This window comes from Oceanobacillus neutriphilus, assembly GCF_014645515.1.
Lineage (GTDB): Bacteria > Bacillota > Bacilli > Bacillales > Amphibacillaceae > Oceanobacillus > Oceanobacillus neutriphilus.
In genome coordinates this window covers 115,343-173,013 of sequence record NZ_BMLW01000011.1, presented here as the reverse complement: position 1 = coordinate 173,013, position 57,671 = coordinate 115,343, and the positions used below count along the sequence as shown (strand labels likewise).

Annotated in this window: 49 protein-coding genes (1 of these 49 cut by a window edge); 43 read left to right on the top strand and 6 right to left on the bottom strand. The window is 38.3% G+C overall.

The features are described 5' to 3' along the window. Nucleotides 1–94 precede the first annotated feature (94 nt). Nucleotides 95–1,102 (bottom strand): aromatic acid exporter family protein, encoded by a 1,008-nt coding sequence (locus tag IEX29_RS18255; protein WP_188735968.1) that lies wholly within the window; start codon nt 1,100–1,102, stop codon nt 95–97. 433 nt (nt 1,103–1,535) lie between these two features. On the opposite strand from IEX29_RS18255, the gene IEX29_RS18250 reads away from it, so the two are divergent. The 3 genes from IEX29_RS18250 (at nt 1,536) to IEX29_RS18240 (ending at nt 5,946) form a co-directional block, all read left to right on the top strand. Next, nucleotides 1,536–3,008 carry a C40 family peptidase gene (locus IEX29_RS18250; RefSeq protein WP_188735966.1) on the top strand — a complete coding sequence of 491 codons (1,473 nt, stop codon included), beginning with the start codon at nt 1,536–1,538 and terminating at the stop codon, nt 3,006–3,008. 612 nt (nt 3,009–3,620) lie between these two features. Next, complete coding sequence (locus IEX29_RS18245) at nt 3,621–4,940, top strand: hemolysin family protein (RefSeq protein ID WP_188735964.1); 1,320 nt, start codon at nt 3,621–3,623, stop codon at nt 4,938–4,940. 199 nt (nt 4,941–5,139) lie between these two features. Then, nucleotides 5,140–5,946, top strand: coding sequence for a VLRF1 family aeRF1-type release factor (locus tag IEX29_RS18240; RefSeq protein ID WP_188735962.1), 807 nt, complete (start codon nt 5,140–5,142; stop codon nt 5,944–5,946). A gap of 121 nt (nt 5,947–6,067) precedes the next feature. Here IEX29_RS18240 and IEX29_RS18235 read toward each other — a convergent pair whose 3' ends face one another. The 4 genes from IEX29_RS18235 to IEX29_RS18220 all read right to left on the bottom strand — a co-directional run bounded on the left by IEX29_RS18235 (nt 6,068) and on the right by IEX29_RS18220 (nt 8,762). Then, entirely contained in the window at nt 6,068–6,523 is a 456-nt protein-coding gene (locus IEX29_RS18235; RefSeq protein ID WP_188735960.1) for an SH3 domain-containing protein, read from the bottom strand. 215 nt (nt 6,524–6,738) lie between these two features. Further along, a complete protein-coding gene (locus IEX29_RS18230) occupies nt 6,739–7,152 on the bottom strand; it encodes a Fur family transcriptional regulator (protein WP_188735959.1) in 414 nt (137 codons plus the stop codon). A 14-nt stretch (nt 7,153–7,166) separates the two neighbouring features. After that, nucleotides 7,167–7,991 carry a metal ABC transporter permease gene (locus tag IEX29_RS18225; protein WP_077602035.1) on the bottom strand — a complete coding sequence of 275 codons (825 nt, stop codon included), beginning with the start codon at nt 7,989–7,991 and terminating at the stop codon, nt 7,167–7,169. Nucleotides 7,992–8,012: 21 nt separating this feature from the next. Next, nucleotides 8,013–8,762 (bottom strand): metal ABC transporter ATP-binding protein, encoded by a 750-nt coding sequence (locus IEX29_RS18220; RefSeq protein WP_188735957.1) that lies wholly within the window; start codon nt 8,760–8,762, stop codon nt 8,013–8,015. Between the two features lie 441 nt (nt 8,763–9,203). On the opposite strand from IEX29_RS18220, the gene IEX29_RS18215 reads away from it, so the two are divergent. The 3 genes from IEX29_RS18215 to IEX29_RS18205 all read left to right on the top strand — a co-directional run bounded on the left by IEX29_RS18215 (nt 9,204) and on the right by IEX29_RS18205 (nt 14,691). Then, complete coding sequence (locus IEX29_RS18215; protein ID WP_188735955.1) at nt 9,204–11,597, top strand: 3-hydroxyacyl-CoA dehydrogenase NAD-binding domain-containing protein; 2,394 nt, start codon at nt 9,204–9,206, stop codon at nt 11,595–11,597. A gap of 90 nt (nt 11,598–11,687) precedes the next feature. Further along, on the top strand, nt 11,688–12,863 hold the full coding sequence (locus IEX29_RS18210) for an acetyl-CoA C-acetyltransferase (protein WP_188735952.1): 1,176 nt from the start codon (nt 11,688–11,690) through the stop codon (nt 12,861–12,863). A 43-nt stretch (nt 12,864–12,906) separates the two neighbouring features. Next, entirely contained in the window at nt 12,907–14,691 is a 1,785-nt protein-coding gene (locus IEX29_RS18205; protein ID WP_188735951.1) for an acyl-CoA dehydrogenase FadE, read from the top strand. Between the two features lie 42 nt (nt 14,692–14,733). On the opposite strand, the gene IEX29_RS18200 is transcribed toward IEX29_RS18205, so the two are convergent. Continuing rightward, nucleotides 14,734–15,549: an ion transporter gene (locus IEX29_RS18200; protein ID WP_188735949.1), complete on the bottom strand. Its 816-nt coding sequence runs from the start codon at nt 15,547–15,549 to the stop codon at nt 14,734–14,736. A gap of 263 nt (nt 15,550–15,812) precedes the next feature. On the opposite strand from IEX29_RS18200, the gene IEX29_RS18195 reads away from it, so the two are divergent. From IEX29_RS18195 to IEX29_RS18020, 37 genes are all read left to right on the top strand, one after another. Next, entirely contained in the window at nt 15,813–16,289 is a 477-nt protein-coding gene (locus IEX29_RS18195) for a DinB family protein (protein WP_188735947.1), read from the top strand. A 17-nt stretch (nt 16,290–16,306) separates the two neighbouring features. Further along, nucleotides 16,307–16,663, top strand: coding sequence for an arsenate reductase family protein (locus IEX29_RS18190; protein WP_188735945.1), 357 nt, complete (start codon nt 16,307–16,309; stop codon nt 16,661–16,663). Between the two features lie 142 nt (nt 16,664–16,805). Further along, nucleotides 16,806–17,186 (top strand): glycine cleavage system protein GcvH, encoded by a 381-nt coding sequence (gene gcvH, locus IEX29_RS18185; protein ID WP_188735943.1) that lies wholly within the window; start codon nt 16,806–16,808, stop codon nt 17,184–17,186. Between the two features lie 184 nt (nt 17,187–17,370). After that, nucleotides 17,371–17,730 (top strand): toprim domain-containing protein, encoded by a 360-nt coding sequence (locus IEX29_RS18180; RefSeq protein ID WP_373290695.1) that lies wholly within the window; start codon nt 17,371–17,373, stop codon nt 17,728–17,730. A 110-nt stretch (nt 17,731–17,840) separates the two neighbouring features. Beyond that, nucleotides 17,841–18,161, top strand: coding sequence for a thioredoxin family protein (locus IEX29_RS18175; RefSeq protein WP_188735939.1), 321 nt, complete (start codon nt 17,841–17,843; stop codon nt 18,159–18,161). 1,142 nt (nt 18,162–19,303) lie between these two features. Then, complete coding sequence (locus IEX29_RS26805; protein ID WP_175637096.1) at nt 19,304–19,456, top strand: YuzK family famiily protein; 153 nt, start codon at nt 19,304–19,306, stop codon at nt 19,454–19,456. Nucleotides 19,457–19,804: 348 nt separating this feature from the next. Further along, nucleotides 19,805–20,593, top strand: coding sequence for a Fe-S cluster assembly ATPase SufC (sufC, locus tag IEX29_RS18170; RefSeq protein WP_188735937.1), 789 nt, complete (start codon nt 19,805–19,807; stop codon nt 20,591–20,593). Between the two features lie 17 nt (nt 20,594–20,610). Then, the gene (gene sufD, locus IEX29_RS18165) at nt 20,611–21,921 is read left to right on the top strand and encodes a Fe-S cluster assembly protein SufD (protein WP_188735935.1); all 1,311 of its coding nucleotides are present in this window, start codon (nt 20,611–20,613) and stop codon (nt 21,919–21,921) included. Beyond that, complete coding sequence (locus IEX29_RS18160; protein ID WP_188735933.1) at nt 21,921–23,144, top strand: cysteine desulfurase; 1,224 nt, start codon at nt 21,921–21,923, stop codon at nt 23,142–23,144. The genes sufD and IEX29_RS18160 overlap by 1 nt, the downstream gene beginning before the upstream one ends. After that, on the top strand, nt 23,131–23,559 hold the full coding sequence (gene sufU, locus IEX29_RS18155) for a Fe-S cluster assembly sulfur transfer protein SufU (RefSeq protein WP_188735931.1): 429 nt from the start codon (nt 23,131–23,133) through the stop codon (nt 23,557–23,559). The genes IEX29_RS18160 and sufU overlap by 14 nt, the downstream gene beginning before the upstream one ends. Nucleotides 23,560–23,598: 39 nt before the next feature. Further along, complete coding sequence (sufB, locus tag IEX29_RS18150; RefSeq protein ID WP_188735929.1) at nt 23,599–24,996, top strand: Fe-S cluster assembly protein SufB; 1,398 nt, start codon at nt 23,599–23,601, stop codon at nt 24,994–24,996. 838 nt (nt 24,997–25,834) lie between these two features. Beyond that, entirely contained in the window at nt 25,835–26,812 is a 978-nt protein-coding gene (locus IEX29_RS18145) for a TraB/GumN family protein (protein WP_188735927.1), read from the top strand. A 259-nt stretch (nt 26,813–27,071) separates the two neighbouring features. After that, entirely contained in the window at nt 27,072–28,949 is a 1,878-nt protein-coding gene (locus IEX29_RS18140) for an anaerobic ribonucleoside triphosphate reductase (RefSeq protein WP_188735924.1), read from the top strand. Next, on the top strand, nt 28,949–29,419 hold the full coding sequence (nrdG, locus tag IEX29_RS18135; protein ID WP_188735922.1) for an anaerobic ribonucleoside-triphosphate reductase activating protein: 471 nt from the start codon (nt 28,949–28,951) through the stop codon (nt 29,417–29,419). The genes IEX29_RS18140 and nrdG overlap by 1 nt, the downstream gene beginning before the upstream one ends. Nucleotides 29,420–29,818: 399 nt before the next feature. Further along, entirely contained in the window at nt 29,819–32,467 is a 2,649-nt protein-coding gene (locus IEX29_RS18130; RefSeq protein WP_188735920.1) for a cation-translocating P-type ATPase, read from the top strand. A 238-nt stretch (nt 32,468–32,705) separates the two neighbouring features. Continuing rightward, nucleotides 32,706–33,920: an ethanolamine utilization protein EutH gene (gene eutH / locus IEX29_RS18125; RefSeq protein WP_188735918.1), complete on the top strand. Its 1,215-nt coding sequence runs from the start codon at nt 32,706–32,708 to the stop codon at nt 33,918–33,920. A gap of 121 nt (nt 33,921–34,041) precedes the next feature. Next, nucleotides 34,042–36,354 (top strand): polyprenyl synthetase family protein, encoded by a 2,313-nt coding sequence (locus tag IEX29_RS18120; protein ID WP_229720279.1) that lies wholly within the window; start codon nt 34,042–34,044, stop codon nt 36,352–36,354. A 675-nt stretch (nt 36,355–37,029) separates the two neighbouring features. Beyond that, nucleotides 37,030–37,689 carry a YvcA-related protein gene (locus IEX29_RS18115; protein WP_188735916.1) on the top strand — a complete coding sequence of 220 codons (660 nt, stop codon included), beginning with the start codon at nt 37,030–37,032 and terminating at the stop codon, nt 37,687–37,689. A gap of 146 nt (nt 37,690–37,835) precedes the next feature. Further along, nucleotides 37,836–38,426 (top strand): YvcA-related protein, encoded by a 591-nt coding sequence (locus tag IEX29_RS18110; protein WP_188735914.1) that lies wholly within the window; start codon nt 37,836–37,838, stop codon nt 38,424–38,426. Between the two features lie 219 nt (nt 38,427–38,645). After that, on the top strand, nt 38,646–40,259 hold the full coding sequence (locus tag IEX29_RS18105) for an ATP-binding protein (RefSeq protein WP_188735912.1): 1,614 nt from the start codon (nt 38,646–38,648) through the stop codon (nt 40,257–40,259). Then, nucleotides 40,256–40,954 (top strand): response regulator, encoded by a 699-nt coding sequence (locus IEX29_RS18100; RefSeq protein ID WP_188735909.1) that lies wholly within the window; start codon nt 40,256–40,258, stop codon nt 40,952–40,954. Before IEX29_RS18105 ends, IEX29_RS18100 begins: the two co-directional genes overlap by 4 nt. Nucleotides 40,955–41,051: 97 nt before the next feature. Further along, nucleotides 41,052–42,728 (top strand): SLC13 family permease, encoded by a 1,677-nt coding sequence (locus tag IEX29_RS18095; RefSeq protein ID WP_188735906.1) that lies wholly within the window; start codon nt 41,052–41,054, stop codon nt 42,726–42,728. Between the two features lie 222 nt (nt 42,729–42,950). Continuing rightward, the gene (locus IEX29_RS18090) at nt 42,951–44,021 is read left to right on the top strand and encodes a tartrate dehydrogenase (RefSeq protein ID WP_188736064.1); all 1,071 of its coding nucleotides are present in this window, start codon (nt 42,951–42,953) and stop codon (nt 44,019–44,021) included. A gap of 45 nt (nt 44,022–44,066) precedes the next feature. Continuing rightward, nucleotides 44,067–44,978, top strand: coding sequence for an alpha/beta fold hydrolase (locus tag IEX29_RS18085; RefSeq protein ID WP_188735904.1), 912 nt, complete (start codon nt 44,067–44,069; stop codon nt 44,976–44,978). 584 nt (nt 44,979–45,562) lie between these two features. Next, nucleotides 45,563–46,306 (top strand): YveK family protein, encoded by a 744-nt coding sequence (locus IEX29_RS18080; protein WP_188735903.1) that lies wholly within the window; start codon nt 45,563–45,565, stop codon nt 46,304–46,306. Beyond that, nucleotides 46,284–46,934: a CpsD/CapB family tyrosine-protein kinase gene (locus IEX29_RS18075; protein ID WP_188735901.1), complete on the top strand. Its 651-nt coding sequence runs from the start codon at nt 46,284–46,286 to the stop codon at nt 46,932–46,934. The genes IEX29_RS18080 and IEX29_RS18075 overlap by 23 nt, the downstream gene beginning before the upstream one ends. Before the next feature lie 410 nt (nt 46,935–47,344). Next, entirely contained in the window at nt 47,345–49,168 is a 1,824-nt protein-coding gene (locus tag IEX29_RS18070) for a polysaccharide biosynthesis protein (RefSeq protein WP_188735899.1), read from the top strand. A gap of 45 nt (nt 49,169–49,213) precedes the next feature. Further along, nucleotides 49,214–50,368 carry a glycosyltransferase family 4 protein gene (locus IEX29_RS18065; RefSeq protein WP_188735896.1) on the top strand — a complete coding sequence of 385 codons (1,155 nt, stop codon included), beginning with the start codon at nt 49,214–49,216 and terminating at the stop codon, nt 50,366–50,368. Further along, a complete protein-coding gene (locus tag IEX29_RS18060; RefSeq protein ID WP_188735894.1) occupies nt 50,353–51,465 on the top strand; it encodes a glycosyltransferase family 1 protein in 1,113 nt (370 codons plus the stop codon). The genes IEX29_RS18065 and IEX29_RS18060 overlap by 16 nt, the downstream gene beginning before the upstream one ends. Before the next feature lies 1 nt (nt 51,466). Beyond that, a complete protein-coding gene (locus tag IEX29_RS18055; protein ID WP_188735892.1) occupies nt 51,467–52,357 on the top strand; it encodes a glycosyltransferase family 2 protein in 891 nt (296 codons plus the stop codon). A 23-nt stretch (nt 52,358–52,380) separates the two neighbouring features. Continuing rightward, nucleotides 52,381–53,463: an EpsG family protein gene (locus IEX29_RS18050; RefSeq protein WP_188735890.1), complete on the top strand. Its 1,083-nt coding sequence runs from the start codon at nt 52,381–52,383 to the stop codon at nt 53,461–53,463. Between the two features lie 16 nt (nt 53,464–53,479). Next, a complete protein-coding gene (gene galE, locus IEX29_RS18045) occupies nt 53,480–54,544 on the top strand; it encodes a UDP-glucose 4-epimerase GalE (RefSeq protein ID WP_188735888.1) in 1,065 nt (354 codons plus the stop codon). A 15-nt stretch (nt 54,545–54,559) separates the two neighbouring features. Next, the gene (locus tag IEX29_RS18040) at nt 54,560–55,195 is read left to right on the top strand and encodes a sugar transferase (protein WP_188735886.1); all 636 of its coding nucleotides are present in this window, start codon (nt 54,560–54,562) and stop codon (nt 55,193–55,195) included. Further along, nucleotides 55,196–55,990 carry a methionyl-tRNA formyltransferase gene (locus IEX29_RS18035; RefSeq protein WP_188735884.1) on the top strand — a complete coding sequence of 265 codons (795 nt, stop codon included), beginning with the start codon at nt 55,196–55,198 and terminating at the stop codon, nt 55,988–55,990. 67 nt (nt 55,991–56,057) lie between these two features. Beyond that, entirely contained in the window at nt 56,058–57,212 is a 1,155-nt protein-coding gene (locus IEX29_RS18030) for a DegT/DnrJ/EryC1/StrS family aminotransferase (RefSeq protein WP_188736062.1), read from the top strand. A gap of 3 nt (nt 57,213–57,215) precedes the next feature. Beyond that, nucleotides 57,216–57,587, top strand: a complete 372-nt coding sequence (locus IEX29_RS18025) for a helix-turn-helix domain-containing protein (RefSeq protein WP_188735882.1) — start codon at nt 57,216–57,218, stop codon at nt 57,585–57,587. A 4-nt stretch (nt 57,588–57,591) separates the two neighbouring features. Then, nucleotides 57,592–57,671: the start of a glycosyltransferase family 1 protein gene (locus IEX29_RS18020; protein WP_229720278.1), read on the top strand. Its footprint extends 1,057 nt past the window's final position; only the first 80 of its 1,137 coding nucleotides appear in the window; its start codon is at nt 57,592–57,594; its stop codon lies beyond the right edge, outside the window.

Genomic DNA, 57,671 nt, shown 5'->3' with positions numbered 1-57,671 from the left:
GAAAGCGACTTCCCGCAGCGGACATCTCCTTGGCTAGAATACCAGTATTTTAAAGACCAAGTGATTTTCTTGGTTTTTCTTAAGAAATTATATGTTATTCCATCGTAAAATAGTCTTCTATAATTTCTACAATAGAAATCAATTCATATATTGCGACTAATTCTATAGGTAATTTTTCCGGACTATCCAATTGAGCTGATCTTAGGGTTTCTTGAAATATTTGGTGAAGCAGTGCCCGCTTATTTCTCCATTCTTCTTTCTCAAAGACAAGCTTTCCTGACAGCACATTAGCAAAATAACATACATTTTCAAATACATATTTTTGTTTTTCTATACTCCATTCCAATTCCTTTGAAGGCTGTTCTGCTATATTTGTTACATGATACTGAATCGTGCGCAGATAATGAATCTGCTTTCTTAAGCGGGTCAATTCGTTCTCACGCTTCTCCAGAATATGATGGTACTTTAAATCCTTCTTTTGATAGAGTGAGAGTAATGCTGCATTTTCAAGCTCTTTATATACGGTGCCTACTTTTTCATTCATTCCCAGATCTAATGGTATTTTTGTGAAAATCAATTCATAGTAACATCGTTTCATATGATTACTTAATTTTTTGCGGATAGATTCTGTTTGTTTATGGATCGAATGATGATAATTTGGCGGAAAAACAAACATATTTACCAGCGTGGAAACAGACAATCCAATTGTTGTTGTAGCCAATCGGATAAGAAAGCTTAGAAAATAGCTGTCTTCTACTACTTCAATCATGGCAATAGCTGTTAAAGTTGCAACTAACAATCCGGCATGGAGATTCAGCCGAAAGCAAGTAAATATGGTCAGCACTGCTGCTAGCATGTAAGTGAAAGGTGAATTGCCGAATAAAGCAAGAAATATTACCGCATAAGCAGCACCGATTGCCGAGGCCGGAAAACGCACAATCCCTTTTTTTATAGAATCTGTAACAGTCGGTTCAATGGTAACAATAGCAGTAATAACGGCAAATGTCGGCGGGAAATCAAACCATTTACAAATAAGTGCTGTAAAAAATACTGCGATACCAGTTTTAATTACTCTATTTCCTATAATTGTTTGTACCTTCACTTAAACCCCTACTTTTTATCAGGTAATAATCTGTAGCAAGAAATCTATATAAATTCAACTTATATATTATAATCTTTTCATTCATTTCATTGTATTGTATCATCTTTATGTAAATTAAATGACGAAAAAATATATATCTAGTATATTTTTCGGGGAAATAAAAAAATGCAATACAAATTTACTAGAGTATAAATGCTGACAGATAGGGAACGCCGTATAATCTATGACGATTTTTAAATGGATTTGTCGTTATTGAAATATAAATGTAATATTTCTATAATGTGTATGACATTTTCTTATGATAAGATTTACAAAGTTATTAAATAAATGAAGAAAATAATATTAATATAAAAATAAAAGAATCGCAGATAATCGGCATAAAATACATAGATAATAGATTTGCGGTGTAAAATTTGAAAGTGGGGAATATGAGTTGAAAAAGACAGTAATGACATTGACTGCGGCTTCCGTAGTAGGATTAAGTAGTGTATTTTTTTCAGGTCCGGTAAAGGCAGAATCAGTAGAAGATTTAGAAACTCGGCAATCTCAAGTACAGGACGATCGTGATTCTGTACAAGCTAATCTATCAGATGCAGAAAATGAAGTAGCTGATGTTCTGGTTGATCTACAAAATTTGCAGCAAGAGATTGATGATTTGAATTCAGCTCTTGAAAAAAACCAGCAAAAACTGGATGAAACAGAAGATGGCATTTCTACAACTGAGGATGAAATCAGTGAATTGAAAGCTGAGATTGATGAATTAGAAGAAGCAATTGAAAAACGTACGGAGATTTTAAAAGAACGTGCAGTATCTCTGCAACAAAACGGTGGAGATATCAGCTATCTTGAAGTATTGTTTGGAGCGCAGGATTTCAGTGATTTTGTAGGACGAGTTTCTGCAGTAAATAAAATTACTGATTCTGATTTAGCTTTACTTGAACAGCAGGAAGATGATAAACAAGAAGTGGCTGATAAACAGGAAACTGTTGAGTCGAAGCTTGATGAATTAAATCAATTAAAAACAGATTTAACAGGTATTAATAATACCATTACAGAACAAAAGGATGCTGCTAAGGATAAAGAGTCTTCTCTAAAGGATAAAGAGACAGATTTAACAGCGCTTATTGATGATTTACAAATTGAAGATTCCCGTTTAGCTGCAATTGAGGAAGATGTGGCTGACCGTTTAGAAGTTGCAACTGCTCCGGCACCGGAAACTTTAGTAGCAAGTGCCAGCGTAGGTTCAAACGAAGATAGCAGCGAAGAAGAAGCAAATGATTCTGAAAATGAGTCTAATGATGAACCAGCTGAAGAACCGGAAGAAGCTCCTGCAAGCCAGGAAGATACTGCTACAAATAACGAAGATACTAACAACAGTGATGATAATAACTCTGGAAGTGATAATTCTTCCAGCACAACTGAATCAGGTTCTAATGGTGGATCAAGTGAGTCTAACCAAACTCAAGCTCAAACTCAAAAAAAACCTGAGAAAAAAGAAGAACCAAAACAAGAATCTGCACCATCTACAGGTTCTGGAATCAGTGCAGTACTTAGCGCTGCGCAAGGCCAAACTTATCAAAACCAATATGTTTGGGGAGGAAAAAGCCCTAGCACAGGATTTGACTGTTCCGGATTTGTATCTTGGGCATTCGCTCAAGCTGGATACTCCATCCCATCTTACACTGGTGCATTAGTTGGCACTGGAAAAGCTATTGATTCAGGTAGTAAACAGCCTGGAGATTTAGTATTCTTTAATACAAATGGAACTAATGGTCACGTTGGTATCTATTTAGGAAACAATAAGTTTATTGGTTCTCAAAGCAGCACTGGTGTTGCCGTTGCTGATATGTCACCAGGAAGCTATTGGGGCGGCGAGTTCAGCGGGACAGTACGTCGTGTACAATAATAATTAATCATATTACCAAGAGTCCTTACATGAAGAAAAGCTTCGTGTGAGGGCTTTTTATATTTCCGGGTACTTCTGTAATCAGTCAGCTCATGACGGATTTCCAGGTATTTATTAATGAGTTGATAATAATATATACCCGATTAATTAAGTATAAAACATTATGAATCAGAAGTTTTTAATCCGGTAATTTCTGAATATAAATTGTATTAAGATCTTTTTGATGCCTTTGACGCAGATAAAATTGCCAGCTTGAAAATATCAGTTGTTTCATTGATAGTCAAGTAGACATATTATGCCTTTATCTATTATAATAAGCATAAGAGAAAGGGTGATTCGATGGGAAGGTAACGCGGAACTGTAGTTATAATAATCATATGGCAATATCCAAGCATCCTGATCATTTGGATCATCGGCGTGCGAAGGGAAGAGCGTTATAAGGGAAATCTTTATAATGGACTTAAAAAAGTGTTCAAAAGTGCAAAATAATATGTGTGTGGAAGAAGAGCTTTCCCAGCCTGTTACATTATACTTTTTGAACACGAATCTAGTAAAGAATTTTTAAATTTTCAGGAGGTGAAATCCTTGTGCAACGTTGCACAAGGATCTTAATTGGACATATCGACCATCATTAATTTATTTGCGGTTGCTATTTTAATCGCATTAACTGCTTTTTTTGTTATGTCAGAGTTTGCTATTGTAAAAATACGCAGTACACAGCTGGAGCCGCATATTACAGCAGGGAAAAGATCAGCAGCTGCTGCTAAGAAGATTGTTACTCATCTTGATGAGTATTTATCAGCCTGTCAGCTGGGAATTACAATTACAGCACTCGGAATTGGACGTTTAGCAGAGCCGACATTTGAAAGAATGCTACATCCGCTTTTGGAGGAATTTAATATTGGAACAGGACTGGTTACGACACTTTCCATTTTTATTTCATTCCTGATTGCAACATTCCTGCACGTAGTTGTCGGGGAGCTTGCTCCAAAGACATTAGCAATTCAAAAAGCAGAGCAGGTAACGTTAACTGTAGCATGGCCGTTGACCTGGTTCTATCGTCTTTTATTTCCGTTTATCTGGTTATTGAATGGGTCAGCACGGTTGTTAACCAGAGCAGTTGGTTTAAAACCGATGAGCGGACATGAGGAGACGCATACCGAAGAAGAACTACGCTTAATTTTAGCTGACAGCTATAAGAGCGGTGAAATTAATCAGTCTGAGATGATGTATGTAAATAACATATTTGAATTTGACGAACGGGTAGCCAGAGAAATTATGACACCAAGAACAGAAATGGTTTATTTCTCAACGGAAGATAGTTTTGAAGAAAATATCAATATTATTCACAAAGGCCAATTCACCCGTTACCCGGTTGCTGATGAAGATAAGGATAATATCATTGGTCTGGTAAATCTGAAGGAAGTATTTACTGGAAAGCTGAGCAATAAGGAACCCGCGACAATCGAAGACTATATCCGCCCAATTATTCATGTATCTGAAGCAACGCCAATTCGCCACCTCCTTTTAAAAATGCAAAAGGAACGTATTCATATGGCTATTGTAAATGATGAATATGGCGGTACAGCAGGATTAGTGACTGTTGAAGATATTCTGGAAGAAATTGTTGGAGATATCCGGGATGAATTTGATGAAGATGAAGTACCGGATTTTGAAATGATCAATGATACTACTTATTTAGTCGCTGGCAGGGTCAGCCTGGATGATATTAATCAGAAGCTGGGTATTAACCTGGAAGATGATGAAGTAGATACTATCGGGGGCTGGTTCTTTACCCACAATCTCGAAGCAGAGGTTGGAACTGTGATGGAATTTGAAGGGTATGAATTTGCTCTTGTAGAAAAAGATGGATATCAGATCAAGAGAGTGAGAATAACAAAGATTTCCGTGGAAGAGTCTGAGATAGAATAGAAACTTATTCTAAAGTAAATAAAAAATAGAAAAAAACCGAACAAACTTGAATCCCAAAAAGTAAAATGGGTTCAAAAAAAGTTCGGTTTTTTTGTATAAAATCCTTTATTGCCAATCTTGCATGTTATTGAAGTTTAAACTCTTAATATTTAGGATAAATACTAAATATATACTGACTTTAGAGGAGGGCTTATATATAATGAAAGACATTCAAGATATTGTAAAAGATTTAGAGAATGTGAGAGGAACAGGACCAAATAAAATATTTACCATGTACCTGAATACAGATTTAAGCGATCCGGATCAGCAGGGGGGAGAGTGGAAAATCCATTTAAAAAATGGATTGAACAACTTTGAGCATTATTTAAAAGAAGGCAGTGATAAAGAAGAACTCAAGAATTATCAACAGATAAAAAAACGGGTAAAAGATTTTATGGGAGAGATAGAAAGGAATCTCATGCGGGGAGTTATTATTATTGCTTCAGCTGATGGAGAGGTATGGTTTGCAGAGCGTGTCCAAATGCATCTGGAAAATGAATTTGAATGGCAGGAGACACCAATATTGGAGCAATTAAAGACCTTATCAGAGAAATATCCAAAAACAGGTATTATTCTTGTTCAGCAAAATCAAGTTAAGTTAATAGATACCAATTTAAATCAGGTAGAGGACACAACTGAATATGAATTAGATGTAGAAGAAGATACATGGAAGATAAAACAAGGACCACGTCAAGGAAGATCCACAACAGGACTAGGTTCAGGAAACTTACAGAAAGACCTGTTCAACGACCGTTATGAAGCGAACCAATATCGCTGGTATAAAAGTATCGCTCCTAAGCTGGACAAGCAGGCTAAAGACAGGGAGTGGAAACGGATATTCATTGTCGGCGAGGCACCTGCTTCCAAGACGCTGGAAACAGAAATGAACAAGGATATAGAAGATGTCATCTTAAAAAATATGCTGGATCATGGAGAAAGTAAAATTTTAGAAAAAGTACTTAATTGAATATACAATCCTGCAGCAAGACCATCTGTAAGATAATTGTCTAACAAAAAATGGACTGTTTTCCTTATTCCTGTAATAAATGAATAAGCAAACAGTCCGTTTTTTTGTTTAGGGAATAACTTTATTCCTTATCAACAGGTTCTAAGTATTCGCCATTTGCATAGCCGGTAACATCCTGATAAGTAATTTCAACCCATCCGAATTCATCCTGCTCGCTGGAAATTTGAACAATATCCCCCGTAACCAAAGTTGCTACAACCTCACTATTCGCATTGGGACCAGTACGGATATTTAATAAATCTGCTGTAACCTGAAAACCATCTTCAGTGGAATTGTCAGTAGCTTCATCAGCATTTTCTGCCTCTTCCTCAGATTCATCATCTGTATCTGCTTCCTCATCATCTGTGTCAGTATCCTCAGATTCATCATCCTGTCCGGACTGACTTACTCCTGCGACTTCATTTTGATAGTCAAATTCAGGGTTGTTGAATTGCCTTTGCATAATGAATACAAATACAACAAAAATAATTCCTGCAATAAATAATAAAAATAATCGAAATTTGCTACTTTTACGCATATTACTCTGCTCCTATTTTAAACGTTCTAAAGGTAGTATACATAACTTTTCGATATAAAGAAACACAATTCCCGAATTTTTTTGCAGTATATAAAATAGATAAGTTTAGAGACTTAATTAAAACTCCCGTTTCAAATTCTTTAAGAATTTGAAACGGGAGTTCATTAGAACCGAGTGCTGCTGAGAAAAGGTCAATTTTCAGTTGGAAACAAATCCTAAGCGTTCAGGCAAGCAGGGCATCTTCCATAAATCTCAAATTTATGGTCATCAATTTCATAATTTGTCAGTTCTGCAGAAGCTGTATCCATTGGGCAGATATCAATTTCTTTTGTTTTTCCACAGTCCGTACAAATAAAATGATGATGATGGTGATGGCTGCAGCTTAACCGAAAGTGCTTTTCACCTTCTAAATCTGTTTTTTCTAATATACCTAAATCATGGTATAAATGCAGATTACGATAGATTGTGTCGAAGCTGATTGCACCATATTTGTTTTCCAAATGAACAATCAAATCCTTTGCAGGCCGGTATCCATCCTCGGAAGCAAAGAATTCCAGGATATCCTTACGTTTTCCTGTTGTTTTATATCCTTTTTCTTTTAATACATTGATTGCATCTTGAAGATTCATCAAAAAACCTCCATTTATTTTCTAATTTTTTTAATTCCTATAGCGACTAATAATATGAATAACGATGTCATCACAATCGTTCCGCCTGGTGGAATGTCTAAATAATAACCTGAGATAATCCCAAATATAACAGCAATTTCACCAAAAAGGATTGACAGGAAAATCATTTGTTTAAATCCTTTGGCAATACGCATGCTGGCTGCTACCGGCAAGGTCATTAAAGCTGATACAAGCAGTACACCCACAATGCGGATAGAAGCAGCTATAACCAATGCCGTCAATATAATGAATAGCATATTGATCCATTTTACATGCAGTCCGGCAATGGTTGCCTGCTCTTCATCAAAGGACATGGTAAATAATTCTTTAAAGAAGAGCCAGATAATAACAAGAACAAAGGCGGCTACTCCGGAAATGACATAAAAATCATTTATAGTTACTGCCGATACTGACCCAAACAAATAATTGAATAAATCTGTGTTAAATCCGTCTGCAATAGAGATAAAAATAACACTGAGGCCTACACCGGCAGATAAAATAATAGGAATTGATATTTCCTGGTAGGCTTTATATACCGTACGCAGCTTTTCAATGAAAATCGAGCCGATCACAGAAAAGACCATTCCGCTATATATGGGGGAAATAACCCAGCCATACTTTTTTTCAGCCATTAAGCCGAAGGAAATTCCGGCTAAAGTGACGTGTGAAAGGGCATCAGCTATTAATGATTGCCGTCTCACTACAATAAAAGTTCCTAATAAAGGAGCAATTATACCAATTAAGATACCTGTAAGAAAAGTATATCTTAAAAAGGGGTAAGTTAAAAAATCCAAAAGCATTGTCTATCCTCCAACTATGAATTAATGCGTAACCAGACTTACCGGATGACCGTAAATTTGCGAGAAGTCTGCTTCCGTTAGTGACGCATACTCATCAGGGTTACCATGAAAATGCATCGTTTTATTTAAACAAACAATGTCTGTCGCATACTGGGTCATGGTGCCTGTATCGTGCGTTACCAGCAATAATGTTTTTTTATATTCGGTGCTCAGCTTGTAAAGCAGTTCATAAAATCTTTTCACATTTTCATAGTCAATACCTACCGTCGGTTCATCCAAAATGATCAGCTCAGGATCACTGACTAACGCTCTTGCGATAAAGATTCGCTGCTGCTGGCCACCAGACAGGTCTCCAATATTTTGTTTTGTATATTCCGTCATACCAACCTGTGCAATAGCTTCATGAATTTTTTGCTTATCTTTTTTTGACAAAAATCTGAAATAGCCAAGCTGTGCAGTGAGCCCGGAAGCAACTACTTCATATACTGTTGCAGGAAACCCTTTATTAAATGAATTTGCTTTTTGTGAGACAAAGCCGATTCGATCTTTATTCTTTAATTTTTGAATAGGCTGCCCAAAAACCATTATTTCTCCCGTTTCCGGTTTTTCTAAGCCAAGGATCAGCCGGATTAAGGTGGTTTTTCCGCCACCATTTGGACCAACCAGTCCCATAAAAGCTCCATCGGGAATTTCAAAGTTTATATTATCTAAGACTTTACGAGATCCATAATGGAAGTTAATATTAGACATGGACACAACAGGTGTTGTCATCTTATTCCTCCATTCTTACGGTAACAAATTATAATCAAAAGTACTTTATCTATGATATCGCAAGGGGTGCTTTTTGTAAATAGGAACGATTACGATTTTTATAAGTGTCTAAAATAAAACGTCTATTAATATGGAAGAAACCCGTTTTTTATGAGTATGTATTCAGTCTGAAGATCAATAAAGTTCGAAGGATAAATAATTGATAGTCCAAGGGTTAATGTATTAATGCAGTGGCTGCTGGCCACCTGTGACGATTACCGATTTGGACGATTAAAGAAAATTCATTTGAAACCCTTTACAAAAATCCTGTTAAATATATTGCCAAAAAATAAAAATTCCGTTATAGTATAAGTAATGTGAGATATTCGATTTGCCAATATCTTTATTTTTTGGCTTAAAAATGAATGAACATTCATTCAAGAAAGTCTGGAGGATTGTGAAATGACATATTCCATTAAAAGTGCAGCAGTAATAGGTTCAGGAGTGATGGGTTCTGGTATTGCCGCTCATTTAGCAAATGCGGGTTTATCTGTAACAATGTTTGACAGAGTACCAGATTCCTTGACAAACAAAGAAAAGAAGCAGGGACTTACATTAGAAGACAAAAAGGTCAGATACAGGATTGTTGAAGAGAGCAAGAAAAAGCTGGTAAAACAAAAGCCGTCGCCAATAACGTCTAAAAAAAGCTTAGAGCTGATTCAAGTTGCCAATTTGGAGGATGATTTAGCGTTGCTATCAGAAGCAGATTGGATTGTTGAAGTTATTGTAGAGAACCTGGAAGCGAAAAAAGAATTGTTCAAAAAGGTGGATGCGCATCGCAGAGCAGGTACAATTACCAGCTCTAATACATCAGGAATTTCTGTTGAAGCAATGATCGCAGATTCCTCAGAGGATATGCAGGAGCATTTTTTAGGTACTCACTTTTTTAATCCGCCGCGTTATTTGAAATTACTAGAGGTTATTCCAACAGAAAAGACAAGAACGGAAGTCCTTTCTTTTATGAAGACCTTTGGAGAAGATGTGTTAGGTAAGGGTGTTGTAGAGGCAAAGGATACACCAAACTTTATTGCAAACCGGATTGGAACCTACGGACTTTTGGTGACTGTCCAGGAAATGGAGAAACAGGGTCTAAGTGTCGGAGAAATAGATTCAATTACCGGCCCATTGATCGGCAGACCGAAAAGTGCGACATTCCGGACTCTGGATGTAGTGGGAATCGATACATTTTATCATGTGGCGAACAATGTATACCATCATGTATCTGATTCAAAAGAGAAAGAAATTTTCACTGTTCCGGACTTTTTAAAGAAGATGATTGAGAAAGGCTGGATTGGTGCGAAAAGTGGAAAAGGATTTTATGAAAAGAAAAAAGACCGGACAATTGTAGAAATTACCCCTGGAACTTTAGAGTATCAGGAAAGAAAGAGACTAAAAACAGCAGCCGTAGAATTAGCTAAGCAGGAAAAAGGTGTCAAAAGAAAAATGAAAGCGCTTATAAACCAAGAAGGAGATAAAGCTTCTGATTTTATTTGGTCTATTATCAAGCCGGTATTATTATATTCTGCTGATTTAGTCGGAGAAATTGCTGATGATATTGTTTCCATTGATGATGCGATGAAATGGGGCTTCGGCTGGGAATTAGGACCATTTGAAATCTGGGATGCGATTGGTGTAAGTGCTGCTGTGGAACGCATCCAGGATGAAGATACAGCCGTGCCAAGCTGGGTGCTTGATATGCTGGAAGAAGGAAATGAAACCTTCTATAAACAGGAAAAAGGGGATATTTACTTTTATCATGAAGACGAATATAAACAAAAGGTAGTAAACAAGAAAGAAATATCCTTGGCAGCAATAAAAGAGCAAAAGGGAACTATTAAAAAAAATGCAGGTGCCAGCCTGATTGATATTGGAGATGGTGTTGCACTCCTGGAGTTTCATTCAAGAAGTAATGCAATCGGACTGGATATTATCCAGATGGTTAATGAATCGATTGAAGAAGTAAATAAAAATTATAAAGGTCTGGTCATCGGAAACCAGGGCAAAAATTTCTGCGTCGGTGCCAATTTAGCGATGATGCTGATGGAAGCACAGGATGATAATATTTTCGAATTAGATCTTGTTATCCGTCAATTTCAAAATATGGCGATGAATATTAAGTATTCCAACAAACCGGTAGTTGCTGCGCCATTTAATATGACATTAGGCGGCGGTGCAGAAGTATCTCTGCCGGCTGCAGCGATTCAGGCTTCACCAGAAACCTATATGGGGCTGGTCGAATTTGGAGTCGGCCTTATCCCTGGCGGGGGAGGCACAAAAGAGCTTTATTTAAAAGAGCTTAGAAATCTCCCTGAAGGTGTAGATGTTGATTTAACGAAGGTAGCAAATGATGTTTTTGAAAAAGTAGCGACGGCAAAAGTGTCCACCTCTGCTAGAGAAGCTATGGAAAATGGATATCTGAATAAAAATGACCGTATCAGCAGGAATCCGGACCATGTTCTCTACGATGCGAAAAAACGTGTATTATCTTTATTCAATGAAGGATATGAGAAGCCTGTACGGGAAAAAATTCCGGTTGTTGGGGAAGCGGGCTATGCAGCAATGGTTATGGGAGCAAAATCGCTGCACTATAGCGGCTATGCTTCAGAGTATGATTTGAAAATTGCTGAAAGATTAGCCTATGTCTTATCTGGCGGAAGGATAAAAGAAGGGACAGAGATTGATGAACAGGTGATGCTTGATTTAGAAAGAGAAGCATTCTTAAGCCTTATTGCGGAACCGCTGACACAGCAGAGAATGCAGCACATGCTTGTAAAAGGAAAGCCGTTACGAAATTAATCTTTTAAAGAGAGCGTTTAAAAAGTCCTGTTTATCGGGCTTTTTGAACACGTACTTATTGGAAGCATGCATTTAAAGGAGGGCATATCCGTGAAAGAAGCAGTAATTGTGGCTGGTGCAAGAACACCAGTAGGAAAAGCAAATAAAGGATCCTTACGGGATGTAAGGCCAGATGATCTGGCAGCTTTAACTGTAAAAGAAACCTTAAAAAGAGCCGGTAATTATCAAGGTTCTATAGATGATGTGATTATTGGCTGCGCAATGCCGGAAGCAGAGCAGGGAATGAATATGGCACGAAATATTGCCGGTCTGGCTGGCTTAAGTCAGGATGTACCGGGAATTACCGTAAACCGCTACTGTGCTTCAGGATTACAAACGATTGCCTATGGTGCTGAACGGATTATGGTCGGTGCTGCTGAGACAATTATTGCCGGCGGAGCAGAATCTATGTCCATGATTCCAATGGGCGGGCATGTTATTAAACCGAACCCGACCCTGGTTGCAAATGCGCCAGAATATTATATGAATATGGGACATACGGCAGAAGAAGTGGCAAATCGTTTTGACATTTCAAGAGCAGATCAGGATGCTTTTGCAGTACAGAGCCATGAGCGCGCTGCTGCTGCAATGGAGAAAGGTCTGTTTCAGGATGAAATTGTTCCTGTAGAAGTGAAAGAACGTTTTGTAGGAAAGAACAATAAGATTGAAGAAAAATCCTTCTCCTTTGAAATGGATGAGGGAGTTCGCTCAGGAACAAATATAGAGGTTTTAAGCTCACTGCGCCCGGCCTTTCATATAAAAGGTAGTGTTACTGCCGGGAATGCTTCACAAATGAGTGATGGGGCAGCTTCTGTATTATTAATGGATAAAGAAAAGGCAGAGGCAGAAGGATTAACTCCAATTCTAAAATTCCGTTCCTTTGCGGTAGCAGGAGTAGCACCGGAAATTATGGGAGTCGGTCCGGTAGAAGCGATTCCTAAGGCAGTAAAAATGGCGGGTTTAGAGTTATCTGATATTGGGTTGTTTGAATTAAATGAAGCTTTTGCATCACAGGCACTGCGGGTTATCAGAGCATTAGATTTAGATACAGATAAGGTGAATGTAAATGGCGGTGCCATTGCGTTGGGCCACCCGCTCGGCTGTACTGGTACAAAGCTGACAGTCAGCTTAATGCATGAGATGAAGCGGAGAAATGAGCAATTCGGAATAGTAACCATGTGTATCGGCGGCGGCATGGGTGCTGCAGGGGTATTTGAGCTTTTATAAGTGTTATTTCCATAATCCATTTAATTGAAAAGGGGTAATAATAATGAGTGAGACAAAAGAAAGATTATTTAAAGGCGGCGGTTTTCTGGTTGAGGATATTACTGGAGAGGATATCATTACACCGGAGGATTTTACAGATGAACATAAGATGATCGCGAAAACAACAGAGGATTTTGTACTGGGAGAAGTTGTTCCTAAGATTGATAATCTGGAAAATCATGAATTTGAGCATTCTGTTAAGCTGCTTAAAAAAGCAGGAGAATTAGGCCTGCTTGGTGCAGATGTTCCAGAAGCATATGGCGGTCTGGCCCTGGATAAAATCAGTTCTTCCTTAATTACAGAGAAGTTTTCCCGTGCAGGAGGTTTCTCTATAACTCATGGAGCACATGTTGGTATCGGATCACTGCCGATTGTCTTCTTTGGAAATGAAGAACAAAAGGAAAAATATTTGCCTAAATTAGCTACTGGGGAGTTAATTGCTGCCTACGCATTAACAGAGCCAAGCTCCGGCTCAGATGCACTTGGAGCAAAAGCAACAGCGAAACTGAATGATGCAGGAACACATTATATATTAAATGGAGAGAAGCAATGGATTACCAACTCAGCCTTTGCAGATGTCTTTGTCGTATACGCTAAAATTGACGGCGAGCATTTCAGTGCTTTTATTGTTGAAAGGGAGTACCCTGGGGTATCTACAGGGCCGGAGGAAAAGAAAATGGGAATTAAAAGCTCCTCCACAAGAACACTTGTATTAGAGGATGCAGAAGTTCCTGTAGAAAATCTGCTCGGTGAAAAAGGCCGCGGACATGTGATTGCTTTTAATATCCTGAACGTGGGCCGCTATAAATTGGCTGTAGGCGGAGTCGGAGGATCAAAGCGTGCATTGGAATTAGCAGCAAAGTATGCGAATGAACGGAAGCAATTTCAAACGCCTATTTCCAGCTTCACCCTGACACAGGAAAAATTAGCAACGATAGCTTCAAAAATCTATGCAAATGAAAGTGCCGTTTATCGAACAGTGGGGTTATTTGAACAGCGGATGGGCTCGTTATCTGATGAACAGCTGCAGGATGGCCGTGAAGTCGCCCGGGCAATCGCCGAGTATCAAATTGAGTGCTCCATGACAAAATATATGGCTACAGAATTACTGGATTATGCAGCGGATGAAGCTGTTCAGCTGCATGGCGGATATGGCTTTATGCAGGAGTATGAAGTGGAGCGTATTTATCGTGATTCACGCATTAACCGTATTTTCGAGGGAACAAATGAAATTAACAGACTTATTGTACCGGGAACACTCTTGAAAAAAGCATTAAAAGGCGAGCTGCCGCTGCTGGAAAAAGCGCAGGGACTGCAGGAAGAATTAATGATGATGATGCCGGAGGAAGTAGGAACAGACGCCTTAGAACAGGAAAAATATTTATTAAGAAATGCGAAAAAAATGATTCTGCTGGGTGCCGGTTTAGCAGCGCAGAAATATGGCAAAAAATTAGACCGTGAGCAGGAAATTCTCATTAAATTAGCAGATATGACGGCAGAAGTATTTAATATGGAATCGGCCATTCTTCGTACAGAAAAAGCCATTGCTAAGTCTGGATTAGAAAAAGCACATCAAAAATTACTTTATACAGAAGTTTATGTTCAGGAAGCATTTAACCGGATGGAAGCAGCGGCAAAGGAAATTCTGATTACAGCAGAAGAAGGAGATACATTGCGTATCATGCTGTCCTCCCTGCGCAAACTGACCAGACATACACCGATTAATACGGTTAAAAAGAAACGTGAAATTGCTGCAAAAATTATTGAAGAAGAAAAATATATTGTCTGATACATTAGAAAGAGGCTGGATATCCAGCCTTTTTTTAATGGTTCATTCCTTCGTTGCTTTTTCTTTTGGAGCATCCTCTTTTAGTAAAGCTTTAATCTCTTTAAGCTCTTTATCCATCTCCTCCAGCTTCAATTCAGTCGGTGTGGGCTGATTTTCGCGATTTGCTTCTTCTACATTATTTACGATTACCCCAACGAATAAATTAATAATGACAAATGCGCCAATAAGAATAAACGAAATAAAGTAGAGTAAAGCTATGCTGGTTTCTTCTAAAATAGGGTACATCACGCCTGTTGCCCAGGAATCAAGCGTGATAAGCTGAAATAAGGTCAACAAGGTCCGGTGAAGCGATCCAAAATGATCTGGAGCAATGGATTGAAACAACATGGTACCGATAACAGCATAAATATAAAAGAAAATGGTGAGTAAGATCAGGATGTTTCCCATCGAAGGAATTGTTAACAGAAGTGCATTCACCATTTTTCGTAATGATGGAATAATGGAAATGGCACGAAGCACCCGGAGTATCCTGAAAATACGTAAGACAATAACATAATTGGAACCTACAAATAGAATGCTGGCTGCTACAATAACAAAATCAAATACATTCCAGGGATTTTTAAAAAAATTTGCAAGTGAATAGCTGCCAATAATCCGGGTCATAATTTCTACAGTGAAAATACTGAGGAGGGCAGCATCTATCCAATACAAAGACACAGCATAGCGCTGGTTAATTGCCGGGTATGTTTCTAATCCAACAATAATAGCATTCAATAAAATAAGACCAATAATGATATCAGTAAATGTTTTATTTTCTGCGATGACAGCACATCTATTTTGAAAAGCATTCCATGTCATTAACGTATGTCCTTTCTTTAGTACATATTATAATTTGAAGGAATATTCACATAAATTAAAGGGGATGAAGTAATAGATTCTATTAATCAATGTAAAAACATACCCGTTGTTTATTGTACTAATTTTTAATTGTTTTGTCATTTTGAACTGTGTAATTTCTTATGGGAAAATAACGCTCTCAGAATCGATTCAATATATTGGATTAAAGCTGAAGTTTCATGGTACGCTAATAAAAAAGAAACAATATTACAGGAGGGATTAACATGTATCGGAAATTAAACGATTTTTTAACAGAATGGTCACAGTCTGCTGACGGAACCAAAGCAGTATTAAAAGCTTTAGAAGATGAAAAATTGGATCAATCTATTGAAGAAGGACACAATAGTCTAGGCTGGCTTGGCTGGCATTTAGTGAACAGTCCTGTATTCTTCATGAGCTTAGTAGGCGTTAATCTGGAGTCTCCTTACGACCCTGATCAAATCCCGGTAAAAGCAAGTGAAATTTTAGAAGCATATGAGGATATTTCAAAACGTGTTGTGGAGAAAGCAAAAGAACAGCTGTCAGATGAAGCTTTGGTAAATGAAACCGGTGATTTTGGCGGACCTGCACCGAAAGGAAGTATTTTGCGGATGCTGGTCAGTCATCAAATTCATCACCGCGGTCAAATGACAGTTTTACTTAGACAAGCTGGTTTGAAGGTGCCTGGAGTTATGGGGCCGACAAAAGAGGACCAGCAGTAAAGAACGGAGGAATACACATGACATTATCTTTTTACTGGTACCCCAAGTGCGGTACCTGCCGAAATGCGAAAAAATGGCTGGATGAAAATCAAATTGATTATAAAGCAATTCATATTGTAGAGGAAACGCCAAGTGAAAGCCAGATACTCTCTTTGATGGAGACTAGCGATTTACCGGCAAAGAAGTTTTTTAATACAAGTGGTAAGAAGTATCGTGAGCTTCATTTAAAGGAAAAAATAAATGATTTATCTCCTCAGGAAATGGCGGAGATTTTAGCTTCTGATGGTATGTTAATAAAAAGACCGATTCTGACCGATGGAAAGAAAGTAACTGCCGGTTTTAAAGAAGAAGTCTATGAATCTGCTTGGAAGTAAGGTGGGGCTAGAATTTAAACCCGCTTCAATGTATAGTTAAAGAAGATGTTCAAAAAGTCGCCTTGACCTTTTTGCTTCAAATTTGGGACCTGTTTGAACATGTGATTAAAGTGAAATAATGATGATTTTGGAGGGATACGAAATGAGCTTGCCAGAGGATTATTTATATTCAAAAGAACATGAATGGGTAAAGAAAGAGGATGGAAAAGTCCGCATTGGGATTACAGACTTCGCACAAGATGAGCTTGGAGATATTGTCTTTGTGGAGTTACCGGAAGTCGGTGATTCTTTAGAGCTTGATGAACCATTTGGAAGTGTAGAGTCAGTTAAAACCGTTTCCGAGCTATATGCTCCTGTAAGCGGGAAAGTTGTAGAAGTAAATGAAGAGCTGGAAGACAGCCCTGAGCTTGTCAATGAATCACCATATGAAAAAGCATGGATGATCGTTATTGAGCTTGAGGATGATAATGATTTAAGTGAATTATTAGATGCAGAAGCATACCAGGAATTTATAGAAGAATAATATAATTACATTACGCCTATTTTAGAAAAAGTGAAAAGGACAGAAACTCATCTGACATTTTCAAAAGGGCTCTAAAAAAGGGGTGAAAAGAGCTGACTTTTCCACAATCGTGTATAGTTAGCTCTTTTCTTTTCATATAATATAGAAAAAGCATATTAGTTGCGATAAGGAGTGCAAGACGATGATGGAAGATGATTACAGTAAAGTTATAATCGTTGAAGGGTTATCTGATAAAAAACATATTGAAAAAATTCTTGACGATAATACCATCACCATTGTTTGTACAAATGGAACCATAGGCGTTGAAAGATTTGAAGAGCTGTTGGAATATTATCATTTGGACGATACAGATGTATTTATTCTTGTGGATGAGGATGACTCGGGAATGAAGCTCCGAAAGCAGCTGGCAAGGGAATTGCCGCATGCAGAGCATATTTATGTAAGCAGCGAATTCAGAGAAGTTGCAGCTACGCCAATGAAGACATTGGCAAGTATCCTGGCTGGCAAGCGTATTGGAATAGATCTTAATTATCTTGCAAAATAATTCATTTACGCGTTAAAATAAAAATGAATTTTATTTATCAAGGAAATTGCTGCAAATGCTAATAGTTCTTCTGATATTTATGAAAAGGAGAAAGATTGAGGGGAATCAACTTGAAACAATTTAATGAAGCAGAAGTAAATCATCATCGGCTCATATTATATATTTATACACCATTTTGCGGGACGTGTACGGTAGCTCGGGCAATGCTTGAGAATGTGGAAAGAATGCATCAGGAAGACATTTTTTCAGAAATGAATGCTTCCATGCATCCGGAGTTTATGCAGCAGCACAAAATAGAAAGTGTCCCATGTCTTGCTTTTATAGAAGACGGTGAAGTCGTGGAGAAGGTGTACACATTTAAATCTACAGCAAATATTTATCAGTATTTAATGAAGTATAAACCAGAGCTGTTCGCAGCATTAAATAACTAAGCTTCTCAACTTTCGCACCTGGGGATAAGCATCTATACCTTTCTATTTCAGGATGAATATATTTTACATTATCCTGTTTGCGTTTTATTAAATCATCTTTTTATTGAAAGGAAGATTGTGTATAGCGCCTGCAACCAACCACTCTGCTTTCCGACGTACAAATGTTTCCGATGGGGTGAGTAATCGCAAAAGCTCTTCGGTGGGACGAGTAATCGCAGTCCCAGCCCCAGGACGCCTGAGATCTTAGTCTGCCATGGGGACGGCTTCAGCTAACTTGAAAAGGAAACCGCTTTTCAAGTGGATCTTCAGCTCGTCCTGTTTCCATAGGAGTCTTCGTGGTTGGTCTGCGCTTAGTTAGGCTTCTACAGCGAATGACAGAAATCATAACCTGATGAAGCTGGAAATAACCGATTTTTGCTTGATGGAAAGATCATTTTAGCGTTTCAAATGGTTGATTTGGTAATTTAAATGATGTCATAGCAGATAGCATGGATAGTAAATATAAGGAAGAGCTTTCATGAATAGAAAGTAATCGTGACGCGACATTTTATAAGCACTACGAAAAATATGTTCTTTACTGGTCTAATTTCTATTTACTCAGTTATATTAAACATTATAAAACCCCCTGCAAGCGGAGGCGGACCGTTTTGACTCCTGAGGGATCAGCACCATCTGAAGATCCACTTTTGCCAAGTGCTCTTCTTGGCAAAAGTTAGCTGAAGAGCGTGCCCCTAGGAAAGCAAAACGGTCCGCCGCAGCGGTGGCCTCACACATTACCTTCTTTGTTCGGTAGAGTTTATGCTTTGTCAAGAAATGGATGGAAGGAACGATCAACACCTATCACTATGATAAGCAAGTTATTTTTTAAAGTGCGAAAGTTGAGTAAGCTTTATTACCGATAACTATGAAGATATCCTTGCTTTGACGCCAATCGGCGCATAATAACGAGCATTTTAAAAGAATATTAAGGATATAAGACTTTAACTATTCGTGAGGAACGATTATCATAAATTATCCGAAAATATAAGTTTAAATCGATTTTGTGCGGGAATCATACCTGTGTTAGCATATTTATTGTGTTAAACAAACCGAAAGGATGATTTATTATTACCACTGAGAATGGTTTAAGCTACACTTCGGAAATGGAAAAAGCTATTGGACAATCAAGAGGTGTCAATTACCAGGAATATGACAGAAGTCTGGAAAAGAAATTAAAAGTGGAAGAACAAAGAGAAAAAGAATATCAAAACGCGAAAATGATCTCATCAGGAGTAGAACTCAGACGTTTGAAATAAAGAAAATAAAAAGTTGGTGTCAAAGGGCATCAGCTTTTTTATATGAAACAATCTATTGGAAACAACCGTAAACCCATGAAATACAACAGAAATATGTTGCTGGGTTTTTACGGGAGAGAGCTGTTTATTTTCCGTTTTTTAAATGAAAAATAAAAGGAGCAGAAAATTTCGCGAGCAGACTGGAAAAGGTTTTTAAAATCCTTCTTTGACGGTATATTTTAACGCGTCTTACAGACGGACAATAACAGTTGCGAATTAATTTGAAATGCTTTAAGATTGTAATGAGAATAAATTGAGAATGAATATATTATTCATTTCATTTAAAATAAAGTTTTGGAGGTATGATTTATGTCAGGCTCAGTATTAGAAGTTAAGAATCTTCATGTATCCATTGAAGACAAAGAGATATTAAAAGGGGTAGACCTAACGGTTAAGGGTGGAGAATTCCATGCAATCATGGGACCAAACGGTACAGGTAAATCCACATTGGCATCTGCAATCATGGGACATCCTAAATATGAAGTAACAGAGGGAACGATCACACTTGACGGGGAAGATGTATTAGAGATGGAAGTAGATGAACGTGCCCGCGCAGGTCTATTTCTAGCAATGCAGTACCCAAGTGAAATTAGCGGTGTAACAACTTCTGACTTCCTTCGTTCTGCGATCAATGCAAAACGTGAAGAAGGCGATGAAATTCCATTGATGAAGTTTATCAAAGAACTTGACAAAGATTTAGACTATCTTGATATAGATCAGAATATGGCAACACGTTACCTGAATGAAGGCTTCTCCGGCGGAGAGAAAAAACGTAACGAAATTCTGCAATTAATGCAATTAAAACCAGATATTGCTATTCTTGATGAAATTGATTCAGGACTTGATATCGACGCATTGAAAGTAGTATCAAAAGGAATCAATAAAATGCGTTCTGATAACTTTGGATGCTTAATTATTACTCACTACCAACGTCTATTAAACTACATTACACCTGACTTTGTTCACGTAATGATGCAGGGCCGTGTTGTGAAATCAGGCGGACCTGAGCTTGCAAAACGCCTTGAAGCAGAAGGCTATGAGTGGATTAAAGAAGAATTAGGAATTGAAGACGAAGAAACTGCAGAACAAAACGCGTAATGTAAGGAGGGGTAATCATGACTGTAGAAACCAAGCTTCCATTCAATCAAGAATATATTCAAGCATTTTCCAAAGACCGCAATGAACCGGGCTGGATGGCTACGCTTCGTTCAAAAGCTTTGGAAATGGCTGATTCACTAGATATGCCAAAACCGGATAAAACAAAAATTTCAAACTGGAACTTTACTGACTTCCAGCATTCTTATAAAGAAGCAGCTAAAATTGCTTCCCTTGATGAACTGCCTGAAGAGCTGAAAGCATACTTTGATAAAGATGCCAGCATGGAGAACTTATATATTCAACGTAATCAAACTGCGGCATATAACAGTCTTTCTCAGGAGCTTCAGGATAAAGGTGTAATTTTCACTGATATTTTCACAGCGATGAATGAGCATAGCGAGTTAGTAGAAAAATATTATATGAGTGATGCTGTTGCAGTTGATCAGAACCGTTTGACAGCACTTCATGCTGCACTTATGAACGGCGGAGTATTTGTATACGTTCCTAAGAATCTGCAAATAGAAGATCCGCTTCAGGCAATCTTTTGGCAGGAGGATACAGACAGCGCACTGTTAAATCACGTGCTTGTTGTAGCAGAAGAAGGAAGCTCTGTTACTTATGTAGAAAACTATATTTCTCATAATGATACAGAAGAAACTGTTGCCAACCTTGTGACAGAAGTATTTGCTCATGATAACGCACAGGTTGCATATGGTGCAGTAGATAACTTTGCGGCAGGTACGACAACATATGTAAATCGCCGCGGAGTAGCTCAGCGTGATGCACAAATCAACTGGGCGCTTGGTCAAATGAATGATGGAAATACAGTTTCTGAGAATATCACTTATCTGTTAGGTGATAATGCAAATTCGGAAGCAAAAGCTGTATCTGTAGGACGCGGAAAGCAAACACAAAACTTTACCTCGAGTATTCGCCAATTTGGTAAAGAAACAGACGCATATATTCTACAACGTGGTGTTATGAAAGGTGGAGCCTCCACTATCTTTAACGCTATTGGTAAAATTGAACACGGTGCAACAAAATCGAATTCTGAGCAAGAATCTCGCGTATTAATGCTAAGTGAAAAATCCCGCGGAGATGCTAATCCGATCCTTCTTATTGATGAAGATGACGTAACAGCAGGTCACGCTGCTTCTGTAGGCCGTGTTGATCCATTGCAGATGTACTACCTTATGAGCAGAGGGCTGGAGCAGGAAGAAGCAGAACGATTAGTTATTCATGGTTTCTTAGCTCCTGTAGTATCTCAAATTCCAATTGAGTCTGTCCGTAAACAATTAACACAAGTGATCGAAAGGAAAGTTTATTAATGGATGTAAAAGCCATTAAAGAACAATTTCCGATCCTTCAACAGGAAGTAAACGGGCATCCCTTAGTATATTTGGATTCTTCCGCAACCTCACAAAAACCGGTTCAGGTTATTGAAGCGGTGAGTGATTATTATAAATATAATAATTCCAACGTTCACCGCGGGGTGCATACCTTGGGATCAAGAGCAACTGATCAGTATGAGGGAGCACGTGAAAAGGTTCGGGAATTTATTAATGCGAAGAGCACAAAAGAAATCATCTTTAACCGGGGGACAACAGCGGGGCTGAACCTGGTAGCATCGAGCTACGCAAGAGCCAATGTAGGCTCCGGTGATGAGATAGTGATTACGCCAATGGAGCATCATAGTAATTTGATTCCCTGGCAGCAGGCTGCTAAAGCAACCGGAGCCCGTTTAGTATATTTGCCATTACAGGAAGACGGTACGGTTTCACTTGATGATGTTAGAGATACTGTAAATGAAAAAACAAAAATCGTTGCGATAACACATGTTTCCAATGTTCTTGGAACGATTAATCCAATAAAAGAAATCACGGAAATAGCACACCAGCACCATGCTGTTATGGTTGTAGATGGTGCACAGGGAGCTCCGCATATCAAAGTGGATGTGCAGGATATTGATTGTGATTTTTATGCTTTTTCAGGCCATAAAATGTGTGGACCAACTGGAATAGGCGTTCTTTATGGTAAACAGGAGCTTTTAGAAAATATGGAGCCGGTTGAATTTGGCGGAGAGATGATTGACTTTGTGAATCTATATGATTCTACTTGGAAGGAGCTGCCTTGGAAATTTGAAGGCGGTACCCCTATCATTGCTGGAGCGATTGGGCTTGCAGCAGCAATCGACTTCCTAAACGAAATCGGTCAGGATGAAATACTGGCTCACGAGACAGAGCTGGCAGCCTATGCGTTAGAGCAATTGCAAACAATCGATGGTATTCAGATTTATGGACCTCGGAAACGGGCAGGGCTGGTGACCTTTAATCTGGATGACGTACATCCGCATGATACTGCGACAGTTCTTGATGCGGAAGGAATCGCTGTCCGGGCCGGTCATCATTGTGCACAGCCTTTAATGAAATGGTTAGATGTGGTTGCAACAGCCAGAGCCAGTTTCTATCTCTATAATACGAAAGAGGATATTGATCTTTTAGTTGCTGGGCTGTTAAAGACAAAGGAGTATTTTGGGAATGGCTTTGAATAACCTCGATACACTTTATAGACAAGTTATTATGGATCATTATAAAAATCCGCGTAATAAAGGAACACTGGAAAAGGATTCTGTGACAGTCGATATGAATAATCCGACCTGCGGTGACCGTATTCAATTGCAGTTAGACATCCAGGATGGAATTGTAAAGGATGCGAAGTTCCAGGGAGAAGGATGCTCCATCAGTATGGCATCTGCATCCATGATGACACAGGCGATTAAGGGACTGGAAGTAGAAACGGCACTAAAAATGTCAGAAATGTTCTCTAAAATGATGTTAGGAGAAGACATCGATTCAGAGGATATGGGCGACATTGAAGCACTTCAGGGAGTTTCTCAATTTCCTGCACGGATTAAATGTGCAACACTTGCATGGAAAGCGATGGAAAAGGGAGTGCATGATGAATAAGACAGAGGTTTTTCTTCTGTCAGAGGGAGGTTATTAACAATGGCAAAAAATATGCCGGAAATTGAAGAGTATAAATATGGATTTCATGATAAAGACGTATCTATTTTCCGTACAGAAAAAGGATTAACGCCAAATATTGTTAAAGAAATTTCGAAAATGAAGGAAGAACCGCAGTGGATGCTTGACTACCGTCTGAAGGCATTAGAGCATTTCTACAAGCGTCCAATGCCGCAATGGGGCGGGGACCTTACTGGTTTAGACTTCGATGAGATTGTTTACTATGTTAAACCTTCTGAAAAGCAAGGCAGAACATGGGATGAGGTGCCTGCAGAAATCAAGCAGACTTTTGATAAATTAGGTATCCCGGAAGCAGAGCAAAAATATCTTGCCGGTGTATCCGCACAGTATGAGTCAGAAGTAGTTTACCACAGCTTGAAGGAAGACCTTAAGGATCTTGGTATTGTATTTAAAGATACAGATACTGCACTGAAAGAAAACGAAGAATTATTTAAAGAATACTTTGGAACAGTTATTCCTTATGCTGATAATAAGTTCGCTGCATTAAACTCTGCAGTATGGTCTGGCGGATCATTTATTTATGTACCAAAAGGCGTAAAAGCAACAACACCATTACAAGCTTACTTCCGTATTAACTCTGAAAATATGGGACAGTTTGAACGTACACTCATCATTGTTGATGAAGATGCATCTGTACACTATGTAGAAGGCTGTACAGCACCGGTTTATACAACAAACTCTCTTCACAGTGCTGTTGTAGAAATTATTGTTAAGAAAGATGGCTACTGCCGTTATACAACAATCCAAAACTGGGCGAACAATGTATATAACCTTGTTACAAAACGTGCAGTTTGTGATGCAAATGCAACGATGGAATGGATTGATGGAAACATCGGTTCCAAGCTGACTATGAAATATCCATCTATCCTTCTAAAAGGAGAAGGCGCACGCGGAAATACGCTGTCTATCGCTTTAGCAGGAAAGGGACAATTGCAGGATGCTGGTGCGAAAATGCATCACCTGGCACCAAATACGTCTTCAACCATTGTTTCTAAATCCATCTCTAAGCAGGGCGGTAAAGTATCTTACCGCGGTTTAGTACACTTTGGACGTAAAGCGGACGGAGCCCGCGCTAATATCGAGTGTGATACACTTATTATGGATAATGAATCGACTTCCGATACCATTCCATATAATGAAATTCTTAACGACAATATTTCCTTAGAGCACGAAGCAAAAGTTTCTAAAGTATCTGAGGAACAGCTCTTCTATCTAATGAGCCGCGGCTTAACAGAAGAAGAAGCAACAGAAATGATTGTTATGGGCTTCATTGAACCATTTACAAAAGAACTGCCAATGGAATATGCTGTTGAGATGAACAGATTGATCAGCTTCGAAATGGAAGGTTCAATAGGATAAAAATTAAGAAACTATAATGAAAAAGTGACTACTCAAATTTATATGAGGTAGTCACTTTTTTTATTATCACAATGCAATCTGCATTCCCAATTGATCGTATAAACTCCTACAAATTAAAAATTAAATTGTAATAAGAAAAAAGAAAGAACTTTTAAAAAGGGTGAAACCAGATTCTCAGGAGACGCAGGATAACTCTCCTGCTTCCGCAATATTAAATGACGACGGCAATGTGGACATTTACTGGAAATACAGGTCTAAAAAACTAATGAATGAGGATAGATTATTAGACCAAAAATCTTCTAAAAAGAAAGGTTGAAATCTAACACTAAAAAAGAGTCAGTCTCTTTTCAAAAAGCATACTTAGGAGATTACAATGTTTTAATCGTTACAGGAAATAACGGGCCTGTTTATCGTGATATGCTCCTGAATTGCGGCATAAAAGCTGATTTTATTGATCCTTTTGAAAAATCCCCTGTTCATTTTAAGACATGCCCTAAAACGTCCTGATTTTGTTATTATCTGAACCGACAGTACTCCTCGTTATGTTTTAGAATTACTGGAAGAAGATCAGGGAAACAACTATGTGCTTGTTTATAATTCAAATGAGTATAATGTTTACCTTGGTTTAAAATTTGCAATTGTAGATTATCAATACAATGATTAATGATTAAAATCTATTTCAATCATCATTTATAGACTATGTTATATGTATATAGGCTCCATTCGTACCAAATAATGCAGTATTCAACCTCATTTTTCTTCCATTTGTGGTGTAAATAATGATAGGCTAATGAAAAGGTCTTATGATAAAGTCAGGAAAAGAATAGGAGGAACTAAAATGAAAAAGCTTTTATTATCATTATTTACCCTTTTGCTTGCAGGTGTATTGACTGCATGCAGTAGTGGTGAAGATGCAACAGAAACAGAAGACACAGCAGATAATTCTTCTGCAACAGAAGAGGACGGGGCTGCTGAAGGGACAGAAGAAGAGAGTGGCGAAGGAAATGGAGGCTTCTTATGGAAGGTGGAGTCTGGTGATACAGAAATGTATTTACAGGGAACGATTCACTTAGGAAACGATGATTTCTACCCGTTAGACCCTGCTATTGAAGAAGCATTTGACAGTGCAGATGTTGTGCTGCCCGAATTTAATTTGCTGGAAGAAACGCCTTCACAGCAAGAAGTATTAGAATATGCTACATATGAAGATGACAGTACACTGGAAGAAGAGCTGCCGGAAGATACATATGCGGAGCTGGCATCTATTTTTGAGGAGAATGGTTTGGATTTAGAATCTATGAATGAATTCCAACCATGGTTCGTGGAGATGATGCTGCTTGAACTTGTCACCATGACGAGTGACGTCGATTCACAAGCTGCTGTTGATTTATATTTTCTTGAAAAAGCAACAGAGGACGGGAAAGAAATTGTTTCTTTAGAAAGTGCGGAAGAACAATTTGAGATACTTAGCGGTTACTCTATGGAAACACAAATACAGACATTGGAATTAGCTGTTGATGGATATGATGAAGCTGGTGAGGAAATGGAAGAGCTCGCTGACGCATGGCTTAAGGGAGATATCGAATCGATGGAAAGTATGTCCGCTGGATATGATGAAGCAGGAATTAATGATGAGTATATGGAAGAATTGAATGATAAGCGGAATATGGATATGGCAAACAGTCTGGATGAAATTTTACAGGAGGACAGCGGTCAGGTTTATTTTGTTTTTGTAGGGACGGCTCATTTCACCGTTGATCCAAGTATTATAACGGAGCTTGAAGAAAAAGGCTATGACGTGGAGCACGTATATTAAATCTAATCATATGTAAAATAACTTTAAAAATCTCGTAAGTACGCGCATACTTACGAGATTTTTCTATAATTGTAACGAAATGACAGAGAATTTTTATCTGAAGCGGAAACAGTAAAATCATAAGTATATTTAAAAAGTCATAAAATGTACATTTGAACTCTCTGGCAACTTCGTTTATGATTTAACTATATATAGTAATGGTTTTGGTTTAATGTACTATATATAGTTTTTTGGCAAGTTGAATAGGGAGGAATAGAAGATGGTAGAAATAAAAGAATCCCCTGCAAGCACAAATATAGATTTAATGCAGGGTTTTGAGGATATTGTATCCAGCTCTAATCAGGATTTAATCCAGGAGAATGCAAATGTTGATGGAAAATCACCATGTGGGCAAATGAACAAATTTGCCAGTGAGAGTGCTAAATTTTATGCAAAACAAAAGATGCTGAATCCGGAAGCAAGGCAGGCAATGAAGGATAACTATATTCATATTCATGATTTAGATTATATGCCTACTGGGACATCGACCTGCTGTCAAATTCCTTTAGGAAAATTATTGGAAAAAGGATTTAACACAGGCCATGGACATATGCGATCCCCGCAAAGCATTATGAGTGCGATGGCATTGGCGGCAATTGTTTTTCAAAGTAACCAAAATCAACAGCACGGCGGTCAGAGCTTTCAAGCATTTGATTATGATTTGGCTCCCTATGTGAAGAAATCCTATGAAAAACGGCTGCATAAATTACAGCAATATCAACTTCCTCTTGATCAAAAAGAATTGGAGACCTTAGCCTGGAATGAAACAGATCAGGAATGTTATCAAGCCTGTGAAGCATTCATACATAATTTAAATAGTCTCCATTCAAGAAGTGGCGGTCAAGTTCCATTTACATCTATTAATTATGGGACAGATACAAGCAGGGAGGGAAGGCTGATTATAAAGAATCTTCTTTTAGCTACACAGTCAGGATTGGGAAAAGGAGAGACCCCTATTTTTCCAATTCAAATTTTTAAAATGAAAAAAGGAGTTAATTTTTACAAAGACGAGCCAAACCATGACTTGTATCAGTTAGCTCTCGAAACAACGGCAAAACGGCTTTTTCCAAATTTCAGCTTTATTGATGCACCGTTTAACTTAGCTTATTATGAAGAAGGAAATCCTGATTCAGAAGTAGCTTATATGGGCTGCCGTACGCGTATTATGGCGAATCGGCATGGAGAGGAAAACAGTGTAGGACGTGGAAATATTTCGTTCACCAGTATTAATCTAGTAAAAATAGCTCTTACAGCTTCAACTATGGAAGCATTTATGCAGAAGTTAGAGGATTATGCAGAAATCATCATCCGTCAATTATATGAACGATATTTATTTCAGACGAATAAACTTGTGAATAATTTCACTTTCTTGCATGGAGAAGGTGTCTGGACAGGCAGTGATGAACTTGATCCCGGAGATAGATTGGAAAAAGTGTTGAAGCAGGGGAGTTTAAGTATTGGTTTTATTGGTTTGGCAGAGTGTTTAAAAGCATTGACAGGCAAGCATCATGGAGAATCAGAGCAGGCACAGGAATTGGGAGAAAAGATTGTTTCCTTCTTACGGAAAAAATGTGATGAGGCTTCGGAAAGTTATAATTTGAATTATACGCTGATTGCAACACCTGCAGAAGGCTTAAGCGGCCGTTTTACAAAACAGGATCAAAAGGATTTCGGAGTGATAGAAGGAGTTACAGACAGAGACTATTATACGAACTCTTTTCATATCCCAGTGTACTATCCAATCCGTGCTGTGGAGAAAATAAAACGGGAAGCAGTATATCATCCATATACAAATGCTGGTCATATTACCTATATTGAAGTAGATGGAGATATCAGCAAAAATGTAAAAGCAATCGATACACTCGTAAAAACGATGGCTGAAAGCGGAATTGGATATGGCAGTATAAATCATCCAGTCGATCGCTGCAAAAGCTGCGGATACACAGGAATGATTGATAATGAATGTCCAGGCTGCGGGATAACCGATGAAAGACAATTTGACCGGATTCGGCGTATTACCGGCTATCTGGTAGGAACAATGGATAAATGGAATACTGCTAAGGCATCTGAAGAGCATGACAGAGTGAGGCATGTCTAATGGAAACGGCGAGAGTATTGTCTATCTATCATGATTCCGTTGTCGATGGGGAAGGACTGCGTACGGTTATATTCTTTGCCGGCTGTCCCCATTTCTGCAAAGGATGTCATAATCCAAGGTCATGGAATTTGCGAAATGGCACGGAAATGGAGGTACAGCAGATTGTTAAGGAAGCTTTGAACCCTTTAACAGATATTACATTAAGCGGTGGAGATCCCTTTTACCAGGCGGAAGCAGTGGCAAATGTTGCCAGACAATTGAAAGCACATGGTAAAAATATATGGGCTTATACAGGCTGGACAATAGAACAGCTGCTTGAAAATAAAGATCCGCATCAGCTGGAGCTTCTCAAATATGTAGATGTACTGGTGGACGGTCCATTTATTTTAGTAGAACGGGATTTAACCCTATCGTTTCGCGGAAGCCGGAATCAGCGGATTATTGAAATGAAGAAAACTATAATAGGATGAAACAGGTATCAAAAACTGATCTGGAAATGTAGTAAAAATCCAGGTCAGTTTTTTGATTTGTAGAAAATCACAATATAAGTTTCATACGCTTTAAAGTAGAAAATCAGTATATACTAGTAGTTAGATTAGTTAAATCGAACAGAAAAAATGGAAGTACATAAAAAAGACCGCTAAATTATTTTTAAAAGCATGAAAGAATAAGGGTGTAGTACAGCAAAAACATCTTCCAGGCAGGGAAAAGGTTTCAAGCTAATGAAAAAGGGTAATAGCTCAAGATAGAGATTTGTTGTTTAATGAATAGAAATGCATTAAAAACAGCAGATAGAATGAGGAGTAAAGTTTCTAAGGATATAAAGATAATAGTTAGCCGAAAAAATGAACAAGCAGGGAGATTTAGAAATGGAAGAGTATCAAAAAAAGACAGCAGATGTTCTTAAAGCACAGAATACCTCACAACAGGGCTTATCGAGTGAAGAAGTATCATCAAGACTTGAGAAATATGGCTATAATGAAATAGAAGATAAAGAAAAAATTCCGACGTGGAAGCTTTTCCTGGAAACCTTTAAAGATCCGATGGTTATTGTACTGCTGGCAGCCGCTGCTGTGCAAATACTAATTGGAGAATGGGTCGAGTCCATTATTATATTTCTTGTACTGTTAATCAATTCAGTGATTAGTGTTGTACAGACGAGAAAAGCAGAAAGCTCCCTGGAAGCATTGCGTGATATGTCCGCCCCGGAAGCCAAGATTATGCGGGATGGTACAGAAAAAACAATTGCTGCAAAAGAGCTTGTTCCCGGAGATATTGTCTACCTGGAGGCAGGAGATTATATTCCTGCTGATGGACGTGTGATAGAGAGTGGTTCTTTGCGGGTAAATGAAGGAATGCTTACTGGTGAATCTGAAGCTGTAGAGAAGAATACGGAGGTTATTGCGGAAGAAGCTGCTTTAGGAGATCGTCTGAATATGGTGTACAGCAGTTCCTTAGTTGTCTATGGACGGGGTACTTTTGTTGTGACAGGTACAGGCGGACAAACAGAGGTTGGTAAAATTGCCGATATGCTTTCCACTGCAGAGCAAAAGGAAACACCATTGCAGCAGAAATTAAATAGTTTCAGTAAGAAGCTTGGTGTAGGCATCCTTATTTTATGTATTGCCATTTTTGCTGTTCAGGCAGCTCGTATCTGGTTCGGAGACAGTGAGGCAAATACAACAACTGCATTATTAAATGCGTTGATGTTCTCTGTGGCAATTGCTGTTGCTGCCATTCCGGAGGCATTACAATCTATTGTAACTATTGTTTTATCTGTTGGTACGAATAAAATGGCAAAACAGCATGCGATTATCCGCAAGCTCCCGGCTGTAGAGACACTCGGTTCTACACGTATTATCTGTACGGACAAAACAGGTACATTAACACAGAATAAGATGACAGTTACGGATGATTTTTTACCGTTTCATAAAAATGAACGTTTACCTGAAAATCCTGATGATTGGGGGAAATCCGAGAAATTACTTGTTTATATTGCAGCGCTTTGTAATGATTCCTATATTAATCAGGATGAACAGGAGATTGGAGATCCGACGGAAGTTGCGTTAATTCAATTTGCGGATAAGCACGCTCACAGCTATCAGGAATTACGAAAAAAATATCCGAGAGAAGCGGAGCTCCCGTTTGATTCCGACCGTAAGCTGATGTCTACCGTACATCATATAGACGGGGAACGACTGTTATTTGTTAAAGGCGGGCCGGATGTCATGTTCCATAGAGCTGGTTATGCGCTGCTGGATGGTGAAGAGCAGCCCCTGACAGATGACTTGCTTGAGCGTTTTGAAGGTGCGAATGAAGACTTTTCCAATCAGGCTCTGCGTGTTCTGGCATATGGTTATAAACGTTTGCCAGAAAATCAGACAGAGATAACTTATGAAGATGAGAAGGATTTTGTATTAGTCGGTTTAACGGCAATGATGGATCCGCCGAGAGAGGCTGTATATGGCTCCATTGAAGAAGCAAAATCAGCAGGAATCCGGACAATCATGATTACAGGTGACCATAAAACGACAGCACAGGCAATCGGCAGAGATATCGGTCTGATGGGAGATAATGATATTGCCATCACGGGAAGAGAGCTCGATAAGATGTCAGATAAAGAATTAGAGGACAAGCTGGAGCAAATTTCTGTTTATGCCCGGGTATCACCTGAAAATAAAATAAGAATTGTACGCGCCTGGCAGCAAAAAGGTGCGGTAACGGCGATGACAGGTGATGGGGTGAATGACGCTCCTGCTTTAAAACAGGCGGATATCGGCATCGCCATGGGAAGCGGTACAGATGTATCCAAAGATTCCTCTGCAATGATTCTGACCGACGATAACTTTGTTTCTATTGTTAATGCTGTACAGGTTGGAAGAACTGTATTTGATAATATTAAAAAAGCGATCGGCTATTTATTTGCAGGAAACCTGGGAGCGATTATTGCTATTCTGTATGCTGTTATCTTTAACCTGCCAAATCCATTTACAGCATTACAGCTCTTGTTTATAAACCTAGTAAATGATTCCCTGCCTGCGATTGCACTCGGGGTAGAAAAATCAGAAGCCGGAGTTATGAAACGGAAGCCGCGTCCGGTAAATGAAGGGATATTTGCCGGCGGTACCTTGCAGACCGTTTTAACAAGGGGAATATTAATTGCAGCTGCAGTTATTATTTCTTTCTACATCGGCCTGTCTCATTCAAATGAAATGGGCGTTGCGATGGCATTTACCACATTAATTATGTCGCGTACGCTGCAGACCTTTGCAGCGCGTTCGAATACACAGACTTCAGTTAAGCTGGGCTTCTTCTCAAATAAATACGTAATTGGAGCAGTGGTATTAGGATTTGTTTTATATGGCATTACCCTGCTGCCATTTGCCAGAGAGGTATTTAATATCCCTCCTGAATTTGGTTTGGCAGAGTGGGGCACAGCTACTGGTTTAGCTGTAGCCGGAGTAATTTGTATGGAAATTGCTAAAATGTTTTTTAAAAAATCTCCAAAAGCTGAATAGACGATAAAGACCTTCTACATTTTACCGTTTTCATGCGGGGTAGAGGGTCTTTATAATTATGAAGGCTGATAAGAATCCATTTTACAGAATGAAAATATATCAAAAAGGAATTGGAAAACAAGCCATTTACAGGTATAGTAAATAATATTAATAAATTGGCTGCTTAAAACAGGCTAAGAAAATAAATAGTACATATCAGATTAGAGACAGTGGGAATAGAGAGGAGCATACATAAAGCATGGCATTTATTAGTGATTTTATTATTTATGTAATTATGGCATGTGCAGTTATAGGTGCATTTGCAGCGATAAAAAATGCGGAGACAGGGCTTGGAAGAGAATTTATGGAAGGTTTTTATGTGATTGGTCAGATATTTGTTCCCTGTGCCGGAATTATGGCCTCCATTCCCTACTTATCGCAGTTTATTTCTACGGTAATCGGCCCTTTTCTCAATCAATTTGGCATTGACTCTGCCATTGCAGCAACCTCCATGATAGCTGTGGATATGGGAGGCTATCAATTAGCGGATGTACTGGCGGAGACAAGGGAATCATGGATTATTGCCATGGTTATCGGTTATTTTTTAGGACCGACACTTACATTTTTGATACCGGTCGGGTTAGCACTTGTGAACAAAAAAGATTATAAATATATGGCTTTAGGGGTGATGGCCGGCATTTTAACAATCCCGGTTGGTATTCTGGTTTCCTGTCTGTTTATTGCTATTTCCAAACCAGAAATCAGAGAAGCTGTCTCAACGAATGCGACGTCTCTCTACCCGCTTTTGTTAAGCTTTTCGGAAATTCTAATTACAATGGTTCCGCTGATTATCTTTGTTCTTCTTTTGGCAATCGGCCTGAGGCTGTATCCGGATAAAATGATTAAAGGCTTTTTAATCTATGGGAAAATTTTAGATACAGGTATTAAATTAGTTCTGGTATTCTCCATTGTGGAGCATTTCACCGGATTTTTCAGCTTTGTATTTGGCAGCTGGGGATTTGATCCCATCATTGCAGATTCTGAGGATACCTTCAGAGCTCTGGAGGTTGCCGGCTTTATCGGTATCATGCTTGCCGGCTCATTCCCGTTTATTTATCTGTTCAGGAATCTATTTGCAAAGCCGCTTCAAAAGCTGGCTAAAGCGTTGGGAATGCAGGAAGTTGGAAGTATGGGGCTGGTGGCATCCGTAGCAAATACACTGGCAATGTTCCGCATGGTAAAGGATATGCCCGCTAAGGATAAGGTAATAAATATTGCATTCTCAGTCTGTATTGCTACGGTATTTGGTGACCATTTATCGTTCACAGCCAATTTTCAGCCCAATTTAATTTTGCCTATTATGCTGGGGAAAATTGTCGCAGCTTTCCTTTCTATTTATCTGGCATTTAAATTGTCCGTTCCAAAGGCTGTACAGTTAGAAAAAGAGGACAAACTGCAAACGCAAAAGGAATAATTTAAAGATTGGCTATTTTTTCGTTCTAATGTAAAGTTCTTGTTAAGTTTTGCTCAATTAGTCATTAAAAGTCCAACTCCATGCTATACTTAATTACTTAACAAAAAAATGAGGGCGGATCATGTTGATGAATAAGGATTATTTTCAGAGCAAACAAGAGCAGGCAAAAGCATATTTTCAAATCCTGCAGGCTCAAATACAACAAGAAGACTTTGCGTCGACATTGGCAGAGACGCTTCATCATTATCAGCAATCCAAAAGAAAAACTTGGCTAAATGTAGATAATTGGAAGTATCAGCCGGGTAAAACATTTATTTCCCAGCTTGCAAAAACGGGGCAGCTTGATTCTTACTTACATCGAAGTGTTTCATATATTTATTTTCGTGATCTTGGCAGAGATATTACCTCGGAAGCGATGCAGCACAGAATAGCCGTCGTAACAGAAGGTGTTAAAAATTATTTGAATAATAAAGAACAGCAAGTACCGTTCCATGTTACTGAGCTGTACCAAATGGCAGAGAAAGAATCATTGGAAGAGGCTTTCTTTTGGGTATCCGACAAACTGAGGCGTGTTTCCACAATACTTCCTGATGGATTGGATAAAAACGAAGCAAAACGTAAAATAATGAAAATTATTGCCGGAGTCGTCATGCATGAATTTGAAGAACTGGACGACGGACTGTCTAAAGAAACAAGAAGGCAGATGTTAGATCAGGCCGTCCGTACGGGCTATTATTATGGTCTGACTTACCCCTTGATTGATGATGTTCTGGATGCAGATATGCTAACAGCAGCTGAGAAGAAATCCTTTGCCTCTTTTATCCGGCAAACATTATTAGCAGGAGAAGTAATTCCGGTACAGGAGGCTGACTGGCAGGATAAGCATTGGGAGTTCATTTCTGCAGTGCATGAGGAATTGGCAGAAGCATTCTACTATTTAAAGTCATGTCAGCCAGAGGCAAATAGACAGATTTTCCTGGAAAATGCTTATTTATTTTTCGAAGCACAGGAACTGGACAGGCAAAAGCGATTAGATCATAACAATTATACAAATGAAGAACTGTACACATCCGTTATTTTAAAATCAGCTTCCTCCAGGCTGATTATCCGTTCTTTTAAACCTTTTTCAGAGGGTGAGAATATAGAGGAAAATATGTTTCATTATGGTATGTACAATCAGCTTGCTGATGATTTGGCAGATTTGGATGAAGATCTCGCAAATAAGAATGTAACGCCGTATACGTATTTTGTTACGTATCCTAATCAGAATTCCAGCTTAATAAATCCCTTTGCCATGTATTGGTCTGTGATTTATTACTTTGTCCATAAGCTTTATCCCGGGAAATCAGAGATAAGGGATATTATTCTGGACCGGGCAATCAACGGTCTGAAACGTTTGAAGGCAAAATTGGGAAAAGAACGTTATCAAGCTTTCAGGCATCAGTTTTCCTTTGATCCGGATTTTGACAGAGCTTTAGAAAAAATAGTAAACCGAAGTCACAATGTGGCCTTCTTTGATAAATGGATTCGCGATCAATTTTTAGATACATTAAAACAAAATAAACAATCAAAGATACAGTTCATAGCTAAAATGAAAGCTATAAAAGAACCATTGGAAGAGCATCTTACCTTTGAATCGAAGGGAAATGCCTTAAAAGAAGCAGCAAACTACAGTCTGTCAGGCAATGCCAAGCGTTTACGGCCGATTATGACTTGGATTATGGCAAAGGAAGGGCTTCAGCTTCCCGACAATGTAATATTGCCATTAGCAAAATCGGTAGAATTTATGCATACAGCCTCTCTTATCTTTGATGATCTGCCCTCCCAGGATAATGCTTCTGCTAGAAGAGGCAAGCAGACATTACATGAGAAATATAACCATGCAACCGCTGAACTGACCGGGCTCTGGTTAACACAGCGCGCGGTAGAAGAACAGGCTGTTATCAAGCATCCCGATCCCAACCGGCTTTTGGAGCTCATTGCTTATTCCACCCGGACTACGCAAAAGATGTGTCAGGGCCAATTCTTTGACCTGCATGCAAAAGGAAGCTCTTTAACGCTTGGTGAGTTAAGGCAATTATCGGTTTATAAAACCGGCCTTGGATTTGAAGCGGCGCTGATGATGCCGCTTATTATTGCCGGGGAGTCAGATGAGCGTAAGCAGGCCGTGAAGCAATTAGCTTATCACGCGGGGATTGCCTTTCAGATTAAGGATGATTTATTGGATATAACAGGTGATGCGAAGTTATTAGGCAAACAACCTGGCCAGGATCAACGGAACAATAGTTCGACCTTTGTTTCTATTCTGGGAAAAGAAGAAGCACAGAAGGAAATGTGGAAGCATTACCTGGAAGCGAGAAAAGAATTAGCAAAGCTTCCGGACATTCCTTTCTTTTATCAGCTGTTAGACTATTTGATATTGCGTGATCATTGATTTTGAGTCTTTAACTAAATCCGGTTAAATATCACATTCTGTTTTAGAGTGTGGGGTTTATCCGGATTTTTGTTTTGATAAATGATTATGAAGGAAGAAGAGAGGGTGGTTTTTGAAGAAATATACGATATAGATTACGCTATGTACGAGTAGTGTAAGAAAAGTATATTGGGATTTATATAATATGAAATATAATTCTCTTTAACGTTTAAAGTCTGCTTATTTAAATGAGGGGCTCAAAGGCAGGGGTTAATTCTTTATTATTTCGCATGAGGGAATGAATGGAATCTTATGTAATAAAGTGATTATGGTTGAAAATATGGAATAAATTAATTGAATGGGATAGTGCTTTCCTTAGGGAAGTGCTTTTTTTTATTCGTTTTACAAGCAATACTAGACTTGTTTCATTCGATTTAAATTTATATGAGTATATAATAACTGGTAAATTAGGATTATTTTTAATAAATTTACCTATAAATAGTTGACTGGTTTGATGTTTTCTTCTAGGTTTAGTTATAAAGAATGAAGCGACTAGGATGTTTTTCCTGCTGATTCGTTATAAAAAAGGAGATAAGCAGCTGACTAACCAGGAAGATTTAAACCATTTTGGAGAAGATAAGGTGATACATAACCTGCAAAATTTTGAAGTCTATTTGGAAGGGAAGATTCGTCTAAATGAAATTATCCTTAATAAGATATATATTAATTGGGATATTGGTTTGTCTAGTATTAACAGGCTGTAATGAAAAAGAAATTTCTGAAATGGACCCAAAAGATTTACCAGACGTAACGGCATTTCAGGATGAATTTACGCAGGAATTTATGGTATCGACGGAACCGGTAAAGGAAGGGTATTATTTAATGCAGTCAAAAACAGGGGAATATACGATGTTATATCCAGAAGATGCGGTATTAAGTAAAATACGGTATGATATGACAACCACAGATACAGGGGCTATTGAAAGGATTAGTTATGGTGCAGAATCCGATGATAAAGAATATCAATATTTTGTACGTATGATATATGATCACGGTGATTTAGGAGGAGATGTGGATAGATTTAAAAATATTATGAAGGGTCATACGCACTACGATGGTGAATATGAAGTAATAGAATATAAAGATAAAACCATTCATTATGCAATAACAGAATATGTTACATCTGATGGAGAAGGAATAGCGTATGGTTATATAGGAATTATTCAATTGAATAATTCAAATCAAGCAGTTGCTTATAATTATAACATTCTTACAGACTATGAAAATAATATTGACTTGGATAAGATAGAAAAAGAAGTAATAGAGATCATGGAATCGGTCGAATTTACAGAATAAGACGAAATCAATATTTTAAAATTACTAACAAGGTCTTTTATTTACTTAAAAATATGAAGAGGAGTTTCTCCTAAATGTTAAAAAAAGGAATTAACTATCTGCTATGTTGCACAGTAATCCTCTTATTTTTAGGGGGATGTATAAATATGAACGAAAAAGATATAAGTGAAATGGATCCCAAAGATTTACCAGATGTAACGGCATTTCAGGATGAATTTACCCGGGAATTTATGGTGTCGACGGAACCGGTAAAGGAAGGGTATTATTTAATGCAGTCAAAGACAGAAGAGTATACGATGCTTTATCCTGATGATGCAATTATAAATGATCTGGAATATGATGTGTCTACATCAAATACAGGAGCCTATGAAGGAATTAAATACGGGGAAGATTCTAAATATTATCAGTATTTTGTGCGTATGATATATAACCGTAGTGAGCGAGGAGGAGATATAGATAGGTTAAAAAATATTATGAAAGGTCATACACATTATGACGGTGAATATGAAGTGATGGAATATGAAGATAAAACCATTCACTATGGAACAACAGAATATGTAACTCGTAGTGGAAATACTATAGCTTGTATTTATATAGGAATTATTCAATCGAATAATTCAGATCAAGCAGTTTCTTATAATTATAACGTAACTACGGATTATGAAAATCATCTTGACTTAGATGAAATAGAGGAAGAAGTATTGGCAATTATGAAGTCAGTAGAATTTAAACAATAAGAAAAATTTAATAAAGTATAAAAATTTACCAAAAGAACAGAAACCTTCAGCAGTTTATGCATTACTCTCCCATTCTATGTTATTATTTTTCCATACATACTTAATCTGCAAACAGTTATTAAATGTGATATAGAAGTTTGATTCCTAATATGGGTAGAATCCCTACTCTTGAAAAAATGGAGTAGCGGCTGCCTGGCAGGACGAGGAGGGTGAACAGATATGCGAAAAAAAGATTTACCGTTAATGCTGCAAATGATGTTGTTCACCAGCGGATTAATCTGCTTAACACTGCTTGTTACAGGGCTGCTTATTGGATATAATCAGGCAGCAGAAACAAAGAAAACGCTTGCGGATAAAGCGAGTTTAAGTGCAAGCCATTTTGCCCGTATGCCTATCGTTGCCTCTGCGCTGGAACAAGGTGAAGCAGATAAAAACCTGCGTACCATTGCAGCGGAGATTCGTGAGGAGAATGACCTGCAATATATTGTACTGATGGATATGGAAGGCATCCGGCTGATGCACCCTGTTGCTGAACGGATTGGAGAACATTTCGTCGGCGGAGATGTAGACGCGGTGCTTGCAGGAAATCGCTATACCTCCGAGGCTGTTGGTACGTTGGGACCATCAATGCGGGCTTTTGAACCGGTTTATAATCAAGAGGGAACGCAGATTGGTGCGATTTCGGTAGGGATTTCAACAAAGGTCATTAACCAGGCTGTATGGGATAGTTTGAAAATTACTATTCTAGGTACAGCTTTAAGTCTGGTCCTGGGTTTAGCGGGCTCCTATTTTTTAGCAAGAAGGCTGAAAAAAACGTTGTTTGACCTGGAGCCTCAAGAGATTGCCTATATGATGGAAGAACGTGAAGCAATGCTTGATAGTGTTAGTGAAGGAGTTATTGCCATTAATGCAGACCATCAAATTATTATTGCTAATCCTTCGTCCGAATTTATGCTGGAACGGGCAGGCTACCAAGGGAATATTATTGGTGAAAAGATAATAGATGTCTGGCCGGAGCTTTCGCTGGAGGTATTATTAAGCGGAGAAAAAGCAGTCTATGATAAATCTGTGAGCTTTGGTAATGTAGAAATGATTACAAATAGTGTTTCCATTAAGGTGGATAAAAACAATGTCGGTGTGCTTGTTACTTTTCGAGATCGTAATGAACTGGATGCCATTATGAAGAAGCTGTCCGGAGTAGAATCCTATGCGCATACATTGCGGATGCAGACGCATGAGTTTATGAATAAGCTTCATATTATCGGAGCAATGGTTTATACAGAATCCTATGAGGAGCTTGCGGAATATGTGGACAGTCTTTCGCAGATTTATCAGCGGGAGACAGGAATGATTTCTGCGCATATCGATGATGTTGCTATTGCTGGATACCTTTTAACGAAATTAGAACGGCTGGAGCAGCTGCAAATTGATGTAGATATCCAGGGGGAGAACAAATGGCCGAGCCTTGCTGATCCGACTGCTGTTGACCGCTGGATTACGATTATTGGAAACAGTCTGGAAAACGCAGTCGATGCTATGGTTGGACAGAAGGAAAAAAAGATTACGCTGGTTTTTGATGTTTTCGATGAAGAGATATTCTATGAAATTCGTGATAATGGTGCAGGCTTTAATATCGAATATCTACCTTCTATCCTGGAAAAGGGCTATTCGACAAAAGGATGGAACCGCGGATACGGGATGACGATTATGATTAATGCGATCAAAGCAGGAAACGGAACCTATCATATCCAATCTGAAATCGGCGCAGGTGTGTGTTTACAAATTAAGATGCCATATGAACATCATGATGAAGAGAGGAATAATTCCAAATGATACGTATAGCTATTATTGAAGATGAGCCACTTATTTCTAAATTTCATCAGAAGTATATTGAGAAAATAGATGGTTTTTGTTGTGTTGGAAGCGTGGAAACAGTCGAAGAAGGTATCGGGCTGGCGAGACAGCCCGATGTTGATTTAATTTTACTGGACGTCTATTTACAGCGAAAAAATGGTCTGGATTTATTAAAGCAAATCCGCTTGGAGGAAATAAATGTGGATGTTATTTTAATTACCTCCGCCAATGACCAGCAGTCATTAAAAACAGGATATCGCTATGGTGTAGTGGACTATCTTTTGAAGCCATTTACCTTTGAGCGTTTCCGGGAATCCCTCCTGCGTTATAAGCAAACAGTGAGATTGGCAGAAGGAAAGGTGCATCAGGCAGAGGTGGATCGTTTATTCCACCCGCGTGAACAGCCTGTTTTAAAACCGGAAGACTTACCAAAAGGAATTACGAAAGAAACCTGCAGAAATATTCTGACGGTCATGATAGAGCATGAGGATTGGCTGTCTGCGGCAGATTTAAGCACCTATGCAAAAATTTCACATGTTTCCTTACGTAAATATTTACGTTTTTTTGAGGAGAAAAAGCTGATTGAAAAAAATGTGATTTATCATAATTTCGGACGTCCGTTGCAGCAATATAAACTCTCACGGACGGGAAAAGACAACCTCCAACAATTTTAGTTTCGATTAGTTAAAAAATATATACAAACAAAACAAAATAATCGAAAATAGAAGTGAGATTTAGTAAGCGTTTTCAAAATAGGGGGGAGTTTGATCCATGAATTATGTAACTTCAGCGTGGCAGGAGCTTTGGAAGCAGCATAAGCGCACGAAGAATTTATTAAATATTTTTGCCATTCATAAAAATGTTGCTGAGAAAACGAAAGATACAGATAAGCGTAAGGAAACTTCAACGAAGAATCGTGTAAATCAAGGGCAGCCTGGAAATTCGGGAGATGAACCTCCGAAGAAGGCTTATTCAAGGACGCAAATCGTTGGTTTAATTTTAGGTCCGTTATTATTTGTATTAACGATGGTGTTTTTTCAGCCGGAAGGATTATCCTTTGCTGGAAAGTCTGTTCTTGCTTCCACATTATGGGTCGCTACATGGTGGATTACAGAAGCACTGCCTATACCGGCTACTTCACTCCTGCCATTGATTTTGATCCCAATAACGGGAGCAATGGATGGCAAAGATGTAGCTTCTGCCTATGGAAATGATATAATTTTTCTATTTTTAGGCGGTTTTTTTATTGCAACAGCAATGGAGAAGTGGAACTTGCACAAACGCATTGCGCTTTTTATTATTGCAGTTATTGGAACAAGTATTCAACGGATTTTACTTGGTTTTATGGCAGCAACCGGTTTCCTTTCCATGTGGGTTTCCAATACGGCTGCGGTTATGATGATGATTCCAATGGGGCTGGCGATTACAGTCCAGGTAGCAAATGTTTTAAAAGGAAAGCCGGAGGAAAAGGAATTACCGAAATTTGAAAAATCCCTTATTTTTGGAATTGGGTATGCCGGGACGATTGGCGGTCTTGGAACACTAATTGGAACACCTCCAAATATTATTCTTGCAGGTCAGCTGGATGAATTATTCGGTGTAAGCCTTTCCTTTGCAACATGGATGCTGTTTGCTGTTCCTGTTGTTGTGCTTATGCTTTTCTTTACTTGGATATACCTGGGGAGATTTGCTTTTAAAACATCTATCAAGGAACTGCCCGGTGGAAGAGATCTCATTCAAAATGAAAGACATAAGCTGGGAAGGGTAGCATATGAAGAGAAAATTGTCGCATTTGTCTTCCTTTTTGCAGCATTAATGTGGATTACAAAGGATCTCTTATGGACAGGAACAATTATTAATATTCCGGGAATTTCTGATGGGATGATTGCTGTTTTGGCTGCGATATTATTATTTGCCATTCCAGCAAAAAAAGAATCGCGTATTCTGTCCTGGAAGGATTCCCGTGATATTCCCTGGGGTGTGCTCCTTCTGTTTGGAGGCGGTTTGGCAATTGCAGCAGGGTTTACACAGACGGGGCTATCTGATTGGCTTGGGCAGCAGCTGACCGTTTTAGATGGCTTCCATCTACTGGTGATTATTTCAGCAGCTACCTTAATGATTATGGCTCTGACGGAAATCACATCCAATACAGCAACAGCAACAATGATCTTACCTGTAGTCGGAGCATTGGCTGTCGCTTTAAATATCCATCCATTTGCATTGATGATACCATGCGCAATGGCAGCAAACTGTGCATTTATGCTGCCTGTCGGAACACCGCCGAATGCTATTATTTTTGGTACGGGAAAGCTGAAGATTATTGAAATGGTTAAATCAGGATTCTGGGTCAATGTTGTAGCGACAGCCATTATTATACTCGCTGTTTATTATCTTGTCCCGATAGTTTGGGGAATTGATTTATCTATTCTTCCAAGTGAGTTTAAGTAGATTAAGCAGATAAGAAAAAGAAATTCAGTAAAATAAGTAGGAAATAACCTTCAAAGCTAACTGCTTGAGGAAATATATTTAGAAAAAAGCGCATGCATTCAAAAAAGAGTGAATGCGATTTCTTCTAAAATGTGTACGTAATCTTACTAAAATAAGTGTTTTTAAGATATGACAGCAACCTGCTTCATTAAATAGAAATTTAGGATTAGGAGGAGATTGATGATGAAAAAGTTAACAGTTGCTAATATACCCGGAGATGGCATCGGTAGAGAAGTTGTTCCTGCGGCAACGGAGGTCTTGAACACCATAGCAGCTATTCATGGCGGATTAAAATTTGAATTTACAAATTTTCCATGGAGCTGTGAATATTATCTGGAGCATAATCAAATGATGCCTGACGACGGCATGGAAAGATTGAAGGATTTTGACGGTATTTTCCTGGGAGCTGTTGGAAATATAAAGCTTGTCCCAGACCATGTGTCTTTGTGGGGACTTCTTATTAAGATTCGCCGTGAATTTGAACAAGTGATTAATATTCGTCCTGCCAAAGTTATAAAAGGGGTCACATCTCCGCTTACAAATCCGAGAGACTTTGATTTGATTATTGTCCGGGAGAATAGTGAAGGTGAATACAGTGAAATCGGGGGAAGAATTTATAGAGGAGAAGATGAATTAGCAATTCAAAATGCGGTCTTTTCAAGAAAAGGAACGGAAAGAGCGATGCAGCACGCCTTTCATCTAGCTTCTAGACGTAAAAAACGCGTAACCAGTGCAACAAAATCAAATGGAATTACTTATTCCATGCCTTTTTGGGATAGTGTATTTCAAGACGTTGCGAAAGAATATCCTGAAATCAGTACCGATTCGCAGCATATCGATGCATTATCAGCATTCTTTGTTACACATCCTGAAAAATTTGATGTTATTGTAGCAAGTAATCTATTTGGAGATATTTTGTCGGATTTGGGTGCCGGAATTATGGGCAGCGTGGGCATTGCACCATCCGCAAATATCAACGTAAATGGTAAATATCCATCGATGTTTGAACCGGTTCATGGTTCAGCCCCGGACATTGTCGGAAGAGGGGTTGCTAACCCGATTGGTCAAATATGGACTGCTAAAATGATGTTAGATCATTTTGGAGAAGAGGAGCTTGGAAATACATTATTAGAAGTCATTGAAAGTGTAACAGGTGCCGGCTTCTTAACACCTGATCTTGGCGGGAATCATAGTACAAAAGAAATCACAGATGAAATAATTAGCCGACTAAAAGAGCTTGATAAAAAAGGATAATATATGGCAGTTTTATCAAATATGTACTAAACAGGAGGCTAAATAATGGGAAATAATTCAGAGCTTATTCCATCAGAATTCAAACATGGATGGGCAAAGGTCAATAATATCCATCTGCATTATGTTGAGGCAGGAACAAATTCGTCCAAGCCTGTTATTCTATTGCATGGATTTCCTCAAAGCTGGTTAACCTGGCGCTATGTGATTCCTCATCTAATGAAGGAGCATCTGGTGATAGCTGTTGATCTGCGCGGTTATGGTGATTCTGATAAGCCGGCTGGAACGAAAGGGTATGATAAGTCAACAATGGCTTCTGATATCCATGAATTAATCAAACATCTTCATCTGGAAAATGTAACTTTAGTGGGGCATGATCGTGGTGCTAGAGTTGCCCGGAGATTTGCATTGGACTATCCTGACAAGGTTGCTGGTATCGGACTCATTGATATTCTTCCAATGGAATATCTTTACGATAGATTAACAGCTTCAGAAGCGGCTAAGAAATATTGGCACTGGACATTTCACCTTGTTCCTGATTTACCGGAAGCACTTATTCAGGGGAAAGAGGAAGTATATCTTGAATTTTTGTTCAGACGTGCGCCGGGGCTCCTGTCCCTTCTTAAATCAGACGGTTCGTGGGAAGATTACCTGCGTGTATGGAAGCAGCCAGAAACATATCGGGCTGCACTGAGTGATTACCGGGCTACCCACGAGGTTGATTTACCCCAATATAGAACGGAGAACGCCGCTGGCAAGCTATTAAAAACACCAGCCTTTTTATTATGGGGAGAAAATGGTAATCTTGCCGGCCAGCCAGTGCTTGATATATGGAAAGATGCTGCTCTTGATATCCGAGGGGAACAGCTCGAAAATTGTGGACACTATGTTCCGGAAGAACAACCGGAATCTGTTTCTAAGTATATTTTGAAATTTATCAGAGAGAATCAGAAGAGGTAGGGTGAACGAGTGAAGCTGATACCGTCATTGATGACCAGTTGAATCTAATGGCTTTTCATATAAAAGATAAGATAATATAGATTTTCCTTAACCATAGTGTTTTCACTGTGGTTTTTTATAAAGAAATAAAAAATATTTCCTCTTCGTTAGAGCATGAATTTTAAGTGAACAATAATTCGCTGCCTTTTCAGAACTTGTTTCTATATTTTTAATGTCGGAAATTGGACTATAGCAATGCGAAATGCCCGGGGTCTTTAAGTTTAAACACCGGGCATCATCAGCTATATTAGCGATTTATAACTGAACCTTAAGAACGATTTCTGCGATGTCTTTCTTTACCGCCTTTCATGGCATTTAATTCTTCTTTACTTTTCTTCTTTTTCTTTTTACCTTTATCTATACTCATTAAAATACCTCCTTTTTAATTAGTATGGGCTAAAAATGATATTTTATTTGGATTACCTATTGACATGTTCTTTATAAAGAACTAATATATAAATTATATAAGCAGATAAATTTTTTTGGACACTATGTTCTTTATAGAGAACAATTAATTATAATATGAAAAGGTCAGGGTGATTCCAATGAATAATAATAATTTTCATAGCTATGATGAACAAAAAAATATAAAAGAGATTGATCTGAAGCAGTATTTTATTCTAATAAAAAAAAGATTTTGGATTATTATCGTTATTACGGTCATCAGTACACTGACCGGTTATTATTTCAGTAATAATGATAAAACTCCCATTTACGAGACTTCTACCAGAATGATTCTGGGATCCGGCAGTGAGGACATGAGTACACTTATGGTTATGATAAAAGACCCGATTGTCATGGAAGGAGTCGGCGAACAATTACAATTAGAAAGGTCAGTTAATACAATGGCAGATCAAATTACTGTTACCCAAGTGGATGAATCACAGGTGGTTCAAATAACCGTAACGGATCCGGACCCTGAGATAGCTGCGCAAATTGCAAATGCAACGGCCACCACATATAAAGAAGAAATGGGAAATATATTGGGATTTAATGAAGTACAGCTATTATCAGAAGCAAAACCCGGTGCCGCTCCAATCAACCAAGCATCCAGTAATTTAACAATCATCACCTTTGTATTCGGACTTATCGTTGGAACCGGATTTGTTTTTCTCTTAGATTCGCTGGATGTAAAAATAAGAAAGGAAAGCGATGTCGAGGCTTTACTAGGAGTTCCAGTATTAGGCACGATATCCAATATGAATAAAAGAAAATTTGCAGTTAAGAAAAAGAGTCGAAAAATAAAGCTGATGAGGGGGAGAAAAGTTGGCGTTAAACAAAATACATAACCCTAACACAAATAAACTGCATTTACTGACTTATTCCAATCCAGATTCCGCTATATCTGATCAGTTCCGGGCGATACGATCAAATATACAATTTTTAAGGGAAAAAAAGAAGAATTCTATTTTATTAATTACCTCACCAGAGGATGGAGAAGGGAAATCAACAGCCACTGCTAATTTAGCTGTTTCGATGGCCAGGCAGAATGAAAAAGTTTTGCTTATTGATGCAAATTTAAGAAACCCCATTTTGCATACAACTTTTAGAATGCCAAATTCAAATGGTTTGTCTAATATCCTTAAAGGGTTGTCAAAATTAGAAGAAACAATTTATCGTACAGATATTCCACATTTAGATATCATCACAGCGGGGCCTGAAGTGTTCAACCCGGCAGAAGTTCTTGAAAGCAATGCTATGAAAAAATTATTAAGTAAACTGGACAGCCAATATGATGTGGTGCTGATTGATTCGCCTTCAGTATTACAAACAACCGAAACAAGAGTAATTGCTAACCAGTGTGAAGGTGTTGTTCTCGTATTAAAGCGGGGAAAAACGGAAACTGAAAAAGCTGTAAAAACAAAACGGGTACTCGATTTAGCAAACGCAAATTTAATTGGGGCGATTTTAAACTAATTATATTTTTTTACTATTTGTTCGTTATAAAGAATATTCAGCTGGAATTATACTGGTGATGTCATACTTACCGTTATCAATGTAGACACTCGGCTATGCTGTGGGTTGAATCAACCTTAGACGCATTCGTTGTCAATAGTATAGTGTGAGGACGGGTTAGATGCCCGGCGTATTTACATAAAACGAAACTTGATTTAGTGGTGCTTTTGCCACTAAATCCTAGCTGAGTGAATCAGGAGATGAAGAGACCGTTTTTTCCACATGTCAATTAAGGTATTAAATTTATTTCGGAAGTGGAAAATTACGGACACTCATGCTGTGATAAAACGAAACTTGATTTTGCGGGAGTTTTACAACGGTTTTCAGAATAAATAGTCATCAGGTATATACAAAAGAAAGGGGAGCAGAAAATGACACATCGACAGCGAATATCCTTATTTATTATTGTCGATTCCTGTATTGTGTTATCAGCAATTTACTTTGGTATGTTTCTATTAAGTTCGTCAACTCCTCAGCTGAATACTTCAATATTAATAAGCAGTCTTGCTATATTATTATCACACCACTTGTTCTCAATAAAATATAAGCTCTACAAAAAGCATTGGGAATATGCAAGCATTCAGGAGCTATTAATTATTTTAAAAATAGTTACATATTCCATTCTGACAGCAATTATTATTCATTATATATTCATACAGGAGCTGTCCTGGAAATTATTTGTTACAGCCGGGCTTCTTCATCTGTTCTTCATTGGCGGTTCCCGTTTAACCTGGAGGATATACCGCGGTGCTATCCTGAATAAATCTGAGAACAACATTCGTACATTGATTGTTGGAGCCGGTTCAGCTGGAACAATGGTTGCCAGACAGCTGCTAAAGAAAAATGAAGGAAGTCTACAGGCAGTTGCTTTTATCGACGACAGCCCCAAAAAACAGCATCTTGACATTTTAGGACTGCCAGTGGTCGGCGGCATAAATCAAATAGAAAGAATAGTGGAGAAATATAAAATTGAACATATTATTATTTCTATCCCGTCTTTAAGCAGGAAAGAATTAAATATAATATTTCAGGAATGTGCAAAAACAAAGGTGAAAACACAGGTTTTGCCTCTGCTGGAAGACTTAATCACCGGGAGAATTTCTATTAATGAATTCAGAGACGTTCAAGTGAAGGATTTACTTGGCAGAGACCAGGTAGAGATGGATATGGAAAGTATTTCAGATTACATTTCAAATAAGGTTGTCATGATTACTGGTGCAGGAGGATCGATTGGCTCTGAAATTTCGAGACAGGTTTCAAATTTTAAACCAGCTCAGTTAATTTTACTGGGACATGGTGAAAACAGTATTTATTCTATAGAAATGGAGCTCAGGGATGTATACCATGACAGTGAAACGGAGTTTATAACGGAAATAGCGGATGTTCAAGATGCAAGAAAAATGCAGCATATTATGCACAGGTATAAGCCTGATGTTGTCTATCATGCTGCGGCGCATAAACATGTGCCATTAATGGAACGAAATCCGGAAGAGGCCGTGAAAAATAATATTATCGGGACAAGGAATGTTGCTGAGGCGGCCAGTGAGACCAATGTCGGTATTTTTGTCATGATATCGACGGATAAAGCAGTAAATCCAACCAGTGTCATGGGAGCATCCAAACGATTAGCTGAAATGATTATTCAAGCTATGAACAGGCAGAGTAATACAAAATTTGTAGCAGTCCGGTTTGGGAATGTTCTGGGCAGCCGTGGAAGTGTTATCCCGTTATTTAAGAAGCAAATCAAAAAGGGCGGACCAGTGACAGTAACACACCCGGAAATGGTCCGTTATTTTATGACAATTCCAGAAGCATCGCGGCTTGTTATTCAAGCAGGTGCCTTAGCAAATGGCGGGGAGATATTTGTTCTGGATATGGGAGATCCGATAAAAATAATGGATCTTGCCAAAAATCTTATTAAGCTGTCCGGATATTCCACGGAGGATATTGAGATTAAATATACTGGAGTTCGTCCGGGTGAAAAGCTTTATGAAGAATTACTCCAGGAGAATGAAGTGCATAACAACCAGGTATATCCTAAAATTTATGTGGGAAAGACCACAAATATCTATCTGGATGAAATCAACGAAATTATTGCAATATTTGAAGACGTAGATCCTGATGCATTAAGAGAACGGTTATTAAACGTAGCAAATAATGTAGTCATGAAAGAGCTGCAGGCAGTGAGTATATAAAACATAGAAGAAGATGGATTAAAAAATGAAAGGGGTGAGCTTTAAGTGCCCAATAAGATATTATTTTGTGCCACAGTTGATTATCATTTTAAAGCTTTTCACTTACCATATATGAAGTGGCTACAAAAGCAAGGGTGGGAAGTTCATGTTGCTGCAGCCGGGAATATCGATTTGTCATATACAGATAAAAAATACAACATTGCGATTCAACGATCCCCTTTTCATTCAGCAAATATAAAAGCATATAAACAATTGAAAGATATCATTCATCAAAATAACTATTCGATAATTCATTGTCACACACCATTTGGAGGCGTTCTTACCCGGATGGCTGCGAAGGAAACAAGGAAAAAGGGCACAAAGGTTATCTATACAGCACATGGTTTCCATTTTTGCAAAGGAGCTCCTATACAAAATTGGCTGTTTTATTATCCCATTGAAAGGATGCTGTCAAGGTATACGGACACATTGATACTGATTAATCAGGAGGATTATCATTTAGCAAGAACACATAAGTTTAAAGCGGGGTCTATTGAACATGTACACGGAGTCGGCGTAGATACAGAGAAATATAAACCTGTACATGAAAATAAAAAGAGAGAATTAAGAAAGTCATTTGGTTATAATGCCGATGACTTGTTATTATTTTATGCAGCGGAATTTAATAAAAATAAAAACCAGCAGTTACTATTACATGCTATGGCTTTGTTAAAGGATAAAGTTCCCAATGCAAAGTTATTACTTGCCGGGGAAGGGCCGTTATTAAAAAGCTGTCAACAGCTGGCTCACCAATTGGGAGTGAGCGGGGTGGTTAACTTTCTTGGGTTTCGAAAAGATATTAATCAAATCCTCCCGATGTGTGATATAGGAGTGGCATCCAGCTTAAGGGAAGGATTGCCGGTTAATATTATGGAGGCAATGGCTTGTGGTTTACCGGTTATAGCAGTGGATAACCGGGGACATCGGGAACTTATCGAGAATGGAAAGCATGGCTGGATTATCTCACATCCAAATGCTGTTAAGTTTGCCAACAAATTAATCCAAGTATCCAATATAACTGAACCTGGACTTACTTTTGGAAAGCGTGCCAGAGAAAAGATTGAATCAGTCTATACTATAAATAAAATACTTATAGAAAAAAGAAAAATTTACGAAAAACATATGGAGGGATGGGGGGAAGTTCATTGGGCAGTCCATTAAGAGTATTACATGCAGTGGTTAACATGAATCGTGGCGGCGCAGAAACACTCATTATGAATCTGTACAGAAATATAAACAGAGAGAAAGTTCAATTTGATTTCCTTACCTGTAAAGAAGGGCTGTTTGATAAAGAAATCGAAGCGATGGGCGGTAAAATTTATCGAATCCCTTATCTTACGGAAGCAGGGCACTTCGGTTATCTGCGGGCATTGAATACATTCTTTACTGAACATAAAGCGTATAAGATTATCCATTCCCATATGGATAAGATGAGCGGCTTTGTCATACGGGCAGCAAAAAAAGCCGGCGTTCCGGTGCGGATTGCCCATAGCCATAATACTCAAAGTGAAGGGCATCTATTCACAAAAATGTATAAGTGGTATGCCGGGACATTTATCAAGCAAAACGCAACACATTTATATGCTTGTTCACAAGCAGCAGCAGAATGGATGTTTATGTCGGAAGCGAAGCAGACATTTATTTTGAATAATGGTGTTGAGATAGATAAATTTAAGTATTCAAATGGAAAAGGAAGCTTACTAAGGGATACTTTCGGTATTGCGGAAGAGGCATTCGTTCTTGGTCATGTTGGCAGGTTTCATGAACAAAAGAACCATAAATTTATCATCAATCTATTTCATAATTTAAATCAAGAAATGAGAGATTTACATCTTGTACTTGTTGGGGACGGTCCTTCCAAAAAAGAAATGGAGAGAAGAGTAAGCGAGCTGAAACTGGATAAAAAAATAAAATTTCTCGGGGTAAGAGATGATATTCCCGACCTGCTGCAGATGTTTGATCTCTTTATTTTTCCATCCTTTTTTGAAGGTTTACCAGTCACACTTGTTGAAGCCCAAGCCTCCGGACTGCCATGTATCATATCTGATTCCATTACAGAGGAAGTGGATATGAATTTAGGGCTGATTCATCAATTGTCTATATCCGATAAAGATTTGTGGATAAAAAAGATTATGGAATTGAAAAAAGAACTTCCTTCCAGAGAAGTTGAAAAGGAACACCTGATAACGAAAGGGTTTGATATCAAGCATACAGCTGCAAGTCTCCAAACAAAGTATTTAACAGTGGGAGAGATGTAATATGAAGAAGCTTACCATCTTTACTCCTGCCTTTAACAGAGCTTACTGTCTGCACTATTGTTATGAGAGTTTAAAAAGACAAACATGTAAGGATTTTATCTGGTTAGTGCTCGATGACGGCTCAACAGATAATACGAAGGAATTGGTCGGGACATGGCAGGAGGAAGGGGAAGTGGAAATAAATTACTGCTGGCAGAAAAATCAGGGAATGCATGGGGCACATAATACAGCATATGAAAAAATAGATACGGAATTAAATGTTTGTATTGATTCCGATGATTACATGCCAGACGATGCAGTAGAAAAAATCCTCGCCTTCTGGGAGGCTCATGGTAATGAAAAAGTCAGCGGGCTGGTCGGGCTGGATGCTGATAGAGATAATCAAATCCTTGGCACGGCTCTTCCAAAGCATATCAAACAGGCTGCCTTATTTAATTTATATTATAAGCATGGGGTAACAGGAGATAAAAAGCTGGTTTATCGCACAGCATTAACAAAAAAATATCCTTACCCTATTTTTGAAAATGAGAAATATGTGGGGCTGGCTTATAAATATTACATGCTTGATAAAGATTATGATCTGTTACTGATGAATGAGATCATCTGTCATGTGGAGTATCTTGCTGATGGCTCTTCCATGAATATGCTGAAACAATATCACAATAACCCGCTCGGCTTTTCCTTCTACCGTAAGGAGCTGATGAAGCTGCCCTTTGCTGATACAGCATTTAAATACAGGCAGGCAATACACTATGTATCCAGTAATTTAATAAGCAAAAACGGCGCATTTATCAAAGAAACGCCTGAAAAGATACTTACAGCCTTAGCTTTGCCTTTTGGATTTTTATTATATTTATATGTTTTGTCAAAAAACAGGAGAGTAAACGTGTAATTCTAGCGGAAAGGATATAGCAAATGACATTACTTTGGATCAATCTTGCTATCGTTTTTCTTTGTACTTTATTTGCAAGATATTTTGCAAAGCCTGTATTGGTAACAAATTCAGGTTTACCTATTCATATAAAACCCAATAAGCTGCTCATATTTGGAGCTTTCCTGTCACTTATACTGATCTCTGGCCTCCGCGCCGGAATAGGGGATACATTTAATTATCGAAATATATTTGAAACGAACAATTTCACCTGGGAATATATTACCTCTGAAAAAGATATTGGGTTTGGTATCCTGCAAATGATTATAAAAAACTATATATTAGCTGATTCACAGGTTCTGATTTTTATTACTGCACTAATAACGAACCTTCTTATTATCCTTGTTTTATACAAATATTCCAGATTAGTGGAATTAAGTTTATATGTATATATAACAGGAGGGTTATTTTTAGTTTCGATGAATGGTATGAGGCAATTATTGGCCGCAGCAATTGCGTTTACAGCAATAAAGTTTTTAATCAATGGCAATTTTTTTAGGTATGCCCTTATTGTTATTTTTGCTTCATTCTTTCATCAAAGTGCATTAATACTGCTTCCCATGTACTTTCTGGTAAGATTTAAAGCGTGGTCAAAGACGGCGATTGTCTTTATTTCATTTTCGGTAATTGTCGTCATTGGATATGAACAATTCACTGCTTTATTATTTTCAGCATTGGAGGACTCACAGTACAGTGCATATGACGAATTTGCAGAAGGCGGAGCTAATATTATCAGGGTTGTTGTGGAAGCAAGCCCTCTTTTTGTTGCTTTTTTAGGGAGAAAGAAGCTAAAAAAAATCTTCCCTGACAGCGATTTTATCGTGAATATGTCTCTGGTCGGGTTAGTGTTTATGGTTTTTTCAACACAGGAGTGGATTTTTGCCAGGGTGTCCATCTATTTTCAGCTTTATCAGCTTATTCTTATTTCCTGGTTACCTAAGTTATTTAGAGAGAAGGATCAGAAAATGATTTATTTGATCCTGATCATCAGTTATTTTGCATTTTACTATTATGAAGCTGTCATTACGCTAAAAATAAATTATGTAAGCGATTTTTTAACTTTATGACGAGGGAGGGAAACAAATGGAAGTTCTTGTGACCGGTGGTGCCGGATATATTGGAAGCCATACATGTGTAGAGCTGTTAAATGAAGGATATGATGTTATTGTTCTGGATAATTTTTCAAATAGCAGCCCGACAGCATTACAAAGGATAAAAGAAATAACAGGAAGAGCATTTAAAACATATCAAATAAACCTTTTGGATAAAGAGAATGTGGAAAAGGTATTCTCTGAGAATCAAATAGATGCTGTTATTCATCTCGCAGGTTTAAAAGCGGTAGGGGAATCCATATCTGTACCATTACAATATTATCAAAATAATGTCATGGGCAGTCTCCTATTATTGGAAGTGATGCAGCGGTTTTCCGTGAGAAATCTAGTATTCAGTTCCTCGGCAACAGTGTATGGCAATCCGGAAAAAGTTCCTGTGACAGAGAATATGAAACTGGAAGCAACGAATCCGTATGGCCGTACCAAACAAATGATAGAAGAAATTTTAAAAGATTTGGCTTATTCCAATCCGTTATGGAGTATTGCCCTATTGCGATACTTTAATCCGATTGGAGCGCATGCCAGCGGTCTTATTGGAGAGGATCCAGGCGGAACACCAAATAATCTGATGCCATATATTTCACAAATTGCAGTCGGGAAAAGAAAACAGCTCGAAGTATTCGGAAATAACTATCCTACCGCAGATGGTACGGGTATACGAGATTATATTCACGTAGTTGATCTGGCAGTCGGACATCTAAGGGCATTAGAACAAGTTCAAAAAGGAATAGGAGTAGAAGCTTATAATTTAGGAACAGGGAAAGGGCACAGTGTTCTTGAGGTAATAAAAGCTTTTGAGAAAGTTTCCGGAATCCGGATTCCTTATAAATTTGTGCATCGCCGACCGGGTGATATCAGCACCTGTTATGCGGACCCGGCGAAAGCACAGAATCATTTAAACTGGGTGGCGATGAGGGGAATAGAAAAGATGTGTGCAGATACATGGCGATGGCAGAGAAATAATCCTGATGGATACAGCTTCATAAGTAATCATAAAACACCGATGCCGGCAGATATCGGTGTTTTTCATGCCTAGATTGTGGTGAATCCAATGAAAATCTGCAGGGATGGTACGTATAGAAAATATGTAAAAAGACCGATGGATGTCATCTTAGCTTCTATAGCTATTATTGTTCTCAGTCCACTGTTGTTAATGATAGCAGTTCTAGTTAAAACAAAACTGGGCAGTCCGGTATTTTTTAAGCAAAAAAGACCTGGGCTTCACGAAGAAATTTTTTTGATGTATAAGTTTAGAACCATGACAGAGGAGAGGGACGCAAATGGGAGTCTGCTTCCTGATCATGTCAGGCTGACCAGATTTGGCAGATTACTCAGGTCAACATCCCTTGATGAATTGCCTGAGCTTTTTAATATTGTAAAAGGAGATATGTCCATTGTTGGTCCAAGACCTCTATTGGTACAGTATTTACCTCTATATAACCAGCAACAGAAACGACGTCATGAAGTACGGCCGGGACTGTCCGGTTTGGCCCAGATTAATGGAAGGAATGCAATCAGCTGGGAGGATAAATTTCAACTCGATGTGGAGTATATAGGGAATATCAGCTTTCTTGGAGATTGGAAAATTATTCTGATAACGATAAATAAAATCTTTATAAAAGAAGGTATTCACGAGGAAGAGCAAGCAACGGTTCAATATTTCACAGGAGATTCGGAGGATGTATAAATGAAAATAATTTTTATGGGAAGAAAAAAATATGCAGCTGAGCTCATCGAGTGGACATTAAGTCAAGGGGTGGAAATTGCAGCCGTTGTTACGGATTCACATTTCCCCAACTCACCAACTGCCCAAAAAGCTTCTGAATTAAGGATTCCTGTTATTTCAATGGAAGAGGCGGAGAATATTCTGTATGAGCCTGATCATCAAATTGATTTAATTATTTCTTATTTGTTTTGGAAGAAGATAAAGGAACCATTAATCAGCGGGCCATCATTTGGCTGTATTAATTTTCATCCAGCTTTATTACCAGAATGGCGGGGAACAGCCGGATATAATATGGCAATCTTAAATAAACTGCCGAAGTGGGGAGCCACTGCCCATTACGTAGATAGTGAAATTGATACGGGGAATATCATACGTACTTTTAAATTTAATTTTGATTATCGGATGGAGACAGCCGCAAGCTTAGAAAAGAAGACACAGGAAATTCAGGTAGAACTATATAAAAGTGTTCTTTTAGATGTCATATCTCGGGGAAGGCTTGCGTCCGTCAAACAAAATGCTAATCAAGGAAGATATATTTCCAGAGTGGAGATGGAGGAAATGAAAGAAATTGATTTAATCAAAGATGATATAGATTTAAAAATCAGAGCCTTTTGGTTCCCTCCATACAATGGTGCCTTTATTGAAGTAGAAGGAAAAAAATATACGTTAATTAACGACTTTATCCTGAAACAATTAATGAACAAAGATAGCACCGCAAATGTTGTAACTTCCGAAAAAAGTCTTGTGAAGAATTAAAAAAGGTTGCTCAAAAAGGGAGCTGTTTTTATTGACCCAATCAAGAATCTATCTATCTCCGCCGCATATGAGTGGAAACGAACTTCAATATATAAAAAGTGCATTTGAATCAAATTGGATTGCACCATTAGGTCCAAATGTAGACGCGTTTGAAAAGGAAATAGCTGAAAAGACCGGAGCAAAAGGGGCTGTTGCAGTAAGTTCGGGAACTGCAGCAATTCATTTGGCTCTTTCTTTATTAGGTGTAACAGAAGGTGATACAGTATTTTGCTCCACTTTAACCTTTGTTGCAAGCGCAAACCCTATTTTGTATCAGGGAGCAAGTCCAGTTTTTATTGATTCCGATCCAGAATCCTGGAATATGTCTCCACAAGCTTTAGAAAGAGCATTAAGAGTGTCTGCTTTTGAAGGAAAACTCCCGAAAGCAGTCATTGTTGTTGATTTATATGGGCAAAGTGCAAGAATGAATGAAATTGTCTGCCTATGTAATGAATATGGTATTCCCATTATTGAGGATGCAGCAGAATCATTAGGTTCACTGTATAAGAGAAGGGCAAGCGGTACATTTGGTGATTATGGTATTTATTCCTTTAATGGAAATAAGATTATTACAACCTCCGGCGGTGGCATGCTTATTTCAAATGACATAGAAGCATTAGAAAAAGCAAAATATTTAGCAACACAGGCAAAAGATCCCGCTCCACATTATCAGCACAGTGTAGCCGGCTTTAATTATCGTATGAGCAATCTGCTGGCGGGTGTCGGAAGGTCACAACTGAAGGTTTTGGATGACAGAGTAAGGTTAAGAAGAAAAGTATTTAATATGTATTTTCAAGCTTTATCCGATCTGTCGGGAGTAACGTTTATGAAAGAGCTGGAAGATACTCAAAGCAATCGCTGGTTAACAACATTGACTATTGATGACAGAAAAGCTGGAATTACAGTAAGACAGATTTTAGATGCACTGAATAAGCAAAATATAGAAGCACGCCCGGTTTGGAAGCCGCTTCATTTGCAGCCGCTTTTTAAAAGGGCAAGATACTTTAAGCACGATGAAGAAGGATCCGTTTCAGATAAATTGTTTGAAACAGGAATATGTCTCCCATCAGGCTCCAGTTTAACAGAAGTGGAACAACACCGGGTAATAAGATGTATAAGAAGTATATTTGACAGCGCCATTCATAAAAGGGATGAGATGAAATTACAAGAATATGAGGTATAAATCATGATTGGAGAGAAAATAAAAAAATTACGGAAATCCAGAGGGCTGACTTTATCAGAATGTGCAAAGCGTGCAAATATATCAAAATCTTACTTAAGTAACATAGAACGAAATTTAAACCAAAATCCATCCCTGCAAATTATCGAAAGACTGGCCGGCGTATTGAATGTGGAGGTTAATACGTTTATCTCAGAAGAATCACGGATAGGGCAAATACCTGAAACAAAATGGCTGCAATTTGTAAAGGATCTTAAGCAGTCAGGTGTAAAAACAAATGACTTACAAGCGTTTAAGACAGTAATTGAATTTGCAAAATGGCAGCAGGAGAATTTGGATAAAAACGATAAAGCAGGGGATGAAGATGAAAAATCCTGAGAAAATGAAAGTATTACAAATTGTTGGTGCTATGAACCGGGCCGGGACAGAAACAATGTTAATGAATTTGTACCGGAATATAGA

What these genes read in the sequence shown, in the direction of transcription:
- IEX29_RS18200 (WP_188735949.1), bottom strand. Translation starts at nt 15,549, where the DNA reads ATGACATGGAATGCTTTTCAAAATAGATGTGCTGTCATCGCAGAAAAT.
- IEX29_RS26805 (WP_175637096.1), top strand. Translation starts at nt 19,304, where the DNA reads ATGGAAAAAGCTATTGGACAATCAAGAGGTGTCAATTACCAGGAATAT.
- IEX29_RS18215 (WP_188735955.1), top strand. Translation starts at nt 9,204, where the DNA reads ATGACATATTCCATTAAAAGTGCAGCAGTAATAGGTTCAGGAGTGATG.
- sufU (WP_188735931.1), top strand. Translation starts at nt 23,131, where the DNA reads ATGGCTTTGAATAACCTCGATACACTTTATAGACAAGTTATTATGGAT.
- nrdG (WP_188735922.1), top strand. Translation starts at nt 28,949, where the DNA reads ATGGAAACGGCGAGAGTATTGTCTATCTATCATGATTCCGTTGTCGAT.
- eutH (WP_188735918.1), top strand. Translation starts at nt 32,706, where the DNA reads ATGGCATTTATTAGTGATTTTATTATTTATGTAATTATGGCATGTGCA.
- IEX29_RS18190 (WP_188735945.1), top strand. Translation starts at nt 16,307, where the DNA reads ATGACATTATCTTTTTACTGGTACCCCAAGTGCGGTACCTGCCGAAAT.
- sufB (WP_188735929.1), top strand. Translation starts at nt 23,599, where the DNA reads ATGGCAAAAAATATGCCGGAAATTGAAGAGTATAAATATGGATTTCAT.
- IEX29_RS18030 (WP_188736062.1), top strand. Translation starts at nt 56,058, where the DNA reads ATGAGTGGAAACGAACTTCAATATATAAAAAGTGCATTTGAATCAAAT.
- IEX29_RS18090 (WP_188736064.1), top strand. Translation starts at nt 42,951, where the DNA reads ATGAAAAAGTTAACAGTTGCTAATATACCCGGAGATGGCATCGGTAGA.
- sufC (WP_188735937.1), top strand. Translation starts at nt 19,805, where the DNA reads ATGTCAGGCTCAGTATTAGAAGTTAAGAATCTTCATGTATCCATTGAA.
- IEX29_RS18195 (WP_188735947.1), top strand. Translation starts at nt 15,813, where the DNA reads ATGTATCGGAAATTAAACGATTTTTTAACAGAATGGTCACAGTCTGCT.
- IEX29_RS18080 (WP_188735903.1), top strand. Translation starts at nt 45,563, where the DNA reads ATGAATAATAATAATTTTCATAGCTATGATGAACAAAAAAATATAAAA.
- IEX29_RS18205 (WP_188735951.1), top strand. Translation starts at nt 12,907, where the DNA reads ATGAGTGAGACAAAAGAAAGATTATTTAAAGGCGGCGGTTTTCTGGTT.
- IEX29_RS18050 (WP_188735890.1), top strand. Translation starts at nt 52,381, where the DNA reads ATGACATTACTTTGGATCAATCTTGCTATCGTTTTTCTTTGTACTTTA.
- IEX29_RS18240 (WP_188735962.1), top strand. Translation starts at nt 5,140, where the DNA reads ATGAAAGACATTCAAGATATTGTAAAAGATTTAGAGAATGTGAGAGGA.
- IEX29_RS18235 (WP_188735960.1), bottom strand. Translation starts at nt 6,523, where the DNA reads ATGCGTAAAAGTAGCAAATTTCGATTATTTTTATTATTTATTGCAGGA.
- IEX29_RS18025 (WP_188735882.1), top strand. Translation starts at nt 57,216, where the DNA reads ATGATTGGAGAGAAAATAAAAAAATTACGGAAATCCAGAGGGCTGACT.
- IEX29_RS18225 (WP_077602035.1), bottom strand. Translation starts at nt 7,991, where the DNA reads ATGCTTTTGGATTTTTTAACTTACCCCTTTTTAAGATATACTTTTCTT.
- IEX29_RS18115 (WP_188735916.1), top strand. Translation starts at nt 37,030, where the DNA reads ATGAAATTATCCTTAATAAGATATATATTAATTGGGATATTGGTTTGT.
- IEX29_RS18085 (WP_188735904.1), top strand. Translation starts at nt 44,067, where the DNA reads ATGGGAAATAATTCAGAGCTTATTCCATCAGAATTCAAACATGGATGG.
- IEX29_RS18160 (WP_188735933.1), top strand. Translation starts at nt 21,921, where the DNA reads ATGGATGTAAAAGCCATTAAAGAACAATTTCCGATCCTTCAACAGGAA.
- IEX29_RS18055 (WP_188735892.1), top strand. Translation starts at nt 51,467, where the DNA reads ATGAAGAAGCTTACCATCTTTACTCCTGCCTTTAACAGAGCTTACTGT.
- IEX29_RS18180 (WP_373290695.1), top strand. Translation starts at nt 17,371, where the DNA reads ATGGAAGATGATTACAGTAAAGTTATAATCGTTGAAGGGTTATCTGAT.
- gcvH (WP_188735943.1), top strand. Translation starts at nt 16,806, where the DNA reads ATGAGCTTGCCAGAGGATTATTTATATTCAAAAGAACATGAATGGGTA.
- IEX29_RS18145 (WP_188735927.1), top strand. Translation starts at nt 25,835, where the DNA reads ATGAAAAAGCTTTTATTATCATTATTTACCCTTTTGCTTGCAGGTGTA.
- IEX29_RS18120 (WP_229720279.1), top strand. Translation starts at nt 34,042, where the DNA reads ATGTTGATGAATAAGGATTATTTTCAGAGCAAACAAGAGCAGGCAAAA.
- galE (WP_188735888.1), top strand. Translation starts at nt 53,480, where the DNA reads ATGGAAGTTCTTGTGACCGGTGGTGCCGGATATATTGGAAGCCATACA.
- IEX29_RS18070 (WP_188735899.1), top strand. Translation starts at nt 47,345, where the DNA reads ATGACACATCGACAGCGAATATCCTTATTTATTATTGTCGATTCCTGT.
- sufD (WP_188735935.1), top strand. Translation starts at nt 20,611, where the DNA reads ATGACTGTAGAAACCAAGCTTCCATTCAATCAAGAATATATTCAAGCA.
- IEX29_RS18230 (WP_188735959.1), bottom strand. Translation starts at nt 7,152, where the DNA reads ATGAATCTTCAAGATGCAATCAATGTATTAAAAGAAAAAGGATATAAA.
- IEX29_RS18110 (WP_188735914.1), top strand. Translation starts at nt 37,836, where the DNA reads ATGAACGAAAAAGATATAAGTGAAATGGATCCCAAAGATTTACCAGAT.
- IEX29_RS18130 (WP_188735920.1), top strand. Translation starts at nt 29,819, where the DNA reads ATGGAAGAGTATCAAAAAAAGACAGCAGATGTTCTTAAAGCACAGAAT.
- IEX29_RS18100 (WP_188735909.1), top strand. Translation starts at nt 40,256, where the DNA reads ATGATACGTATAGCTATTATTGAAGATGAGCCACTTATTTCTAAATTT.
- IEX29_RS18035 (WP_188735884.1), top strand. Translation starts at nt 55,196, where the DNA reads ATGAAAATAATTTTTATGGGAAGAAAAAAATATGCAGCTGAGCTCATC.
- IEX29_RS18220 (WP_188735957.1), bottom strand. Translation starts at nt 8,762, where the DNA reads ATGACAACACCTGTTGTGTCCATGTCTAATATTAACTTCCATTATGGA.
- IEX29_RS18140 (WP_188735924.1), top strand. Translation starts at nt 27,072, where the DNA reads ATGGTAGAAATAAAAGAATCCCCTGCAAGCACAAATATAGATTTAATG.
- IEX29_RS18105 (WP_188735912.1), top strand. Translation starts at nt 38,646, where the DNA reads ATGCGAAAAAAAGATTTACCGTTAATGCTGCAAATGATGTTGTTCACC.
- IEX29_RS18095 (WP_188735906.1), top strand. Translation starts at nt 41,052, where the DNA reads ATGAATTATGTAACTTCAGCGTGGCAGGAGCTTTGGAAGCAGCATAAG.
- IEX29_RS18040 (WP_188735886.1), top strand. Translation starts at nt 54,560, where the DNA reads ATGAAAATCTGCAGGGATGGTACGTATAGAAAATATGTAAAAAGACCG.